At 60.2% G+C, this 57,671-nt stretch carries 54 protein-coding genes and 2 tRNA genes (1 of these 56 running past the window's edge); 5 read left to right on the top strand and 51 right to left on the bottom strand.

Annotated elements, in window-relative coordinates; translation table 11 throughout:
- The 3 genes from ptsP to DW037_RS03520 form a co-directional block, all read right to left on the bottom strand.
- Positions 1-1,104, bottom strand: the 5' portion of a protein-coding gene (gene ptsP / locus DW037_RS03530) for a phosphoenolpyruvate--protein phosphotransferase (protein ID WP_118372823.1). It extends 600 nt beyond the left edge of the window; only the first 1,104 of its 1,704 coding nucleotides appear in the window; it begins with the start codon at positions 1,102-1,104; its stop codon lies beyond the left edge, outside the window.
- Positions 1,105-1,237: 133 nt separating this feature from the next.
- Positions 1,238-1,501: an HPr family phosphocarrier protein gene (locus DW037_RS03525; RefSeq protein ID WP_022094575.1), complete on the bottom strand. Its 264-nt coding sequence runs from the start codon at positions 1,499-1,501 to the stop codon at positions 1,238-1,240.
- A gap of 505 nt (positions 1,502-2,006) precedes the next feature.
- A complete protein-coding gene (locus DW037_RS03520) occupies positions 2,007-4,010 on the bottom strand; it encodes a fructose-specific PTS transporter subunit EIIC (RefSeq protein WP_118372822.1) in 2,004 nt (667 codons plus the stop codon).
- Positions 4,011-4,282: 272 nt separating this feature from the next.
- Between DW037_RS03520 and DW037_RS03515 the strand changes: the two genes are divergently transcribed.
- Entirely contained in the window at positions 4,283-5,140 is an 858-nt protein-coding gene (locus tag DW037_RS03515) for a MurR/RpiR family transcriptional regulator (protein WP_233542230.1), read from the top strand.
- 58 nt (positions 5,141-5,198) lie between these two features.
- Here the strand turns inward: DW037_RS03515 and DW037_RS03510 are convergent, their stop codons facing one another.
- From DW037_RS03510 to ileS, 25 genes are all read right to left on the bottom strand, one after another.
- A complete protein-coding gene (locus DW037_RS03510) occupies positions 5,199-6,827 on the bottom strand; it encodes a DNA repair protein RecN (RefSeq protein WP_118372820.1) in 1,629 nt (542 codons plus the stop codon).
- Positions 6,817-7,677 (bottom strand): NAD(+)/NADH kinase, encoded by an 861-nt coding sequence (locus tag DW037_RS03505; protein ID WP_117635157.1) that lies wholly within the window; start codon positions 7,675-7,677, stop codon positions 6,817-6,819. The genes DW037_RS03510 and DW037_RS03505 overlap by 11 nt, the downstream gene beginning before the upstream one ends.
- Complete coding sequence (locus tag DW037_RS03500; protein WP_117635215.1) at positions 7,674-8,477, bottom strand: TlyA family RNA methyltransferase; 804 nt, start codon at positions 8,475-8,477, stop codon at positions 7,674-7,676. The genes DW037_RS03505 and DW037_RS03500 overlap by 4 nt, the downstream gene beginning before the upstream one ends.
- Positions 8,478-8,511: 34 nt before the next feature.
- A complete protein-coding gene (locus DW037_RS03495; RefSeq protein WP_006233978.1) occupies positions 8,512-8,751 on the bottom strand; it encodes an exodeoxyribonuclease VII small subunit in 240 nt (79 codons plus the stop codon).
- Between the two features lie 2 nt (positions 8,752-8,753).
- Positions 8,754-9,341 carry a transcription antitermination factor NusB gene (nusB, locus tag DW037_RS03490; protein ID WP_117635156.1) on the bottom strand — a complete coding sequence of 196 codons (588 nt, stop codon included), beginning with the start codon at positions 9,339-9,341 and terminating at the stop codon, positions 8,754-8,756.
- Positions 9,342-9,344: 3 nt separating this feature from the next.
- Positions 9,345-9,707, bottom strand: coding sequence for an Asp23/Gls24 family envelope stress response protein (locus DW037_RS03485; protein ID WP_117629319.1), 363 nt, complete (start codon positions 9,705-9,707; stop codon positions 9,345-9,347).
- 24 nt (positions 9,708-9,731) lie between these two features.
- Complete coding sequence (gene efp / locus DW037_RS03480; RefSeq protein ID WP_117635155.1) at positions 9,732-10,295, bottom strand: elongation factor P; 564 nt, start codon at positions 10,293-10,295, stop codon at positions 9,732-9,734.
- A 159-nt stretch (positions 10,296-10,454) separates the two neighbouring features.
- Positions 10,455-11,585 (bottom strand): Xaa-Pro peptidase family protein, encoded by a 1,131-nt coding sequence (locus DW037_RS03475; protein ID WP_117635154.1) that lies wholly within the window; start codon positions 11,583-11,585, stop codon positions 10,455-10,457.
- Positions 11,586-11,717: 132 nt separating this feature from the next.
- On the bottom strand, positions 11,718-12,827 hold the full coding sequence (locus tag DW037_RS03470; protein ID WP_118372819.1) for a hypothetical protein: 1,110 nt from the start codon (positions 12,825-12,827) through the stop codon (positions 11,718-11,720).
- Positions 12,824-13,357 carry a shikimate kinase gene (locus DW037_RS03465; protein ID WP_117635152.1) on the bottom strand — a complete coding sequence of 178 codons (534 nt, stop codon included), beginning with the start codon at positions 13,355-13,357 and terminating at the stop codon, positions 12,824-12,826. The genes DW037_RS03470 and DW037_RS03465 overlap by 4 nt, the downstream gene beginning before the upstream one ends.
- Before the next feature lie 8 nt (positions 13,358-13,365).
- On the bottom strand, positions 13,366-13,863 hold the full coding sequence (locus tag DW037_RS03460) for a YqeG family HAD IIIA-type phosphatase (protein WP_117635151.1): 498 nt from the start codon (positions 13,861-13,863) through the stop codon (positions 13,366-13,368).
- 2 nt (positions 13,864-13,865) lie between these two features.
- Positions 13,866-15,257: an endolytic transglycosylase MltG gene (gene mltG / locus DW037_RS03455; RefSeq protein WP_233542228.1), complete on the bottom strand. Its 1,392-nt coding sequence runs from the start codon at positions 15,255-15,257 to the stop codon at positions 13,866-13,868.
- Positions 15,250-15,678, bottom strand: a complete 429-nt coding sequence (gene ruvX, locus DW037_RS03450) for a Holliday junction resolvase RuvX (RefSeq protein WP_117629314.1) — start codon at positions 15,676-15,678, stop codon at positions 15,250-15,252. The genes mltG and ruvX overlap by 8 nt, the downstream gene beginning before the upstream one ends.
- A gap of 17 nt (positions 15,679-15,695) precedes the next feature.
- The gene (gene alaS / locus DW037_RS03445) at positions 15,696-18,353 is read right to left on the bottom strand and encodes an alanine--tRNA ligase (protein ID WP_117629313.1); all 2,658 of its coding nucleotides are present in this window, start codon (positions 18,351-18,353) and stop codon (positions 15,696-15,698) included.
- A 152-nt stretch (positions 18,354-18,505) separates the two neighbouring features.
- A complete protein-coding gene (locus tag DW037_RS03440) occupies positions 18,506-19,915 on the bottom strand; it encodes an AI-2E family transporter (RefSeq protein ID WP_117629312.1) in 1,410 nt (469 codons plus the stop codon).
- Entirely contained in the window at positions 19,912-20,703 is a 792-nt protein-coding gene (locus DW037_RS03435) for a SigB/SigF/SigG family RNA polymerase sigma factor (protein WP_117629311.1), read from the bottom strand. The genes DW037_RS03440 and DW037_RS03435 overlap by 4 nt, the downstream gene beginning before the upstream one ends.
- Position 20,704: 1 nt before the next feature.
- Entirely contained in the window at positions 20,705-21,082 is a 378-nt protein-coding gene (locus DW037_RS03430; RefSeq protein ID WP_117629310.1) for an ATP-binding protein, read from the bottom strand.
- Positions 21,075-21,665 (bottom strand): hypothetical protein, encoded by a 591-nt coding sequence (locus tag DW037_RS03425; protein ID WP_117629309.1) that lies wholly within the window; start codon positions 21,663-21,665, stop codon positions 21,075-21,077. The genes DW037_RS03430 and DW037_RS03425 overlap by 8 nt, the downstream gene beginning before the upstream one ends.
- 95 nt (positions 21,666-21,760) lie before the next feature.
- Positions 21,761-23,110, bottom strand: a complete 1,350-nt coding sequence (locus DW037_RS03420; RefSeq protein ID WP_199408865.1) for a replication-associated recombination protein A — start codon at positions 23,108-23,110, stop codon at positions 21,761-21,763.
- Between the two features lie 60 nt (positions 23,111-23,170).
- Positions 23,171-24,418 carry a deoxyguanosinetriphosphate triphosphohydrolase family protein gene (locus tag DW037_RS03415; protein ID WP_118372817.1) on the bottom strand — a complete coding sequence of 416 codons (1,248 nt, stop codon included), beginning with the start codon at positions 24,416-24,418 and terminating at the stop codon, positions 23,171-23,173.
- A 31-nt stretch (positions 24,419-24,449) separates the two neighbouring features.
- Positions 24,450-24,872, bottom strand: coding sequence for a prepilin peptidase (locus DW037_RS03410; protein WP_089571722.1), 423 nt, complete (start codon positions 24,870-24,872; stop codon positions 24,450-24,452).
- Positions 24,873-24,953: 81 nt separating this feature from the next.
- The gene (locus DW037_RS03405) at positions 24,954-26,249 is read right to left on the bottom strand and encodes a glycosyltransferase family 2 protein (protein WP_117629306.1); all 1,296 of its coding nucleotides are present in this window, start codon (positions 26,247-26,249) and stop codon (positions 24,954-24,956) included.
- An 82-nt stretch (positions 26,250-26,331) separates the two neighbouring features.
- Positions 26,332-27,345 carry an RluA family pseudouridine synthase gene (locus DW037_RS03400; protein WP_117629305.1) on the bottom strand — a complete coding sequence of 338 codons (1,014 nt, stop codon included), beginning with the start codon at positions 27,343-27,345 and terminating at the stop codon, positions 26,332-26,334.
- A complete protein-coding gene (gene lspA, locus DW037_RS03395; RefSeq protein ID WP_233505661.1) occupies positions 27,345-27,944 on the bottom strand; it encodes a signal peptidase II in 600 nt (199 codons plus the stop codon). The genes DW037_RS03400 and lspA overlap by 1 nt, the downstream gene beginning before the upstream one ends.
- A gap of 265 nt (positions 27,945-28,209) precedes the next feature.
- The gene (gene ileS / locus DW037_RS03390; RefSeq protein ID WP_370448157.1) at positions 28,210-30,987 is read right to left on the bottom strand and encodes an isoleucine--tRNA ligase; all 2,778 of its coding nucleotides are present in this window, start codon (positions 30,985-30,987) and stop codon (positions 28,210-28,212) included.
- A gap of 509 nt (positions 30,988-31,496) precedes the next feature.
- On the opposite strand from ileS, the gene DW037_RS03385 reads away from it, so the two are divergent.
- Complete coding sequence (locus DW037_RS03385; protein WP_117629302.1) at positions 31,497-32,579, top strand: iron-containing alcohol dehydrogenase family protein; 1,083 nt, start codon at positions 31,497-31,499, stop codon at positions 32,577-32,579.
- 515 nt (positions 32,580-33,094) lie between these two features.
- Positions 33,095-33,697, top strand: coding sequence for a Type 1 glutamine amidotransferase-like domain-containing protein (locus DW037_RS03380; RefSeq protein ID WP_117629301.1), 603 nt, complete (start codon positions 33,095-33,097; stop codon positions 33,695-33,697).
- Positions 33,698-33,811: 114 nt separating this feature from the next.
- On the opposite strand, the gene DW037_RS03375 is transcribed toward DW037_RS03380, so the two are convergent.
- From DW037_RS03375 to ftsH, 3 genes are all read right to left on the bottom strand, one after another.
- A complete protein-coding gene (locus DW037_RS03375; protein ID WP_370448156.1) occupies positions 33,812-34,039 on the bottom strand; it encodes an IS3 family transposase in 228 nt (75 codons plus the stop codon).
- A 177-nt stretch (positions 34,040-34,216) separates the two neighbouring features.
- Complete coding sequence (locus tag DW037_RS03370; RefSeq protein ID WP_117629300.1) at positions 34,217-34,708, bottom strand: DUF523 domain-containing protein; 492 nt, start codon at positions 34,706-34,708, stop codon at positions 34,217-34,219.
- Between the two features lie 75 nt (positions 34,709-34,783).
- A complete protein-coding gene (gene ftsH, locus DW037_RS03365; RefSeq protein WP_199408864.1) occupies positions 34,784-36,676 on the bottom strand; it encodes an ATP-dependent zinc metalloprotease FtsH in 1,893 nt (630 codons plus the stop codon).
- 92 nt (positions 36,677-36,768) lie between these two features.
- Between ftsH and DW037_RS03360 the strand changes: the two genes are divergently transcribed.
- On the top strand, positions 36,769-37,254 hold the full coding sequence (locus DW037_RS03360) for a cob(I)yrinic acid a,c-diamide adenosyltransferase (RefSeq protein WP_117629298.1): 486 nt from the start codon (positions 36,769-36,771) through the stop codon (positions 37,252-37,254).
- Positions 37,255-37,286: 32 nt separating this feature from the next.
- Here the strand turns inward: DW037_RS03360 and DW037_RS03355 are convergent, their stop codons facing one another.
- The 4 genes from DW037_RS03355 to thyA all read right to left on the bottom strand — a co-directional run bounded on the left by DW037_RS03355 (position 37,287) and on the right by thyA (position 41,162).
- A complete protein-coding gene (locus tag DW037_RS03355; protein WP_117629297.1) occupies positions 37,287-38,636 on the bottom strand; it encodes an MATE family efflux transporter in 1,350 nt (449 codons plus the stop codon).
- 125 nt (positions 38,637-38,761) lie between these two features.
- Entirely contained in the window at positions 38,762-39,676 is a 915-nt protein-coding gene (locus DW037_RS03350; protein ID WP_117629296.1) for an RNA methyltransferase, read from the bottom strand.
- Between the two features lie 109 nt (positions 39,677-39,785).
- Positions 39,786-40,304: a dihydrofolate reductase gene (locus tag DW037_RS03345; protein ID WP_117629295.1), complete on the bottom strand. Its 519-nt coding sequence runs from the start codon at positions 40,302-40,304 to the stop codon at positions 39,786-39,788.
- Between the two features lie 9 nt (positions 40,305-40,313).
- The gene (gene thyA, locus DW037_RS03340; protein ID WP_117629294.1) at positions 40,314-41,162 is read right to left on the bottom strand and encodes a thymidylate synthase; all 849 of its coding nucleotides are present in this window, start codon (positions 41,160-41,162) and stop codon (positions 40,314-40,316) included.
- Positions 41,163-41,328: 166 nt separating this feature from the next.
- Between thyA and DW037_RS03335 the strand changes: the two genes are divergently transcribed.
- Positions 41,329-42,093 carry a NifB/NifX family molybdenum-iron cluster-binding protein gene (locus DW037_RS03335; protein ID WP_118288950.1) on the top strand — a complete coding sequence of 255 codons (765 nt, stop codon included), beginning with the start codon at positions 41,329-41,331 and terminating at the stop codon, positions 42,091-42,093.
- Positions 42,094-42,213: 120 nt separating this feature from the next.
- On the opposite strand, the gene ffh is transcribed toward DW037_RS03335, so the two are convergent.
- The 16 genes from ffh to DW037_RS03255 form a co-directional block, all read right to left on the bottom strand.
- Positions 42,214-43,689: a signal recognition particle protein gene (ffh, locus tag DW037_RS03330; RefSeq protein ID WP_118372814.1), complete on the bottom strand. Its 1,476-nt coding sequence runs from the start codon at positions 43,687-43,689 to the stop codon at positions 42,214-42,216.
- Positions 43,690-43,699: 10 nt separating this feature from the next.
- Positions 43,700-44,617, bottom strand: a complete 918-nt coding sequence (gene ftsY, locus DW037_RS03325; RefSeq protein WP_117742821.1) for a signal recognition particle-docking protein FtsY — start codon at positions 44,615-44,617, stop codon at positions 43,700-43,702.
- Positions 44,617-48,153 (bottom strand): chromosome segregation protein SMC, encoded by a 3,537-nt coding sequence (smc, locus tag DW037_RS03320; protein ID WP_118372813.1) that lies wholly within the window; start codon positions 48,151-48,153, stop codon positions 44,617-44,619. The genes ftsY and smc overlap by 1 nt, the downstream gene beginning before the upstream one ends.
- Positions 48,154-48,163: 10 nt before the next feature.
- On the bottom strand, positions 48,164-48,889 hold the full coding sequence (rnc, locus tag DW037_RS03315; protein ID WP_117637759.1) for a ribonuclease III: 726 nt from the start codon (positions 48,887-48,889) through the stop codon (positions 48,164-48,166).
- 3 nt (positions 48,890-48,892) lie between these two features.
- Complete coding sequence (locus DW037_RS03310) at positions 48,893-49,135, bottom strand: acyl carrier protein (protein ID WP_055309519.1); 243 nt, start codon at positions 49,133-49,135, stop codon at positions 48,893-48,895.
- 114 nt (positions 49,136-49,249) lie between these two features.
- Positions 49,250-50,269 carry a phosphate acyltransferase PlsX gene (plsX, locus tag DW037_RS03305; RefSeq protein WP_117716045.1) on the bottom strand — a complete coding sequence of 340 codons (1,020 nt, stop codon included), beginning with the start codon at positions 50,267-50,269 and terminating at the stop codon, positions 49,250-49,252.
- Positions 50,270-50,356: 87 nt separating this feature from the next.
- Positions 50,357-50,536, bottom strand: a complete 180-nt coding sequence (gene rpmF, locus DW037_RS03300; protein ID WP_022094017.1) for a 50S ribosomal protein L32 — start codon at positions 50,534-50,536, stop codon at positions 50,357-50,359.
- Between the two features lie 64 nt (positions 50,537-50,600).
- Positions 50,601-51,155, bottom strand: coding sequence for a DUF177 domain-containing protein (locus tag DW037_RS03295; protein ID WP_055309521.1), 555 nt, complete (start codon positions 51,153-51,155; stop codon positions 50,601-50,603).
- Positions 51,155-51,652 (bottom strand): ATPase, encoded by a 498-nt coding sequence (locus tag DW037_RS03290; protein ID WP_040358176.1) that lies wholly within the window; start codon positions 51,650-51,652, stop codon positions 51,155-51,157. The genes DW037_RS03295 and DW037_RS03290 overlap by 1 nt, the downstream gene beginning before the upstream one ends.
- Positions 51,653-51,720: 68 nt before the next feature.
- On the bottom strand, positions 51,721-52,218 hold the full coding sequence (coaD, locus tag DW037_RS03285) for a pantetheine-phosphate adenylyltransferase (protein WP_117716044.1): 498 nt from the start codon (positions 52,216-52,218) through the stop codon (positions 51,721-51,723).
- Positions 52,211-52,867: a 16S rRNA (guanine(966)-N(2))-methyltransferase RsmD gene (gene rsmD, locus DW037_RS03280; RefSeq protein WP_117716043.1), complete on the bottom strand. Its 657-nt coding sequence runs from the start codon at positions 52,865-52,867 to the stop codon at positions 52,211-52,213. The genes coaD and rsmD overlap by 8 nt, the downstream gene beginning before the upstream one ends.
- Positions 52,864-55,041 carry an ATP-dependent DNA helicase RecG gene (gene recG / locus DW037_RS03275; RefSeq protein ID WP_118288952.1) on the bottom strand — a complete coding sequence of 726 codons (2,178 nt, stop codon included), beginning with the start codon at positions 55,039-55,041 and terminating at the stop codon, positions 52,864-52,866. Before recG ends, rsmD begins: the two co-directional genes overlap by 4 nt.
- A 10-nt stretch (positions 55,042-55,051) precedes the next feature.
- Positions 55,052-56,713 (bottom strand): DAK2 domain-containing protein, encoded by a 1,662-nt coding sequence (locus tag DW037_RS03270; RefSeq protein ID WP_117564154.1) that lies wholly within the window; start codon positions 56,711-56,713, stop codon positions 55,052-55,054.
- 27 nt (positions 56,714-56,740) lie between these two features.
- On the bottom strand, positions 56,741-57,130 hold the full coding sequence (locus DW037_RS03265) for an Asp23/Gls24 family envelope stress response protein (RefSeq protein ID WP_187361832.1): 390 nt from the start codon (positions 57,128-57,130) through the stop codon (positions 56,741-56,743).
- A gap of 161 nt (positions 57,131-57,291) precedes the next feature.
- Positions 57,292-57,366 (bottom strand) — tRNA-Asn (locus DW037_RS03260).
- A 34-nt stretch (positions 57,367-57,400) separates the two neighbouring features.
- A tRNA-Asn gene (locus DW037_RS03255) sits at positions 57,401-57,475 on the bottom strand.
- Between the last annotated feature and the right edge of the window lie 196 nt (positions 57,476-57,671).

Raw genomic sequence — 57,671 nt, 5'->3', positions numbered from 1 at the left:
CTTGTACTGGTCGGGATTGGCCAGGCAGTAACGCACGGCGCGGAAGCCCATGAAGGGGTTCTCTTCCTTGACCATGTGCAGATACGGAATCTCCTTGTCGCCGCCCACATCGAGCGTGCGGATGATGACCGGAGCACCCTTGAGCGCGCTGGCGACCTTACGATAGGCGTTGAACTGCTCCTCCTCGGAAGGAAGCTCAGCAGAGTCCATGAACAGGAACTCGGAGCGGAACAGACCGATAGCCTCGGCGTCGTGATCGAGCGCGTTGGGCACGTCATCGGGGTTACCGATGTTGCAGGCGATGATCTTCTTGATGCCATCGGCAGTCACGGACGGCTTGCCACGGAAGGCCTCGAGGGCTGCCTTCTCGGCAGCGAAGGCCTCGGCCTTGGCGGTGTAGGCAGCGAGCGTCTCCTCGTCGGGATCGGCCTCGACGATACCCTTGCCACCGTCGACGACAACGGTCATACCGTTGCGCAACGCGGTGCAGCTGTTGGAAACCGAAAGGACAGCCGGGATCTCGAGGGCGCGCGCAATGATCGCGGAGTGCGACGTGCGGCCACCGGTCTCGGTGACGATACCGGCAACGTGGGCCTTATCGATCGTGGCGGTCATGGACGGCGTGAGGTCGTGCACGACAACGACGGTATTCTCGGGCAGGACGGAGAGGTCGACGACCTCCTTGCCCAGCAGCTCGGCCAGAATACCGGTGCGGATGTCGGCGATGTCGGCCGCGCGCAGACGGAACATCTCGTCGTCCATGGACAGGAACATGTTCTCGAACATGGTCGAGGTGTCCATGAGCGCCTGCTCGGCGCAGGTGCCGCCGTCAATGGCGGCGTTGATGGCGTCGGTCATGCCCGGGTCCTGAGCCAGGACAATGTGTCCGCTCATGATCTCGGCCTCGGCCTCGCCCACCGTCTCCTTCATGTGGTCGGCCTGAGCCTGGGTCTTCTCGCAGAAGACCGAAAGAGCGGACTGATAGCGCTCCTTCTCTGCTGCCGAATCAGCAACCTCGTGCGGCTCAAACGTCAAGTCGGGATCGACGGCGACCATGACGGTGCCGATACCGATGCCCTCGGAAGCGTTGACTCCCTGATACATTCCCATTCCTCTCTCCGTGTCATGTGATAAAGCGTTTTGCCATATCCATGACAAAAGAGCGCAGCTACCTTACAACAGGTCACTGCGCCCCCAAATATGAACTTAGTTGTTCAACATGCGACCCGTTTGAGTTCTACTCGCCAAGACCGCTCTTGATGAGCTCGATGGCAGCAGCCAGAGCCTCGGCCTCGTCGGCGCCGTCGCACTTAACCTCGACCTCGGTACCGCAGGGGATACCAGCAGCCATGAGGGCCATCGGGGACTTGCCGTTGACCTCCTTCTCGGGGGTGACGACCGTCACGTCACAGGCGTACTTGCCCATGGTGGAGGCGAACAGACCAGCCGGACGCATGTGCAGACCCTGAGGATTAACGAGGGTAGCCTTCTCAGAAACCATAGTTGACTCCTTTTTTGTGTTTAACCCCTGTCATGCATGTGGCAGGAGTCAGATTCACGACGTTGTTTATATTAACTCACATCAAACGGTTTTTCATTGTGTTTCGCACGAATTGTTGGACAGATGTCGTTGTCGTCCGCTCGCCTGCCGGGCGGGGCGGTTAAGTTTGCTGCTCTACAGTCCTGCGCAAGACGGAAAGCACATTAAGTGCTTTCCTTTGCGTGCGGAACTCGCGACAAACTTAACCGCCCCGCCCGGCAGGCGAGCTGCGATAACTGAGTCGGTCCAAGAAATATCGTGCAAAAGGAATTCTGGCTGAATTATTGTTCGCGTGGGTGATTCAGTCGATGAGGGCTATTTATGCCCTGTTGGGGACTAAGGAGTGTCCCGGGGTGCCGGCAGGAAAGGAACGTCCCTGAGTGCCGGGTGGTATGAAAAAAGGCGAGGACCCGTAGGGAGTCCTCGCCTTTGTTACAGGGGGCGATGTTATTCGCGTACTGCGGAATTAGACCAGGCGGGCGTTGATCGTCTTGGCGATCTCGGCGGCGTCGGTGGAACCCTTGACGGTGGCACGGAAGCCCTCGTCCATAAGCGCCTCGGCGACCTTGGACAGGATCTTGAGGTGCGTGGTGCCAGCCTGTGCACCAGGGATGAGCAGAGCGATGGCCACGTTGACGGGAGCGCCGTCCATGGTATCCCAACCGGTCACGCCGGACTCGTCCTTAACGACGATGACGGCAGCCTCGGTAATGGCGTCGGACTTGGCATGCGGGATGGCGAAGCCCTCCATCATGCCCGTGGTGCCCTCGGCCTCGCGGGCCAGGAAGGCGTTCATCACGGCGTCGGCGTCGCTGGCGATACCGGCCTTGACAGCCTGGTTGGAAACGAAGCTCAGAGCCTCGTCGCGAGAAGCGAAGTCCTCGGCGACAAAGACATTCTCGACCTTCACGAAGTCGGCAGCATCGGCCTTAGGGGCCTCAACGGCAGCAGCCTTGGAAGCCTCAACCGGCTTGGCTACAGGAGCGGCCTTCTGATTCTTCTCGAAGTCGTACTTCTTGAAGGCCACGAACAGGATGCCACCGATCACAGCGCCGATGAGGATCGCGAGGACCCACAGCGGACCGTTCTCGACAACGGGCAGGACCAGGAAGCCACCGTGAGGCGCCGGATCGTGAACGTTGAACATGATGGTCAGGATCGAGGCGATGGAGGAACCGAGCATCATGATGGGCATGACGGGCCAGATGTTCTTGGTCATGAACGGAATGGCGCCCTCGGTGATGTGGGTGCAACCAAGAATGAGGTTGACGATACCGGCGTCATGATCCTCCTGGCTGAAGTACTTCTTGCCAACGACGACGGCGAAGGTGGTGATCAGCGGCGGAACGATGCAGGCGGCGGAGACGGCAGCCATGAAGTTGGTGCCGAAGTTGTAGGTATCGGTGCCAACGCCAGCAGCCAAGGCCTCGGTGAGCATAGCGGTACCGGTGACGTAAGCAGCCTTGTTGACCGGGCCGCCCATGTCAACGGCGCACATGCAGCCGATGGCAAGGCCCAGGACAATGGCGCCAGAGGCGGACAGACCCTTGAGGAAGTCCATCATGGCGGTGTTGATGGCAGCCATGGGGCCGGAGATGCCGAGCATGACCAGGCCGACGATGGCGGTCGAGAACAGCGGGTACAGGAAGATAGCCTTGAGGCCGTCCAGATTCTTGGGCAGCTTGGAGAAGACCTTCTCGAGCAGCAGGATGACATAGCCAGCGAGGAAGCCGCCGACGATGCCGCCCAGGAAGCCGAAGCCCACGCCGGCGCCGCCGGCGTCGATCATGCCGGTCTCGGCGTTAACGGGCAGGCCCTGGATGGCGATCATACCGGCAACGAAGCCGGGGACGAGCGCCGGGCGCTTGCCGATGGACTCGGCGATATAGGCGGAAAGCACGGGAACCATGAGGTTCATGGCGATACCGCCGATGATCTTAAGCATAGCGGCAAAGCTGTTGTAGTCAGACGCCGTCGAATCGAAGGACGTGATGCCCCACAGGAACGAAACGGCGGTCAGGACACCACCGGCGACGACGAAGACCAGCATGTGGCTGACGCCGTTCATGAGGTGCTTGTAGATGATGTGGCCGATAGATTCCTTCTCCTCGACCTCATCCTCGACATCGGCAGCAGCCGCAACCGAGTCGTCACCCTTGGCGGCGAGCGCGCGGTCGATCAGCTTACCGGCTGCCTCGACGGACAGGGCCTTGGAAACACCAACGGAAACCATGCGCTTGCCGGCGAAACGCTCCGCCTGGACATCCTTATCGGCTGCGACGACGACGGCCTTGGCACCGGCGATCTCACTCTTGGTGAGCTCGTTCTCGACACCGACCTGGCCATGGGTCTCGACCTTAATGGTCAGACCGCGCTCGGCAGCTGCCTTCTCCAGCGCTTCCTTCGCCATGAAGGTGTGCGCGATACCGGTCGGGCAACCGGTGGCGGCGATGATGTCAAACTTAGCCATGTGTCCCTCCTTTTTAAGTTTTGCGCCCGCAGGCGCTCCCCTACACGCGCGTCCTTGCGCGCTTTTCCACAACTGAAAGATACCAACCTACCGTCCGCGTGAGAAGAGACAAGGAGCAATTCTCCGGTGAAAGGTTCTTTCATAACCGTAAACGGTAGGTGAAAGTTTACCATCAACACTTGAAACGGCAAGGTGTATTTTGTAATTGAAAATCCCCCTATACTATGACAGTACAAAACGAGTCCGATTATCATGCCAACCAGGAGCCATCCATGACCGATAGTAGCAAGAGCGCACTTTCCCTCATTAGTACCCATCAGGGATACAGCGAATCCGAGCAGCGCATTGTCGACTATATATTGGAGCACCAGTCCGAGGCGCCACGCCTCACGGCGGCTCAGCTCTCGCGCGCCGCCGCCACGTCCGAGGCGACCGTTTCGCGCTTCTGCCGCAAGCTTGGCTTTGGCAGCTTCCGCAGCTTTCAGTTTTCGTTGGCGAGGGATTTGGAAAGCCAGCGCAACGAGGGCCTGACTGACGAAGTCTCGCTCGACAATATGGAGCAGAGCCTTAAGAACATCCTGGCTGCCAAGGTGAGCGAGCTTAATGCGACCATCGACGGGATCGACCACGATACGTTGGCGGCTGTTGTGCATGCCCTTAAGCATGCAGGGGTTATTGAGTTTGCGGCTGTGGGCAATACGAACGCGGTCGCGCTCGATGCGACGTTTAAGTTTTCGCAGCTGGGCCTGCGCTGCATGGCGAGCACCATTAGCGAGACATCAATCGGCTTTGCGCTCACGTTGCGCCCGGGTGACGTCATCGTGCTCATCTCAAGCTCCGGCAAGTCGCGCCGACTGAATCGCATGGCAAAAGCGGCTCGCGACTGCGGTGCCACCGTAGTCGTCATCAGCAGCGACAGCAAGTCTCCACTCGCGCGCCTGGCAGACTACACTTTTAATACCGTCAACCATGAAGCGCTGCTGACGACGGGTGACTTTGCGTTCTCCAAGATCAGCGCCACGATGATCATCGAAGTCATCTACAACTTCCTGCTGCCCGAAATCGAGGACGCCCGAGAGCACATCAGCTACTACGAGGAGCTCATCCAGCCGGACAAGGTCGTTGAGTAAACGCGTAGTGGGACAAAAATTTCAGTCTATTTTGTCCCACCAACACCGCTGATACGACCTAGCCTCGAACTTCTTCGAGCATCTGCTTTGCGTGGGCCAAGCTTGCCTCGGACTGATCGCCGCTGAGCATGCGGGCGATCTCGGCGGTACGCGCTTCGCCGGTTACCTCGTCCAAATACGTCTGGGGAACATCGCCCGGCTCCTTGCTGACAACATAATGCTTGTCGGCCACGACGGCGACTTGCGCCAAGTGGGTTACGACAATCACTTGATGCGTAGCGGCAAGATCGACCAGCACACCAGCAAGAGCACGAGCCGTGGAGCCGCCGACACCGGCATCGACCTCGTCAAATACCAGTGTGTCGACGCCGTCAGCATTACCCAAGACCACCTTGCTCGCCAGCATGACGCGGCTGAGCTCGCCGCCCGAGGCAATGCGGCGCAGGGGACGCGGCGTCAAGCCGGCACCGCTGCGATACAAAAGCTCGTAGCTTGAAGGACCCGCCGGCGTCCACTCGGCGCGCGGAAGATCACGCGACTCCCAAACGAGCTCGGCGCCGCCCATCTCCAAGCGTGCCATCTGACGACCAACCTCGTGGCAGAAGCGCGGGGCCGCCGTATTGCGAGCGCGCTTAAGCGCCTTGGCGGCAGCGAACAGCTCGCGCTCGGCGCTCCCGAGTGCCTCACGCGCCTTTTTGATCTGCTCATCGCCATCATCGACCAGGGACAGCAGCTCTTGCGAGCGATCGCGCATGGCAAAAACATCGTCCATGGTGGGACCCCACTGACGCAACAGGCCCTTGAGGTCGGAATACCGCTCACGCATGCGAGCGAGCTCGCGCGGGTCGAAGGCGACGCCATCGCGATAGGCACGAAGCTCGTTCGCGCTATCCTCAAGGGAGATGCAGGCATCCGAAAGCGCATCGGCAATGTCGCCCAGTTTGCGATCGACGGTAGCCATACGGGAAAGCTCGGCCACGGCGCTGTTCACGGCATCGAGCGCTCCACCTTCGGCGGCAAGCGATGCATGGGCATCGTTAGCTGTGGCAACCAGTACCTCGGCATGTTCGGAGCGCGGCAGCAGTTCCTCGAGTTCCTCATACTCGCCCGGCTTGGGGTCGACCTCGCCGATGCGCTCGAGGGCAAAGCGAGCCTCCTCGACACGGCTCCCCTGCGCACGCGAGGCTTCCTCCACACGGCGAAGCTCCTTGGCGGCGTCACGCGAAGCCTTAAAACAGGCGCGATACTTCTCGAGCGCCTCAAGCGCTGCGCGCCCAGCCCAGGCATCAACCATGGCAACATGATGCGCCGGATCGAGAAGGCGCTGGTGCTCATGCTGGCCGCACAGATCCATCATCACGCCGACGCGCTCGGAAAGCTCGCGCACGCTGGCGATGCGGCCATCGATCCTGACGCGACTGCGGCCTTCGGCAGAAAGGCTGCGCTGCACGGTGAAACCCTCCGAGTCGTGCGGGCCATCGAACAAGCGCGCCTCGACGCTGGCAAGCTCCTCTCCCTCGCGCACCGTCGACGAATCTGCACGCTCGCCCAATATGAGCTTGAGCGCCGAAAGCAGAGCGGTCTTACCGGCACCAGTCTCGCCGGTTAGGACAGTCAGGCCAGCACTCGGAACCAACGTCGCCTCGCGAATGAGTGCAATGTTAGAAACCTGCAGCTCATCGATCATGACGCACTCCGTAGAACACGCGGCTCACCGAGTTATAGAAGCTCTCGGGGCCGTAATCCAGCAGCAGCACATCGCCGGGACCACGACGCACGGCCACGCTCTCGACCGTGCCATCGCAGGTAATAAACTGCCCGTCGATGGCAATCGCCGGCACGCTCGGGCGATCATCGGACATAAAGATCTCGACGACATCACTCGGCGAGGTCAAAAAAGCGCGAGCCTGAATGGTATGCGGAGCGATGGGCACACAGACCATACCCGTGTAATCGGGGCTGACAATGGGGCCGCCGGCGGAAAGCGCGTAGCCGGTGGAGCCGGTCGCCGTCGAAACAACGACACCGTCGCCGCGAAGGCGGTCGATATGATGGCCGGACACCGTGATGTCAAATTCGACCATATCGGACAGGGGACCGCGCGTAAGTGCCATATCGTTGAGGGCAAACGTGCGCACGACATCCTTCGCGCCGTCTTCGCGCACGGACACAATATCCGCGGCGATGGTGGCGCGGCGGCTCACGTGGAGCTCGCCGGACAGAGCATCGCTCACAACCTGCAGAATGTCGCGCTCCTCGGGGCTCGCAGCAGTTAAAAAGCCCAGGTGACCATAGGAAAGACCAAGGATAGGAATCTCGCGATGGTTGAGGATGCGGGCAGCGCGCAGCAACGTGCCGTCGCCGCCGAGCGTAATGACCAGATCGGAGCCATCAATATCAGGCGTGCTTTGAATCTTCGATCGCTGGTCGGCAGCCCATGCGACCTCGTAGCCCTGGCGCGAAAGCCAAAGCTCGAGCATCAGGCCGCTCTCGACCGCCTCTTGCTTGTAGTAATTGGGGACCAGAAAGACCTTCATAGCGTTGCAGCTTTCTCGCTCAAAGCCGATACCTGGGATTGAAGCTCATCGTCGGCGCGCTCCCCGGGGACAAACCTTGTGCCGTACAGGAAAAACTCAACGTTGCCCTTGGCACCATGAATGGGTGACACGCACACATCGACCGGGAACAGGCCCTTGGCGGCAAAAAGCTCAATCGCCGCCACGAGTGTATCGCGGCGGACGGCGGAGTCGGTCACGATACCGCCGTCGCCCACCAGCGCAGCCGGCGCCTCAAACTGGGGCTTTACGAGCGCGCAGAACGAACCCGAAGGCTTCAGGCACGCCAGCACGGCGTCGATGATATTCGCGATGCTGGTAAACGAGACATCACATACAGCCAGGTCGATGGCACCGGCATAGCCAAGCTCAGGCAGCTGCGTCACGTTTGTGCGCTCATGCAGCGTCACGCGATCGTCCTGACGCAACGACCAATCAAACTGGGCGCGACCCACGTCCACCGAGACAACGGTCGCAGCTCCGCGCTTGAGCAGACAATCGGTAAAGCCGCCGGTAGAGCAGCCTACGTCCAGGCAGACAAGGCCCGTCGGGTCGATACAAAACGCATCGAGCGCACCCTCGAGCTTAAGGCCGCCGCGCCCAACGTACGGAATGCGCCCCTTCACGTGCAGAGGCAAGCCCGGGGTCACCTTAAGGCCCGGCGAAGTCAAGCGCTCGCCGCCACTCGAGACCAGGCCGGCCATAAGAGTGCGAAGGGCATCCGCGCGATCGGCGCAGATGCCCTGTGAAATCAGTTCGTCATCAAGACGCACGCGTTTCATGAATGCCATCAACCATTCGTATCCGGAGATGCGGCTAACTATCCTGGGATTCGTTTGCCGCATCCTCATCGTATTCCTGTTCGAGCTTATCGGCCTCACGCGGCGTCAGCTCAAACTTGTCGACCATATCGACCGCGCGGGAGCCCAGCTCAATCGCTTCGTCAAACAGATCGAGTGAACGCTCCAAGGACGTATCCTTGGAGCGAACGGTAGCGATGATCTGGTCCAGACGGTCCGAGATCTCGTCAAAGTTACGGACAGAACCCTCTGGCATGGCTACTCCTCGACGGAGTCGGCCTCGACGGCCTCAGCAGCGTCCATATCCTCGGCAAGTACACCGGCGGTAGCCTGAGCGGCAGCGACCTTGGCGGCAGCCTCAGCAGCCTGGGCCTCCTCGCGAGCGCGATCCTCGGCCAGCAGTTCCTGGTACAGGTCCTCACCCGGCAACTCCTCGCTGCGCGCGATCTTGCCCAGCACGCCGTTGACGAACGACGCGGACTGGTCGGTGCCATAGGCCTTGGCAAGTTCGACGGCCTCGTTGATCACGATAGCGTCCGAGACCTCTTCGTCGGTGAGGAAGCGCATCTCGTAGACGGCGATACGCAGCAGATTGCGGTCGGCGCCGGGCATGCGCATAAGATCCCAGTTCTTGGCGACGGCGCGCAGGGCACAGTCGATGCGATCGATATGCTCGTAGGCACCGCGGCACAGCTCCAGCGCATAGGGGTCGAGGGGGCCCTTCGAGATCAGGAAATCGCCCTCGAGGACGCGCTCGAGCGGGCTGTCCGTGGCCTCGGCCTGGAACAGCAGCTGCAGCGCCTGACTGCGGGCAAGCGTACGCCCGCGATAAACCTTAAGGCTCAAAGGTTACTCCTTGGGGAAAACGAGGCCGTCGATGCAAACGTCAACGCGCTCGACCTCAACGCCCACCTGGGCATCGATGGCAGCGACCACGGCAGCGCGAACGGCCTCGGCGAGTTTCTTGAACGGATAGCCAAAGAACACCACAACGCGCACGGTGAGTGCGAGCTTGTCGCCGACGACCTCGGTCTCGACCGCCGGCTCGGAAGCCGGGGCCTTGGACGAGAGCATCATGGAGACAAGGTTGGTGGCAAGGTCCTTGACGCCAACGGAGGCGATGCCCTCGACATCCGACACGGCGCGCGAGACGATGGCGGTCAGAACATCGGGCGAAATGCCGATGCCGTCAATCTTGATTTCCTGGGGCATGAGTCCTCCTAGAAGAGTTGGTTGCTAGACGCGGGAGACGAACTTGCCGTCGCGGGTGTCAACCTTGATGACCTCGCCCTCGTTGAGGTACATGGGGACCTGGATGACAGCGCCGGTGTCAATCGTGGCCGGCTTGGTGGAACCCTGGACGGTGTCGCCCTTAAAGCCCGGGTCGGTCTGGACGATGGTGGTCTCGATGAACATCGGCGGGGTCACGCCCATGAGCTCATCGTCGGCGAAGAGCAGCTGGCAAATGTCGTTCTCGCGCAGCCACTTGGAGTTCTCGCCCACCATGTCGTCGGGAACGGGAACCTGCTCATAGGACTCGTTGTCCATGAAGATGTAGTCGGTGCCATCGTTGTAGAGGTACTGGAACTCACGGGTGGTGAGCATGACGCTCTCGAACTTGGTGCCGGCGTTGCAGGTGTTCTCGACGACGCGGCCGCTCTTGATGTCGCGGGTCTTGTAGCGCACAAAAGCGCCACCCTTGCCCGGCTTGACATGCTGGAACTCGACGATGGTGTAGACCTTGTCCTTAATGCGGAGACCGAGGCCGTTCTTGAAGTCGGCGGTAGAAATGGTAGGCATAGCGACCTTTCTTGTTATGGGCAGAACGCACAAGCGTCCAAATTACATACGACCGAAATTATACACTTGCAGACGGCGCCTGCAGCGAGCGCATAAAAAGAGAACGCGGGGCGTCCGAATTGCTCCGGACGCCCCGCCCCAAAAATCTATCGAAATGGGCTAGCAATCGATGACGTGCAGGTCGTGCGGGGTCTTGGTGAAGGGCTCATATCCGTTCTCGGTGACGACGCCGTAGTCCTCCAGGCGCACGCCGCCCACACCGGGCAGGTAGACGCCGGGCTCCATGGTGACAACCGAGCCGACCTCGATGATGTTCTTGCTGCGGTTAAAGTTGGGCAGCTCGTGGATGTCGATACCAACGCCGTGGCCCAGGCCATGGTTGTAGTAATCGCCATAACCGGCATCGCCGATGATCTTCTTGGAAAGCTTGAAAATGTCGTTGCCCTCGACGCCCGGATGGATGGCGGCGACGCACTCCTCGTGCGTACGGCGCACGAGCGCGTACAGGTCGAGCTGTTCCTGGGTAGGCTCGCCCATCACGACAGTGCGCGTCATGTCGGAACGATAATCGCAGTAGCCCGCGCCGTAATCCATGAGGACGAAGTCGCCCTTCTCGATGACACGGTCACTCGGCACGGCATGCGGGTTGGCGGTGTTGGGACCGCTCGCCACAATGGAACCGAAGGCCAGGCTGTCGGCGCCGTTGGCGAACATAAAGTTCTCGAGCTCGTTGCGAACCTGCTTCTCGGTCATACCGGGTTTAATAAAGCCGAGCATATGCTGGAAGGCGGCATCGGTGATCGACTGCGCATGGCGCATGAGCTCGATCTCCTCGGCATCCTTGATGGCGCGCATCTTGCGGATGTCGTCGTGCATCAACGGCAGCATACAGGCGACAGAGCGGTCCTCCAGGCCGCGCTGAATGCCCTGGTAGAAGTTAATCTGCATGTCATCCTCGACAGCGCAGACGCGGCACTTGTTGGCCGCGATCTTGCCGGCGACCCAGCCGGGAATGGTGCCCTCGTCCATGTCGTAGACCCAGGGGCTGCCGGCGGGCGTGTTCTCCTCAAAGCTGTTGAGGTAGCGCGAGTCGGTGTGGAACAGGCACTGGTCAGCCGTAATAAACGCGGCGTGCGGGAACTCGAAGGTGTAGTCGAAGACGCCCTTCACGCCCGTGAGCCAACGAAGGTTAGCCTCGTCGCGCACCACGATGGCATCGTAGCCACGCTCGACCATCAGGGCACGGACACGCTCGATACGACCGGCAGGACCGGCAGCAAACTCAGACATGCAGTTTCCTTTCTTGTTGTCTCTATATAGACGGGACGGGTCTCAACCGAACGACGGAATCGCATGCGATCCGCAACCGATTGAAAACCCGCCCCTCAACATGATACGAAAGACGATGGATGTCAATAAATCTTAGAGAAGTTCTTTGCGAGAAGCCAAGTAGGCGTGAACATGGCGCTCAAGAACCTCGTCCTCAACGCTCGTTAGACGAATGGCGCCGAGTGCCGCGGGCAGCGGCAACATGCTACGGTTTGAGCGGGCAAACTGCTGCCTGCGGAACTCCTCGATATATGCGACAGGCTCCAGACCGAAGGCAAGTTCCTCGATACCAAAGTCCTCCAGGCAGTCATCGACCTCAAAAACGTAATCGATATCGAAGTCGCAGGCATCATGGGCGAGGCGCGCCTCAAAGCGCATGCCCTCGGACGACAGCTGGTAGGCAGGGACCTGCGAAGCGGCATCGCCCAAGCAGGCGCGCAGGGTGCGCTCCCCCGTCTTGCCAAAATCGAGCGCATGGCGGGCGCTCGGGTTCGTGGCCATCAGTACGTCCTTGCGGGCAGTCTGAGACCACTGAACGGCATTGACGAGCGCAACCTCCTCGCCCGAGAGAATCTCGGGGACGGTCTCAGTAAACTGATTCCAGCGGGACTTGCTGCTCGAAAGCATGGTGACAACGAGCACCGCATAGCCGAGCTTGAGATCCTCGGGGTCCGCCTCGCGTACAAGGTCGAGGTCACACACGACCAAGCCCGGCTCGGGACGGAACGCGATAGCGGGAAGCGCATGCGCCGACGAGGCGACGAGCGGCTTCATGGTCGTCGCGACCGTGAGCATGGCGTCGAACGTCGTCGGCAGCAAGGCGCACTCGGTGCGACCGCACCACTGATTGGCACACCAGCAAACGACCGAGCAGGTCGCCGTGTCGCCGACAGCGACAACGAGATCGTCGCAGGTAATGCCGTTAGCCGACAGGGCGCCAAAGACGGTATCGGCATCGGCAAGAGTAGCACCAGCAGGGGAAACCTCGAGGACGAGCAGCGACACGGCAAAACCGGCGTCAACCAGTGCATGCTCGACAACCTCGCCAAATCGCTCGGATGTGGCGTCGTTCCAAACCACCATCGCGCGCTTGGGCTTGCCCACAGCCGAGGCAAACATGCGCGGCAGCTCCTCGAACGCGCCCAATCCGACGCGGACATCGACGCTGCGGTTTTGGAAATTGATAAGTTGACGGCGAATCATAGCAGTCCACGCTCCAAAAGCATCTCGGCACAAAGGTAGGAAACGTCCTCGAAGGACTTGTTGCGAATATCAAGGGTAATATCGGCGGCCCGGCGATACAGCGGACGGCGATGCTCAAACAGGCGCGCAGCGTGCTCGGGCGAGCGGAAATCGGGCCGGGTATCGGAGCGGCGAATCTGGCGCAACGAGTCCTCAAAGTCGCCTTCGAGGTACACACAGGTACCCATCTCGTGCATCAGCTCAATGTTCACCGGCGTCTCGACGATGCCACCCCCGCACGATACCAGCAGGCTGCGCTCGCTTTGAAGCGAACGGAGTGCCGAGGTCTCGAGTTCACGAAAACGATCCTCGCCCTCGGTCTCAAATATCTCGGTCACCGACTTGCCGCATCGACGCACAACCAAACGATCGGTATCGACGAATCGACGCTTGAACATAGTGCCCACGTTGCGCGCAAGCGTCGACTTGCCCGCGCCCAAAAAGCCGATAAAGAAGATATGGTCGCAGCCGTGTTTGATGTGCTGAGACATGGCGAAACCTATTCCTCGCAGGGAAGGTCGCGCAGGGCCCGGCGCTCAAAGATACGGAAGATCTGCGTGTACCACAGGTCCTGGGTCGCCTGCGGCTTGACCAGAATAGTGTCAACGCCGGCAAAATTACCGCTCCACACGTCCGTGTACAGCTGATCGCCGATCAGCACCGCCTCGTCTGTCGTGGCGCCCAGACGCTTAAGACCCGCCTTCAAGGCAAACGGGGCGGGCTTCATGGCGTGGCTGATAGCCTCGAGCCCCAGCTCGCGCGCCGATGCCATGACCTGGTCGCGATGCCAGTTATTGGACACCATACACAGCTTAAAGCCCTTGGCATGGGCGGCTTCGAGCCAAGCTGAAACCGCAGCGGGAACCTGCTCGGTATCGCGCGGCACCAGAGTGTTATCGCGGTCGAGTAGAATGGCGCGTTTGCCGTCGGCCCACAGGGTATCGAGGTCGATGCGGTCAACTGAGGCAACATATCGTTTGGGGCTAAAAATCCTCATGATCAATTCCAAGACTGTTGGTGCTCTTCGTAGGTCTTCGAGAAATACTCCTCGTCCTGTGTAATGTAGAAATACAGGTCATCAGAGTCGGTCGGCTCAAGGCTAGCCTTGAGCGCCTCGAGCGACGGAGAGCAGATGGGCGTGGGCGGCAGGCCTTCATGCTTATAGGTGTTATACGGACTATCGCTCTGCAGGTCGTCGGCGGTAACCTCGCCGCCGGTGACATACATCATGGTCGCATCGCTATTGAGGTAACGCAGGCCATCGAGCTTGCCCGCCAGACGGTTATAGAAAACCGAAGCCACATGCGCGCGCTGATCGGCGTTGAGGCCCTCGCGCTCGACGATCGAGGCAAGGTTAACGATGTCGTAATCGGACATCTCCACGCCATAGCGCTCCTTGATCTTGGCCTCGCAGCTGGCAAAGTCAAGCGACTTATACTCGGCGTTGAACTGGTCAAGCATGGCGCGAATCACATCATCGGCAGACGGGTCCTTACCCAACGAATAGGTCTTGGGGAATAGGAAGCCCTCGAGCGAATCGTTCGCGGCATCTTTAAGGAAAGCGTAATCATTCACATAATTGCTCGCCTTGGCCTGGTTAAGGAAGTCTTCCTTGGAGATGCTGTCGTATGCCGCGGCCACGCGATCGGCGACCTGGTCGACCGTTAGGCCCTCAGGGATAGTCAGCGCATCGGAGCCGGCATTGGGCCCCTCCATGAGCTGCTGGACAACCTTGGTCGCGTCCATGAGCGTGGTAAACGAGTAGGCGCCAGGCTTAAGCGACATATCGGCATTGAGCTTTTTGGCCGCCGCATAATAATCCTTGGGGTCTTCGACGATATGGTTCTCGGAGAGAATCGAAGCGATGGTATCACCCGAGGCGCCATCGGGAATCGTGATAGTAACTTGCTGGCCAGCAGCAACTTTCGCATCCTCGCCGGCAAAGAAGCCCTTGACGGCTGGCACGACAAAGAAAACGATCGCGACAAGTGCAAGCACGGCGATGACGCCACCGATAATCATAGGCACCGGAGAGCTTTTCTTTTGGACGCCACGGCGGGCATGCGTGTTATAGCTCGAGCGCGTGGCCGGAGCTACGCCATGTGTGCCGTGAGCATGATGTGTACGCGCATGCGATTGAGGCGCCTGCGCACGCTGCGTGGGCGCCTGCTGCTTAAAGCGGGTACCGCTTGCGGGCCGGGCTACGCGGGCAGCGGGCTGTTGGGCAGGACGCTGAGCAGATTGTGCTGCACGAGAGGAGGGCTGTGCGGGACGAGCAGCAGGCTGAGCCGCACGCTGCGTCGGTTGCATCGGACGCTGGCCGGACGATACAGGGCGCGGCGTAGGCTGCCCCTGGCGATTCGGCTGGCGCGGATCGGAAGCGCTAGGCATGCGAAACCTCCTCGTTTTTGCGATCGAGCCACGTCTGCAAGAACAGGCTGGCGGCAATCATGTCAATCTTGCCCCTCATCTGTTTTTCGTTGAGGCCCTGCTCGCGCAGGATACGCTTGGCCTCTTGCGAGGACAGGCGCTCGTCCTCAAACTCCAACGGAAGATCGAGCTCGTCGGCAATCTTTTGCGCAACAGCGGCAACACGCTCGGCCTGGGGACCGGGCTCACCGGCCATGGTCAGGGGACGCCCACTTACCAGGATATCGGGCTCATAGTCCTCGAGCAGGTAGCGGAACGTCTTGGCCATACCGGTGACCTCTGCAGCCGGGAGCACCTTGACAGGCATCGCCATCTTGCCATCACGGCTCGAGACGGCGATGCCGATCCTGGTCTCCCCTATGTCCAGCGCAAGCGCGACCACAGCGACTACCTAGATTCTTAGGCGCCGAGCGCGGTCTTAGCGGCCGCGAGGGCATCGGCGATGCCGGCGGCGTTCTTGCCACCGGCCTGGGCCATGTTGGGACGGCCGCCACCGCGACCGTCGACCAGGCCCGCGATCTGCTTGATCACGTTACCGGCGTGGAAACCGGCCTTGACGGCGTCATCGGAGCCGGCGGCGAGCAGGGCTGGGGTGCCCTTCTCGGTCACGCTGGCGACGACGCAGGCGACAGGACCGGCGACCTTCTGGTGCACGGTATCCCAGACGTTGCGCAGGTCGACAGCCTCAAGGCCCTGGAGCTCAGCGACGACGAGCTTGTAGCCGTCGAGCTCGACGGCGCCCTCGATGGCGCTGGAGATAGCGTCGGAGGAGCCACCGGTCAGCGCCTTCTTGAGCTTGTTGGAAGTCTCGCGCAGCTCGGCCTGCAGGTTCTCCACGCGGGCGGGAACCTCATCCACGCGGCACTTGAGCGCAGCAGCGGCGGCGTCGACGAGCGCCAGACGGTCGGCCATGTAGTCGAGAGCACCCTTAGAGGTCACGGCCTCAATACGGCGGACGTTGGAGCCCGTAGAGGACTCGGAAATGATCTTGAACAGGCCGATCTCGGCGGTGTTGGCGGCATGGGTGCCACCGCAGAGCTCACGGGAGAACGGCTGGTCCTCGGCGCCCACGGAGACAACGCGGACGACGTCGCCATACTTCTCGCCAAACAGGGCGACAGCACCGGCGGCCTTGGCCTCGTCGATGCCCATGACGCGGGTCACGACCGGCTTGGAGGCGAAGATCTGCTGGTTGACCAGGTCCTCGACAGCCTTGAGCTGCTCGGAGGACAGGGCCTCGAAGTGCGTGAAGTCAAAGCGCAGGTGCTCGGGCGTCACCAGCGAGCCAGCCTGGGAGACATGCTCGCCCAGGACCTGCTTAAGCGCAGCGTCGAGCAGGTGGGTGGCGGTGTGGTTGCGGCGCAGGAAACCACGGCGCTCGGCGTCGAGCGCGGCGGTCACGGTAGTACCGACGGTCAGCGTACCCTCGGCAACGTGGGCGACGTGAGCATACAGGCCATTGTGGTTCTTGGTATCGGAAACGGTCAGCGCAACGCCCTCGGCGAAAAGCTCGCCGGCATCGCCCTGCTGGCCACCCATCTCGGCGTAGAACGGGGTGCGGTCGAGCACGACCTCGACGTCCTCGCCCGCAGCGGCGGACTCGACGGACTCACCGTTGCGAACGATAGCGACAACTTTGGCATCCTCGATCACATCGTTGTCATAGCCGTCGAACTCGGTCGCGGCAACCTTGTCGGAAAGCTCGACCCACACGTCGTTGAAGCTGCCCCAAGCATCGCCCTTGGCGTTGGCGCGAGCGCGGGCCTTCTGGTCCTCCATGCAAGCGGTGAAGCCGTCCATATCGACGTTGTGACCGGCGGTGCCGGCGATCTCGACGGTCAGGTCGATGGGGAAACCAAAGGTGTCGTGCAGCTTAAAGGCAACATCGCCCGGAAGCACAGCGCCCTCGGCAAGCGCTGCCAGGGCCTCATCCAGGTAGACGCGACCGTTGTCGAGCGTCGTGGAGAAGCGCTCCTCCTCGGAAGCGACGATACCCTTAACGAGCGCGACGTTCTTGAGCAGCTCGGGATAGGCCTCGCCCATCTGGGCGTTGACCTCGTCAATGAACTTGGTCAGGAAGGCGCCCTCGATGCCCAGCAGGCGACCGTGGAACACGGCGCGGCGGAGCAGGCGGCGAAGGACGTACTCGCGACCCTCGTTGCCGGGCAGGATGCCGTCGGAGATCATAAAGTCGACGGCACGGGAGTGGTCGGCGATGATGCGCAGGGAGCGGCTAGCACCGGAGTAATCGTCGGCGTCATAGGTCTTGCCGCTGATCTTCTCGCCCAGCTTGATGAGGTGCTGCATCAGATCGCCGTCGTAGTTAGCGGTCTTGTGCTGCATGATGGCGGCCATGCGCTCCAGACCCATGCCCGTATCGAGGTTGCGGTGCGGCAGCTCCGGCATGGAGCCATCCTCCTGGCGGTCGTACTGGGTAAAGACGAGATTCCAGAACTCCAGGAAGCGGTCGCAGTCGCAGCCGGGCTTGCAGTCGGGGCTGCCGCAGCCGACCTCCTCGCCCATGTCAAAGTAGATCTCGGAGCACGGACCGCAGGGGCCGGTGGGGCCAGCGGCCCAGAAGTTGTCGTCCTCGCCCAGGCGGGAGATGTGATCCTCGGCAACGCCCAGGGAGCGCCACACGTCATGAGTCTCGTCGTCCTCGGTAAAGACGGTGAAGTACAGGCGATCGAGCGGCAGCTTGAACTCCTTGGTAATGAGCTCAAAGGCCCAAGCGCAGGCCTGCTGCTTGGAGACGCCGCCAAAGGAGAAGTCGCCGAGCATCTCGAAGAAGGACAGGTGACGGCCGTCTTCGCCGATGCAATCGATGTCGTTGGTGCGGACGCACTTCTGGCAGGAGATCGCGCCGATCTCCTTCATGGTCTTCTTGCCCTGGTAGTACTCCTTAAACTGGTTCATACCGGCGTTGGCAAGCAGCAGCGAAGGGTCGTCGGGGACGAGGGACGAAGAAGGATAGAGCTTAAGACCGCGCTCCTCAAAGAAGTTAAGGAACTTGGAGCGGATCTCGGCCGTAGTCATTGACGGGTAGTCAGCACTCATAGAGGGAATCTCCTCGATTTCACATCGAAACAGTTCAAACGTAACGATATTACCATCCCACCGCGCCTGTGCAAAAAAGAGGGCCGGCACAATGCCGGCCCTTCAGCGAAATTGCATGTTAGCGCGTATGAATGTTAGCCCGAATTACCCCGCTACTTGTCGTCATCGTCCATGGAGCCGTCGATGCCGGTTTTGGTATCGTCGTCAGTGTTGGAGTCATCGTCCTTGGCAAAGGGGTTCTTGAAGAAGCCCGTGGCATCGGGCTGCAGGCCAGAGAGCTTAATCCAGGGATTATCAAGCTCGGGCTTGGGCATGGCCTTGGCCTCGGGCGCAGTCTCGTTGCCGATGAGCTCGGACTCGTAAATGAAGGTGTCATCGCCGAGCGCATCGTAGGCGGCGACCGGGTTGCCATCGGCATCGCGGTACGGCGTGCCCTTAAACACGGCGCCGTCATAAGCCACAAGCTGGCGGCCGGTCTCATTCTCGAAGTAGTACACGAAGATACCCTTGAGGGCCGCACACAGCGGGATGGCAATAATCATGCCGATGGGGCCCATAAGTGCCGAGCCAATAACGAGCGCCGTGAGGCTCATGATGGGATGCACCTGAACCGAGCTCTGCATGACCTTGGGCGAAATCACGTTATCGGTAACGTTTTGCGCGACCATCGTCACGACGAGCGTCCACAACGCCAACATGGGGCTGAACATGAAACCGAGCACCGTGGCGATTGCTGCGCTCACCCAGGGACCGACGACCGGAACCAAATGCATGATGCCGGTAAAGATAGCCATGAGCGCCGCATACGGATGGCCGATGATAATAAAACCGATAAAAGCGAGGAAACCACCGCAGATGGACGTCACGACCATACCGCACATGTAGCCGCCGACAGAGCGAGAAAGGATGGCGACCATAAAGCGGTACGAGGTCTCCTTCTCCTGACCGATGATGGTGCAAATCTCGTGGTGCATGCGAGGGTAGTCGCAGGCCATCCAGTACGCAAGCACCAGACCAAGGAAGAGCACGAACAACTGCGAGGCCGTATTGGTGATGAGCGGGAACACACCGCGGCCAAGCTCGGCAGCGATCTGAGACACGTACTTCGATGCCACGGTAACAAGCGACGAAAGATTATCGTCCAGATACTCCTTGAGCGGCGTGTTGTTAAGCGTCTTGGCATGCGAGATCATCTCGTTGAGGTCGCCACCCGCAACACGAAGCTGCTCAGGCAGGCGGCTCAGGACTTCCATGATCTGACCAAAGAGAATCGGCGACAAGATACAAACGACACCGACGAGCACGGCAACAACAACAATTAGCGCGATAAGCGAACCGATGCCGCGATTCACGCCATGGTGCTCGAGCCAGTTGGTGATCGGGGACATCACAAAAGCAATGATGGAGCCGACGGCAAGAAACTCAATAACCGGTGCCAGGATGCCCATAAGGTTAAAGATGACAGCGGCGATGACAATGCAGCCGACAACAGCCCAAATGCGAAGCGTCAGAATGCGGGTGTCGCGCAGCACGCGATCGATTTGTTGGGGGTGCTCACTCATGAACGAATCATCACTCCGTCGGGGTCGATCTTATCTTGAATCTTCTTAAGGGTACGGCGCAGCAGGCGCGAGACCTGCACCTGCGAGATGCCAAGCTTCTTGGCAATCTCGATCTGGGTCATGCCCTTAACGAAGCGCAGCTCGATAACCTCGCGCTCGCGCGGCGAGAAATCGCGGATGGCTTCCTCGATTACCAGGCGGTCATCGGTAAAGTCGAGCTCGTTGTCGTCGTCGACATAGCGATCGAGAATCGAAGGCGCATCATCGGAATCGGACGCACCGGGGGCCTCGATGGGCACCGAGGTGTAGGCCGAGGACGACTCCATGGCTTCGAGCACCTCGTCGACGGTCACGTCCAGGTATTCGGCGATTTCCTCAACCTTGGGCGAACGCTGCAGCTCGTTGGTGAGCTTATCGGTAGCCTGGTTGACCTTGGCCGAGAGCTCCTGCAAACGACGGGGCACGCGCACGCTCCAGCCCTTGTCGCGGAAGTGGCGCTTAATCTCGCCCAAGATGGTGGGCGTGGCAAACGTCGTGAACTCGAGTCCGCGCTCAGGATCAAAGCGATCGATAGCCTTGAGCAAGCCCAAGTACCCGACCTGCAAAAGGTCATCGAGCGGCTCGCCGCGGTTCTTAAATTTGTTGGCAAGAAACCTTACCAGGTTCATATGGGACATGACGAGCTGCTCGCGAGCATCCGGATCGCCGGTCTCCTTATAACGACGAAACAGCTCGCGGGTTTTCTCCTTGTCCCAAGCGGTCTTGCCGCTCCGGGAACGTTCGGTCATATTAGATATCCGCCTTGAGGTCGAGGGAAAGCGTTAGGGGCGCCGCAGTCTTTTCGTAGGAATCGCACACGCTTGCAAGAATGAGCTCGGCATACACAGCAGCCTGGTCATCCTCGTCGACGGTGGCCTGTTCCCCAAAGGTAAAGGTCATGCCGACGTGAGATTCGTCCACATCGAAATTGATCGTGATGTCGTCGCAGTCGACCGCGGTGCACCCAAAGATGAAGGCTTCCTCGGCAGCCATGCGGATATCCTCGATGCGATCGACGGACATAGAGCACAGGGCGCCGACGTTGGCGGCCGTCATGCGCACCAAGCGCGCGAGACGAGGATCACCGGCAACGCTCAGCGTGATGGGGCAGGTTGCTTCACTACTCATCGCAGGACTCCTCGGAGGTCTCGGCAGGCGTATAGGTGTAATACTGAGCAGGCTTGGCTGCGGGCTTCTGAACATCATCGTCGTCAGCAGCGGCCTCGTCCCCGGTTTCGCCAATTAGGACGCGCTCAGTCGGCTGCTCGGCTTCGGCGGCAGCGGAAAGTTTGCGCTCGGCGTCGGCTGCGGGGGCTTTCACCTTATTAAAGAGCTTCTGAACGGCACCAGCCGCAGAATCAGTCACGCTCGATACGGCATTACTGGCCTCGGCCATGCTGCCCGTAACCTCGGAAATGTCGCGAACGACCGCCTCAACCTCAACGAGGTTAGACGTCAGGGCGTCAACGGCAGTCTTGCTCGACTTGAGGAGCGGCTCCATCTGGGCAAGTGCCGGCGTAAGCTCGTCAACGGCGCCATCGAGCTTTGCCACCACGGGCTGTGCCTCGGCGAGCGTATTATTGAGGTCGCTCACCGTCTTGTCGAGCGAGTCGACGACGGTGCGGGTCTTGCGCAGCGTGAGCGCGAGCTCGACAACAGCCCACACGCCGGCAACGGCGAGCACCAGCAGGGCGATTTGAATGGGACTCATACAAGCCTCCCGAAAGAATCGAAATACAGACGTTTTTCATGGTACCCCAAAGAAGGGCAAAGATACCCAAAGGGAATGTGCGAGGCGCCAATGGCCTACTTGGGAGCGTTGCCGCTACGGTCGCGCTCGCTTTGCTCCACACGCCACTCTTCCCAACCGCGGCCGGCAGGCTGCCAGAACGCGCCGCGCTCCAACCCCTCGGGCAAATAGCGCTGATCGACCCAGCCTTCGGGATAATCGTGCGGGTACTTGTATACACCATACTCGTCGCTGCCGGGACGGTGACGATCGCGCAGGTAACTCGGCACCTCGCGAAGACCACTGCTGTGGATATCGGCCAGCGCCGCATCGATCGAGGCCTCGCACGCGTTGGACTTAGGCGCCAGGCACACATAGAGCGCAGCCTGAGCCAGGTTGATGCGACACTCGGGATAGCCAATGACCTCGGCAGATTTAAATGCGGCATGTGCCACCAAAAGCGCCTGCGGGTCGGCGTTGCCAACATCCTCGGAAGCCTGAATAATAATGCGGCGAGCGATAAACTTGGGATCCTCCCCTGCATCGATCATGCGCGCGAGCCAATAGATCGTGGCATCGGGGTCGCTGCCGCGCATAGATTTAATAAACGCACTGATAATGTCGTAGTGCATGTCACCGTTTTTGTCATACGAAAAACCACGACGCGGATTGGCGATCTTCACGTCATCCACGGTAATGGGATAGCGTTCCCCCGCCGCCGGCGCTGGCGTTCCCTCGGTATCGGGACGCGTAACGGCAATCTCACTCGCAAGCTCGAGCGTCGTGAGCGCCGAGCGCGCATCACCCGCGGCCAGCGTGCAAATGGTCTTGACTGTATCCTCATCGGCCGAGAACTTACCGTTTAAACCCTGCGGCGCCTCGAGCGCACGCTCAATGAGCATGGCGATATCCTCGTCCTTCAGGTGCTCAAGCTCTACCACACGCCCACGCGAGAGCAATGCCGAGTTGACCTCAAAGTACGGGTTTTCCGTCGTGGCGCCAATCATAATGACGGTGCGGTTCTCGACCGCATGCAGCAGGGCATCTTGCTGCGACTTCGAAAAGCGATGGATCTCATCGATAAACAGAATGGTGCGGCGGTCGTAGGTGTTCAGACGGGTCTTAGCCTCATCGATTACGCGGCGCAGGTCCTTCACAGTGCCCGTCACGGCGCTGACCTCGACAAACTCGCTCTTGGTATGGTTGGCGATAATGTGGGCCAGCGTCGTCTTGCCCGTGCCAGCCGGGCCGTACAGAATCACGCTCGACAGCACGTCATGCTCAATCGCGGCGCGCAGCCACGAGCCCTTACCGACGGCCTTTTGCTGGCCCACATACTCGTCGAGCGAATTGGGGCGCATACGCACCGCAAGCGGCGCATTTTTAAAGGAGCGCTCGCGCGTCGAAGCAGAAAAAAGGTCGTCCATAGCCATCCCGTGCATTAATCAAAATCGTTGTTGACCAATAGTATACCGAAAGGATACGAACTACCGTTCGTTAATATAGGTGCGGTGCGGAAACTTTAGACCTGGGAACAATTTGCTCGTCAGCTCGCAGAAATAACCATCCGTCATGCTTGCGATGTAATCGACGACGGCCTGATCCTTGTCGTCCTGCCAGGCATAGGTGCGATCGTAGTAGGAAAGCTGCTGCTCAATGCGCGAAACATGATGCTTAAAGATGTAAGAGAACTCGTCGCCTTTATTTAGATCCCGCAGGCAACGGTCGTAGAGCTTTTCGAAAGCCTCACGCAACTCTGCCTCAGAATCGCCTTCGATACCGCCCTTGCTATAGATCTTCTCGTAGTTCTCGCGCTTCGCCCGGCGGATCTCCTCAAACAGGTCCTCGCTCATCTCGATACGCGGTTTGCCATAGCTATGCTCAACGATATCGATGGAAGCGTGCGTGAGAATCCAGCTGTTATAGGCGCCGCCCCGACCATCGTCAAAAGCGTCGGGCGACAGCAGGCCCGCCGCAATGGCGTCCTGACGATCACGACCGACGTAGGCGAGGATATCCGAGATACGCACCACACAGCCCTCGAGGGTCATGGGGCGCAGGTGCTCGATCGCGCCATAGCCCGTGGCGATGCAGTCCTCGACGGTACGGTCGAACTGGTCAAACGACGCCATGTCCGAGAGTTCAAAGACACGCTGCTCGTACTCGCCGTTATGGCACAGCACGCCGTCGAGCGTCTGGAGCGACACGTTGCGGCCGTACAGCGCGTCGAGCACGCGGACGGACTGCACGTTATGGAAAAAATAACGACCCGTACGCTCGTGATAGATTTCGCTGAGGAAACGCTCGCCGGCATGGCCAAAGGGCGTGTGGCCCAAATCGTGGCCCAGGCCAATCGCCTCGATCAAATCGCTGTTGAGGCCCAGGGCACGGCCGATATCGCGGGCAATGCGCGAGACGAGCTGCACATGAAGGCCGCGCCGCGACAGGTCGTCGTTGCTGCGAAAGCTAAAGACCTGCGTTTTGCCTGCATAACGCGTGTACGCAGGAAGATGAAGAATCTTTTCGGTATCGCGCATAAACGCCGGACGCATAAGCGTGCCTTTGTCGGCAGCGCGATCTATACGACGAATGACCTGGTCGTCGCAGCATCGATAAGGATTAACGACACCCGAGGCGCGGTCGGCGGCGATACGCTCGACCAGCTCGGGCGACAACGCCGCGGGAATGCGGTCCATGCGCGCCTTAATGACGGCCGTTTCTTGATTAGTTGCCATGGCATGCTCCTTAAAAAGGATGCGCAATCGGTTACAATGTCCAGCCCACGACCTCGATTATGGCAAATATCGGCACCAAAAACGGGAGCAATGGCAGGGAGCGCGATTTTGTAAAGAGGCAGGAGAGGGCCAGGACCAGGAGCGCGACGGCAAATGCCACGATGCCGCCCAGAGGGTCGAGCGTGCAAAGCGCGAAAAGCGCCTTGGCATCCCCCATGCCGATGCCGGGGGCCTGGCGGAAACGCCGCCAAAGCGACTCGGTCAGCACAAGGGAAAGGTACACGATAACGGCAGGACCGGCGTGGTCAAGCGCCGTGTTCAAGCCCCTGTCCAGCCAAACGCCTGCAAACGCCGCCACGGCGCATGCGGCGGCAAGCGCGTTGGGAAACCGCCGTTCACGGACATCAATCACCGCACCGGCAAAGGCGCAGATCCAAAAGGGAATATAGACCATTGAACACCTCCCGGGGCAGTCACTCAAAAGCAAAAACCACCACAGAGGTGCCTGTCCCCTTCGTGGTGGTTTTGGTGGTGGTTATTTAGCGCCCTGCATGACCTCGTCGAGGGTAACGCTGACGGCATGCTGCGTCGGGACCCAGTCGACCTTCAGGAACAACGCAGCCACCGTAATGGGGATATAGCTGAACATAAAGATCGGGAAGGTAAACAGGTTGGTCACCAGGCGCCACTTTTGCGCGCAATGGATGTGCTTGTACTCAAAGATAGTCGTGAGCAGCGCCAGGATAAAGAAGGTCTGATACATCATGACGAAGGTCATGATGAGCGAAGCGGCACACGCCTGCATCTCGACCTCGGTAGCTAAGAAGCCGTGGGAAAGACCGCCAACAATGAGGAACGTCGCATTGGCAAGCATCGAAATCAGCGATAGCAGCATACCCGGTGCGATTGTCATGAACATGTCGTAGGCAGCGAAGCGATGATAGCGGAAGGTTGACTTGACCAGATGCTTACCGTAGGTAAAGAAGACCTGGTAGAAGCCCTTGGTCCAACGCATACGCTGTTTCCAAGAAGCCTTAAACGTCACAGGCTGCTCGTCAAAGAACTCAGCCGGCGCATAGCCAATACGAATGCCGTGAATGGCACAGAACGTCGTGAACTGAATATCCTCGGTCAGCGTGTGGAACTGCCAGCCGTGCATGCCCTCGATAACACTGGCTGAGATGAGGTAGCCCGAACCCGAGACAGCACAGGACGTCTTGCAGATGTTGCGCGCGTTGTTGAGGAAACGCGCCTCGCGCAGATACCAAGTGGCATTCGCTGCCGAGATCCACGAGCTTCCGAAGTTCTTGGAGTTACGATAGCTCGTGACCACATGGAAGCCCTGGTCAAAGGCATCATTCATCTTGGACACATAATCGCGGGCGATAACATTATCGGCATCGAAGATAAAGTAACCTTCAAAGGTGTCGGGATACTCGTTAAGGATACGGTCGAAACCAAAGTCCATGACCCAACTCTTGCCTTTACGGGCCAGGTCATTGCGCTCGTACACAATGGCGCCCGCCTCGCGCGCGAGCTGCGCCGTGTTGTCGGTGCAAGCATCGGCGACGACAAAGACCTCGATAAGCTCTGAAGGATAATCCTGGTCCTTGATGGAGCGAACGAGGTTGGCAATCACGGCCTCCTCGTTATGCGCCGCGATAAAGAAGGCATAGCGGTGCAGCTTTTTGGCCTTGGGAGGCGCGACCTCGCCGCGGAGAGCACCGATGACAAAGAAGACCACCTGGTACAAGAAGCAGACCGTGAGCAGCGTGACGACAATCTGGTTGAAGATCACGATGGGTGTGTTGGTTTGTAAAAAGGCGAGCATGCAGGCTCCCAGGAACGTGTTACGTAAACAATCGTATATCTTACCGCAGGCTTACCGAGTTCAAGAAACCACCTAATACTGGCTAGGCTTCGAGCAGGCCGAGCTGCGGTACGATTTCGTCGCCGGCAGCAGTGCGACCAAGCGAACGCGGGGCTAAGTCGTCGAGGACGGCGGCGAGATCCCACGGCAGCTCGTCGCGGCACTCAATGCGCTCTCCCGTCACGGGATGATCGAACGCCACACGCCAGGAATGGAGGAACTGCCTGGTCAGGCCCTGATCGGCGCGCGCATCGCACTTGCCGTAAAGCGGATCGCCCACGCAAGCGTGGTTGATATGGCGCATGTGCACACGAATCTGATGCGTGCGGCCGGTAAAAAGGTGGCACTCGACGAGCGTGTAGCCGTCGTCGAAACGCGTGGAATCAAAGCGCTCGAGCACCTTGAAGGTCGTGATGGCCTGGCGCGCAAAGGGGTCATCAGAAACCGCCATCTTCACGCGGTCGCGCGTTGAGCGGGCAATACCGGTGTTGATAGTGCCCTCGTCCATGGCGATGTGTCCGTGAACGAGCGTAATGTAGCGGCGGTCGAGCGTACGCGTACGGATGAGATTTTGAAGCGCGCGCTGGGTGTCGTCGTCTTTTGCCGCGAGCATAAGGCCCGAGGTATCGCGATCCAGGCGATGCACGATGCCGGGGCGGTCCTCACCCTGCACGGTGCCCAGATGGTCGATACCGCAGTGATAGACCAGGGCATTCGCGAGCGTACCGCTCTCATGACCATGCGCAGGATGGCACACCAGGCCGCGCTGCTTGGAAAGCACGATGAGGTAATCGTCCTCGTAGCGGATATCGAGGGGAATGGCCTCGGGAATCACGTCAGTCGGATCGTGAGGCTCGGGCAGGTCAACCGAGATGCGGTCACCGGCGCGTACGGCATACTTTTTTGACAAACAGGTCTCGCCGTTCACGATTACGGCGCCGCCCTCGATCAGATGCGCGCAGGCAGAGCGCGTAGGGCAGCCGTCATTGGCGCCCAGATAGGCGTCAAGGCGCTGACCAGCGGCATCGTCGGCAACAAGGATATGGATGTCGGCCATTAGCGCTCATTCCTTTCGCGAATCTTGCGGGCACGCTCCCCACGCTGCTTGGCTTTGCGCTTGGCGCGGGCCTCGTCACGAGCGTTAAGCTCGGCGGTCGCATCGACCTCACGGGCCGCAGGACTCAAGAACATGTAGCCGATGAGGGCAAGCACCACACCGACCGTAATGCCGACATCGGCCACATTGAAGACGGGGAAGTCGATGAAGGTGGTGGCAATAAAATCGGTCACAAAGCCAAAAGCCAGACGGTCGATCGCATTGCCAATGGCGCCGCCCACGACCATAGCCATGCCCACAACCTCAAAGCGAGCAAGCTGGGGCGCGCGAAGCAAGTACACCGCGATCGCAACGATAACGACAAACGCCAGCACGGCAAACGCGAGGCCATGTCCCTCGCCCATGCTAAAGGCAGCACCGATGTTACGCACGAAAAGGAAGTCGATCACACCGGGGATAACAGTCACATGTAGAGCATCGCCGACGGCACGAACCGCAAGCTTGGTCAGCTGGTCAACAAGCAGCACGGCCAACGCCACGCTACCAGCAACACCCAACCGCCAACGCAAAGGCGGCGTCATATCCCCAGTACGACCCAAATCAATCCCCTACCCTCAAGAACATCGAATTACGTTTAACGCAGTAGATAATCATACATTGACGCAGGCAAGAAGCGACAAATCTCCCAAGAACGGAAACACCGCAGGTAGAGCATAAATGAGCGAGCGGGTCGCATTTGAGACAAGGTGACGTGAAACGAAAGGGCGCTGACCTTCTGGTCGCGCCCTTGAAGTTGAACGTCAGATTATCCAAATGCGGCCCGCGCAGCGTCGGCAGGTCCGCCGTTCGGTAGAACGGCGGAACCTAAAGGGCATTCGCACACCTCTCGCAGATGTGAGCGTGACCGTTGTACTCGCCAACGGTGGTGCGGTAATTCCAGCAACGGTCGCAGCACTCGCCCTCGGCAGCCTCGATGGCAACGGAGAGGTCCTCGCCCTGGGTCAGTTCAACAGCGGAGACGATGTAGAACTCGGCCAGGTCGACGGCCTTGTCGCCGGTCAGCAGCGCATACATCTCGGCGGGAACGACTGCCTTGACGCGGACCTGCTGGCTCTTAGTGAAGGTGCCGGCGGAGCGGGCATCCTCAAGGGCCTTGGTCACGGCGCTACGGAGCTCGAGCGAAGCCTCAAGCACGCCCTCAAACTCATTGGCCTCGTCGACCGTAATGGGCGACTTATACCAATCGAGCAGCGCGGCGTACTTCTGGTGATCGACGCAGCCGGTGGGTGCATAGGCCATGGCCTCGTCGACCGTGTAGGACAGGATCGGCTGCAGGTCGCGCATGAGCATCGAGAAGAGCTCGGCAAGCACGGTCTGGGCGCTCCGGCGCTCGAGCGAGCCGGGCTTCTCGCAGTACAGACGGTCCTTCAGGGCGTCGAGATACACGTTGGACAGCTCGGTAACCACAAAGTCGTAAAGCGCACGGTAGGCGCGCGGGAACTCGTAGCTAGCGTAGGCGTCGTCGACCTCGGCCTGGACCTGGGTCAGGCGGGCAACCATGAGCTTGTCGAGCGGCAGCAGGTCGGCAAAGGCGACGCCGTCGGTCTCGGGCTCAAACTGACCCTCGAGCTCGGAGAGCAGGAAGCGCAGCGTGTTGCGGAAACGACGGTAGGCATCGGACGTACGAGCAAGAATCTCGTGGTCGATGGACACGTCGGAGCTGGTATCGACGGAAGCAACCCACAGGCGGATGATGTCGGCGCCCATCTCGTCACAGACCTTGTTGGGGTCGATAACGTTGCCGAGCGACTTGGACATCTTGCGGCCCTGGCCGTCGAGGGTAAAGCCCTGCGAGACGACCGCCTTGTACGGAGCGTGGCCGTTGGCGCCCACCGAGGTGAGCAGTGAGCTCTGGAACCAACCGCGGTGCTGGTCAGAGCCCTCGAGGTAGACGTCCGCCGGGTACTCCAGCTCGGGACGGTACTCGCAGACGGCCTTCCAAGACACGCCGGAGTCCCACCACACGTCAAGGATGTCCTTATCGGCCTTGAGGTGATGGCCACCGCACTTGGGGCAGACGCAGGCCTCGCCCAGGTAGCTCTCGGGAGCGTCGGTGAACCAGGCGTCGGAGCCCTTCTCGTGGAAGAGCTTGATGACGGCGTCGAGCGTGGCGTCGTTCATGACCTTCTCGCCGCAGTCGGCGCAGGTGTAGCTGGGGATAGGCACACCCCAGTTGCGCTGACGGCTGATGCACCAGTCGGGACGCTGCTCGACCATGGCGCCAATGCGGTTGGCGGCGTGGGCCGGATACCACTTGACGTTCTCGCGGACCTCTTTGCCAGCCTGCTCGCGCAAGCCGGTCTTGTCCATCGAGACGAACCACTGGTCGGTAGCACGGAAGAGCACCGGGTGCTTGCAGCGCCAGCAGTGCGGATAGCTGTGCGTGATCTTCTTCTCGAGGACCAGGGTGCCACGCTCGCGCAGGAACTCGATGATGTGCGGGTTGGCCTCATCGGTGTCCATACCGCTGAAGGGGCCGCCGGTGCCAAACTCCTCGCCGGTGTAGAACTTGCCGTCGTCATCGACCGGCATGCAGATGTCGGTGATGCCCTCCTTGAGGCAGGCAAAGTAGTCGTCGACGCCGTGGCCGGGCGAGTTGTGGACGATACCGGTACCGTCATCGACGCCGACGTAATCGGCCAGCAGCGCCACGCCCTCAACGCCGTCAAAGATCGGCTGCTTGTAGTGGATGTGGTGGAAGGTCTCGGCGGGAACCACATAGGGCTTGCCGTCGACCATAACCGGGGTGTACTCCCAGCCAAACTCCTCGCAGCACTTGGGAGCCAGGTCCTCGAGCATGACCTCGGCACGGCCCTCGTGCTCAACGGCGACATAGGCGGCGCCGGGCTTAAGGGAAACGGCCTGGTCGGAGGGGATGGTCCACGGCGTGGTCGTCCAGATGATGAAGTCGACCGGGCCGTCGAAGTCCTCGAGGCCGGCGGGCTTGGAAGTCATCTCAAAGCGCACGAAGATGGACGGGCTCGTCTCGTCGGAGTACTCAATCTCGGCCTCGGCCAGCGCGGTGTGGCAGTGCTTGCACCAGTGAACCGGCTTGTGGCCGCGATAGATCATGCCCTTATCGAACATGGCCTTGAAGACCTCGATGTCGGCGGTGTCATGCTGGTGATAGAGCGTCAAATAGGGGTTGTCCCAGTCGCCGAGCACGCCCAGACGACGGAAGCCGGCCTTCTGCAGCTCGATGTTCTCGACAGCGAACTTGTTGCAGAGCTCACGGATCTTGGCCGTGGAGGTCTGGTTGAACTTCTCGGTGCCGAGCTTCTCCTCGACCTTGTGCTCAATCGGCTGACCGTGGCAGTCCCAACCGGGAACATAGGGAACCTCATAGCCCTGCATCATCCAGTAACGGTTGATCATGTCCTTGGAAATCTTGTTCATGGCATGGCCGATGTGGATCGGGCCGTTGGCGTACGGAGGACCGTCGTGCAGCACGAACTTCTTGTGACCCTCGTTCTTCTTCAGAACCTGCTCGTAGACCTTGTTGTCCTGCCAGTCCTTGAGTCGCTTGGGCTCGGACTTGGAAAGACCGGCACGCATGGGAAATCCGGTTTTAGGCAGATTCATCGTCTGCTTGTACTCGTTTGCCACGGTACCCCTTTCTTGTCATGGGCGCGCACGCCCTCTGGGCACCAAAAAAGCGCCCGTCCCTACAAGCTGGGACGAAGCGCCACAAACGGGCTGCACGCCCGCAAAAGCTCTTCGCTTAACCACCCAGCTTAGATGCCCTCGCCCGCGTATTCGCGCGCTCGCATCCGTTACTCGGCTGGTCTGTATCGACGACCATCTCGGCGATGTCTACTAAGACGAACCTGCGCGGCACGTCCGTTGGGACCGCAGCTCCGGGGTGATTTTCATCGGTCGCATGCACGGGTTCTCAGCGCTCCCCGCTCTCTGTGGCATGCGGACGGCCGACTACTCGTCCCCATCAACGCTTATGCGCTGTATGGTAACACGGTCAACGCCGGCGAAAAACCCTCAACATCGGTTTCATACTTTAGAAACTTCTCGCGATCGCAAGCGCTCACTTGGAGCAAAATACCTGAAAGCACTTTATCTAACGAAAGAAGGCTGCTATGCGCACGATTGGAATGAGCGACTACACCGTCGGCGAGGACTGCTTTGACGAGCTGCCCGGCGCACTGGACGAGTACGGAGCGACCAAGGTCGCGATTATCGGTGGTAAACGAGCACTGGCAGCGGCGCTTCCCGGTATCGAAGCGGCGCTGGAGGGCACCGACGTCGAGATTCTGGAGACGCGCGTCTACGGCACCAACAGCACGCGTGCCAATATCGCCAAGGTTGTGAACTCCCCTGCCTGCCAAGAAGCCGACGTTCTTATCGCATGCGGCGGCGGCAAGGCGCTCGACACCGTCAAGACAGCGGCCATCGAGCTCAAGAAGATCGTCTTTACGGTACCGACGATCTGCTCCAACTGCTCGGCCGCGACCGCCATTGCCGTTGTCTACAACGACGACGGCTCGCTCGAGGGCTATTCGTACCCAAACCGCCCCGCGCACATCTTCATCAACCCCAAGATCATCGCCGAGGCTCCGGCGGAGTACTTCTGGGCGGGCGTGGGCGATGCCCTGTCCAAGCAGCCCGAGGTCGAGTACGCCACGAGCGCCGGCAACCTGGAGCACACCGCCGGACTTGGCCTGGCACTCGCCCACACCTGCTCCGAGCCGCTGTTTACCTATGGCGTGCAGGGTCTAGAGGACGTGCGCCAGGACCTGTCGAGCGAGGCCGTCAAGCAGATCGCGCTCGACATCGTGGTCAACACGGGCTATGTCTCGAACCTGACCAACCAAAACGATTACTACTACAACTCGAGCGTGGCGCATGCGTTCTACAACGCCACGTGCAGCATCCCGCGCGAGGGCTCCTACCTGCACGGCGAGGTCGTGAGCCTGGGCGTGCTCGTGCTGTTTGCCTATACGGGCGATACCGAGAACCTTGAGCGCTACGCCGCCTTTAACAAGCAGATGGGGCTGCCCGTGACGCTTGAGCAGGTCGGCCTTTCCGAGGCCGATATCCCTGCCCTGTGCGAGTTCGCACACGCCACCAACGAGTGGAAGCAAGGCAATCCCGAGCCTTTCACCGACGAAAAGTTCGCCGCCGCCATCAAGGCCGCCAACGCCTACGGCCACACGCTCTAGCTCTAGGCCAAAACCGCCACAAAGGGGACAGGCACCTTTGTGGTGGTTTTATATTGCTCCAGTATTCAGTTCGTACTCGAACCCGATTCTTTACGAGAAAGGGTTCGGGTACGTTTTTTGTTTATCGGAAATTCTGCGGAAGGACTACTCGGAACGGTAAACAGGAACGAACAAAAGGCAGGATATCATCGTGGTGATGGTATCCTACCTTTTGTTTTTCGGGATCAAGGTCGGTTTGTGCGAACTTGATCGCCACCCATATGACGCATTGATGGCAATTGCTGCGTACGTGCGTACCGGGAGCCAGTACACCTCTGGCAAGGCGTAGCACACTAGACTTTGTTCCAAAGTCCGCGTGCTAAGGGGGCAGGCCCCTTAGAATTCCTGTGGAGTGCGTACGCACGTATGCAGGAAAACGGCAATATTTCGCTATATCAGGGCGTTCTTTCATTGGAGAGTATGGTATACACGGCTTAGTTCAACAAATTAGATTTTATATATAAAGGAGAATATTGATGAAACTGTTTTTATGTTCGCACTTTTCAAGTGTAGGAAGTCTGATAAAGGAAGAAATTGAAAATAAAAAAGTCGCATTTATTCCAACAGCTTCGCTGCGTGAAGGCTACACCGGTTATGTCGGCTCGGCTCGAAAATTATTCAAAAAGTTGGGAGCAATCGTAACTGAAATTGATATTTCAACGGAGGCTTATTCAACGATACAGTCTCTTTTTGAAGATGCGGATGTGATCTATTTTACCGGCGGAAATTCTTTTTTCCTTATAGACCAGCTCCGTAAAACGGGAACGGATGAGCTGTTGAAGAAAGAATTGGCAAAGGGAAAACTGATGATTGGTGAATCGGCAGGTGCGATTGTATGCGCTCAAAGCATCCAATATATCGAGCAAATGGATGAAAAGCCGGAGGACTACTCACAAGAAGATGATGCAGGGCTTGATTTAATTGATTTCTATGTTCTTCCGCATTATCTCACAGCACCATTTAAGAAAGTTACCGAGAAAATAATGACTGAGTTTTCGGATTTGAATCTATGCCCAATTAACAATCGTCAGGGAATTGTAATTGATGGTGAAGGTTCAAAGGTTATTTGCAAAGACTAATTTAAAATTCCAGTTTGCTGCACTCGTTCCTAGCAGGGTTTGGGGCAGGCACGCCCCAACAAGAAGCCGTCCCAAAGGGGCAAGAATGGGGACTGCGGACGATTTCTTGGACCGTTACGCGGCCCTTCCCAGCGCGGAGCGGAACTCGGCCAGGGTGCGGCCACCGAGCGCATCGCTGCGCCTCTCCGTATTGTATCGGCCGATCCAGCCCCCGAGTTCCTCGATGAAGCGGGCGGGGGTCCAGTCCGACCAGTCCCTGCCGTGCCAGAACTCCTTCTTGAGCAGGCCGAAGAAGCCCTCCATCGCCGCGTTGTCCGGGCTGCAGCCCTTGGCGGACTGGATTGGCTACGCTGATGTGGACAGTTCCGGGAGAGGCGCAAGAGACGGGAAGGCCGTGTGCGCGTTCCTGCGCGAGGGCCGTGGGGAGGGGCTGCATGGGTACGGCGCCTGTCAACTCGGTCTACGTCTTTGATGACCGGGTCGTACTCAATATCAACTTCACGGATGATGCCAAAACGGTCACCCGTGAGGAAGTGTTGGGTTCGAGTGCTGTGGACAATGTTCCAGTATGCTGGGATCGAACTCGCTAGCCGGAATCACACGGTACCCGTGACGCAGCAGCAGATCGACAAAAACACCATTGCCCACAGTGAGCGTGCCGCTAAAGGTACCATCGTAGACGCGACCCGCACCGCACGAGGGGCTACGGTCCTGTAAGACGCACGCAGCGATCTCGGACGGGCCGCCCGCCTGCTCGCACATATCGAGCGCGCGCTCTGCACCCAGGCGAAACTCGCGATCGACCGAGATGCCCTCGCAGGTACAAACCTCGCCATTCACAATCTCGGACGGCTTGCGCGGTGTGGGCAAGCCGCCAAAAACCTCGGGGCACACCAACAGGACCTCGGTCCCTGTGCGTTCGCAGGCCTCGACCAACGCGCGATGGTAATTGTCGAGCCCGTTATATTTGCAGCTCTCTCCCATCAAGCAGGCACTCACCACGATCTTCATACATATCCCTCCCAAACAAAACGCCCCATTTGAGATAGAAACTCAAATGGGGCGTTCGACGTTGTGCAACCAGCCTTACTGCTGCTTTGGCATCAGCGGATTCTCGCGCGTGAGGAGATTCATGAACTCCTCGCCCGTGATCGTCTCCTTCTTGTACAGATAACGAGCCAGCTCATGGAGCTTAAACTTGTTCTCCTTGAGGATCTGCAGGGCGCGGTCATGTGCGTCCTCGATCAGCTTGGCGACGATCGCGTCGACGCGCTCGGCCGTACCGGGGGCACAGGTGAGCGACGTGTCCTGGTTGAGGTAGGCATTCTGAACGGTACCGAGCGCCATCATGCCAAACTCTTCCGACATACCAAAGCGCGTCACCATGTTGCGGGCGAGCTTGGTGGCCTGCTCGATATCATTGGCCGCGCCAGTCGTCATCTCACCAAAGATGAGCTCCTCGGCAGCACGTCCGCCGCAGTAGACAGCGAGCTTGTCGAGCACCTCCTGGCGCGTGGTCAAGAAGCGCTCGTCCTCCTCGACCTGCATGGTGTAGCCCAGAGCACCGCTCGTACGCGGCACGATGGTGATCTTCGTAACCGGCGCAGAACCCTTCTGGCGGGCGGCAACGATGGCATGGCCGATCTCGTGATAGGACACGACCTGTTTCTCGTGATCGGACAGCACCGTGGACTTACGCTGCTGGCCGGCGATGACGACCTCCACCGACTCCTCGAAGTCGTCCTGGGTTGCACGCTTGCGACCCTCGCGAACGGCGCGCAGGGCGCCCTCGTTGATGATATTGGCCAGGTCGGCGCCCGAGGCTCCGGGCGTGGCGCGGGCAATCGCGGTCAGATCGATCGGCGGCTCGGTCTTCACACTCTTGGCGTGAAGCTCGAGGATGTTCTTGCGGCCGGTCAGGTCGGGCAGCTCAACGGGGATGCGGCGGTCAAAACGACCGGGGCGCAGCAGAGCGGGATCGAGGCTGTCAGGACGGTTGGTGGCAGCGAGGACGACGATACCCTTGTGGTTGTCGAAGCCATCCATCTCGGTCAGCAGCTGGTTGAGCGTTTGCTCACGCTCGTCGTTGCCGCTAAAGCCGCCACCGTCACGCTTTTTGCCGATGGTATCAATCTCATCGATAAATACGATACAGGGGGCCTTTTCCTTGGCCTGCTTAAACAGGTCACGAACCTTAGCAGCGCCGCGACCAACAAACATCTCAACGAACTCAGAGCCTGAAATGCTAAAGAACGGAACACCGGCCTCGCCGGCAACAGCCTTGGCAAGCAGGGTCTTACCGGTACCCGGAGGGCCAACAAGAAGAGCGCCGCGCGGCAGTTTGGCGCCGATTTCCTCGTAGCGCTGCGGTTTCTCCAAAAAGTCGACGACCTCCTTGAGAGACTCCTTGGCCTCTTCCTGACCGGCGACATCCTTAAAGGTCACGCCCACGTCCTTGGAAGCAATCACGCGCGCGCCGGACTTACCCAGTCCACCGCCGCCAAAACCGCCGCCGCCAAAGTTCATCGACGGACCGTCATCGCCCATGGCCTTCTTCATACGGCGGTTGAGCCACCAACCGATGAGGAAGAAAATCGCCATGGGAAGAACGAGCGTGAGCAAGTAGTAGGTCATCAAACCCGAGTTTTTATCGGGAACGACCGACTCCAGCGAAGCGCCAGACTCAAGCACGCGATCGGTAAAGCCCGCATCGTTCGGCACACCGGTCGTCTTATAGGCGATGTTCTCGTCCTCGCCCTTCTTGGTGTAATAAATCGAGTAATCGTCCGTGTTGTACTCGACCTTGTCGACACTCTTCTTATCGAGCGCTTTGACAAACGTCGAGTAATCGGTCTTCGTAATCTGCTGCGTGTGACCGATGTTAGGGAACAGAACGGTCGAGAGCACGAGGTAGACGACGAAGGCGATGAGCACGTAGAGGATCATATTCCGTCTACGTTTATTGTCATCCATCTCCATCTGCTTGAACTCCATCTACTGGGGTTGATAATGCTAACTAGAATACCCAACCCGGCCGGCGATAAACCGACGCCGGGCACGAAAGGATAGAGATGGCATCACTCGAAGTCGGCAAGGTTCAGATCTATACGGGCGACGGCAAGGGTAAAACCACGGCCGCGCTGGGACTGGCGATGCGCGCCACGGGATATGGGCTCGACGTACTCATGCTGCAGTTTGCCAAGAAGCTGCACTGCGCCGAACATGACGCAGCACCTCGATTGGAGCTACGCATCGTACAGGCCGACCGCGACACGCCCGAAGCCTGTGCCACACAGATCATGGAGCTGGCGCGGGAGCAGATTGGCCAGGTCGACGTGCTGATCTTGGATGAGCTGGGAGAAGCCATGCGACGGGGCTTTGTGACGCGTGAAGATGCCGAAGCGTTGATCGCGATGAAACCGACCACCACGGAGCTCGTGCTCACCGGCCGCGGATTGCTGCCCCTCGCCGACCTTGCCGACCTAGTAACCGAAATGCGCCCCGTCAAACACTACTTCGACGAAGGCCTCCTAGCCCGCCAAGGCATCGAATACTAAATGATCCGAAGGGGACGGAGGAAAACGGATCATTAGGCGGTGGCGCGGCCGAGCCAGTTGCCGCTGTGGTGGTAGATGGTAAACATCGTGGCCGTGATGAGCCAGGTTACGGGGTAAACCAGCAGCAGGTGCTCAAGCGACGGATCGAACGGCATAATCGCAAACACCCAGATCACCCTGAGCACGACGGTGCCAAAAATCGTGAGCAGCATGGGCTGCAAGCTCACGCCGGCGCCGCGAATGGAGCCCGACGCATTTTCGATAATCGAGAAGATCGCGTAGAACGGCGCGATGAAATGAAGAATCGTCGTGGTGTACGCCGAAATCGAAGCATCGTCGACAAACAGACGCGACAACGGGCCCGAGAACACCATCAGCACGGCAGAGAGGCCACCGATCAGCGCAAACGAAAGCACGAGCGACGTGTGGTAGCCCTTGCGCATGCGCTCGTAATTACGCGCGCCAAAGTTCTGCGCCGAGAACGTAGTGATCGATACGCCGAGCGCCTCGGTCACCATCCAGATAATGCCATCCAGGCGCCCAGATAGACCCCATGCCGTGGTGACATCGGCACCAAACGAGTTGACCGACATCTGGATCAGCACGTTCGAGATCGAATAGGCAGCCGATTGAAAACCGAGTGGCAGACCGCACGAGATCATACTCTTACAAATACCGCGATCGATGCCGAGCTTAGACAGCGAAAGACGCCATGCACCCGGAGCGCGCATCATGCGCAACACGATCATCGTTGCATTGGAGCAAATGGTCAGCGCTACCGCGATGCCGCAGCCCAGCGCCTCCATATGCAACACAGCAACAAAGATGATATCCAGCACCACGTTAACAAGGCAGCCAGAGGCAATGATCACAGCGGGACCGCGCGTATCCCCCACGGCACGCAGCAGTGCGGTTCCCATATTAAGCAGCAGTGCCGCAACCATCGCGGCAAAATAACAGCGAGCATAGGCAACGCCCTCGGCAAGTAGCTCGTGCGGCGTATTCATCAACACCAGCATGGGCTCGACAAAAACCATGCCAAGAATGGAAACGACGATGCCGCCCACCAAAGCAAGCGTCATGGCTGTATGGACCGAACGGCTCAGACGCTCGCTATCGTGCTGGCCAAAAAACTGACCCGTGATAACGGCACAACCGGCGCCAACGCCAACGCAAAAACCAATGCAGAGCTCGGTGAGCACCATCGTGGCTTGAATGCCGCCAAGCGCAAGCTTGCCGCCAAACTGACCGACGATATAGGTGCCGATAAGCGTGTAAGCCTGCTGAAAAAACGAACTAAAAAAGATGGGAACGCACAGCGACAGCAATTGCTGCCAAATGACACCTTGCGTTACATCGATAGACGTAGATTTCTTAGCCACACGCCCTCCCCAAAAGCGCACGTCAACCGACAAAACAGCAATTTAAAACCAAAGCCAAAACTAGCTTAGCACCGACTGGCGGCGACCGAAACACCCCGAATCAGAGCGCGGTGCGGAATATCTGCCTAGTGATACAAACCCGGCTGGTAGTGGTACTCGTTGCTCACGTGCGGGCACAGCTGCCAAAAGGCGACGGCGCTCGCCGCGGCCACGTTGAGCGAATCGACCCCGTGCGCCATCGGAATGCGCACGGCTCGGTCGCAGCCGGCAATGGTCTTGGCGCCCAAGCCGGCACCCTCGGTACCCATAAAAATCGCCAAGCGATCAATCTTCTGCAGCACAGGATCGTCCAGCGAAACGGAATCATCCGTCAACGCCATAGCGGCACACGAAAAACCGGCATCATGAAGCGCGGCCAGGCCATCATGTGGCCACACGCGAGCCTCACTGCCAATACGCGTCCACGGCACTTGAAACACGGTGCCCATGCTCACGCGGGCCGAGCGACGATACAGCGGGTCGCAGCACGTAGGGCTCACCAGAATGCCGTCGACATTGAGCGCGGCAGCCGAGCGGAAAATCGCGCCCACGTTCGTGTGGTCGACAATGCCCTCGAGCACGCACACGCGCACAGGGCGCTCCCCCGCCGCCTCGACAACGCCACCCAAGAACTCATCGACCGGAATCTGACGCGGGCGACGAAACGCCGCGAGCGCACCGCGCGTCACGTTAAAGCCCGTCAACTGCTCCATGAGCTCCATCGAGGCCACGAACACCGGGACCGGACCCGCTCCCTCGCGCACAACCAAGCGCTCAAACAGCGGCATCATCTGGTCGAGCCAGCGTTCACCCAAAAGAAAGCTCACCGGCTCGTATCCGGCACGCACCGCACGCTCGATGACCTTGGCGCTCTCGGCGATAAAGATGCCCTTCTGCGGCTCCAGTACGCAGCGCAGCTCACGCTCGGTCAGTCGCACATAGGCATCGAGCCGCTCGTCCTCGAGCGAATCGATTCGCAGCACCTCAACGGCATCAGTCATAGTAGCCAGCCCGCACCCTTCTTACAGCAGCATCTATATCAAACGAGGCGACGCCAAGCGCCGCCCCTCAATCATTCCAACCCGATAATACCGTGGGCAAATAGGAGATTTACGCCTCAACGCGACGATACGTCACGAACTCATAATCGAGGCCTTCGTCACCCTCGCCCGCGGCAATCGTGGCAACCCCTTCGCGCCGCGCAACTTCCCACGCGGAATCGGCGTCCAAGTCGGGAAAGTACGTGTCCACGGGATGGACGCAGTGGTTATGCGTGACCTCGGCCTCCACGCAGTACGGCAAAAACTGCCGATAGACATCGCCGCCGCCGATCACCCAGGCAACGGGCTCATCGGCAACCGCGGCGAGCGCCTCGCCGATACTATGCACCGCGTCGACACCTTCGGGCGAAAAATCCTCGTCGCGCGTGAGCACGATATTGCGACGATTCTTGAGCGGCCGTGCGCCGGGAAAACTCAGCAGGGTCTTGCGCCCCATAATAACCGGGCAACCTTTGGTGCACGCCACAAAATGACGCATGTCGGCACGGTTGGACACCACCATGTCGCCCTCGCACCCAATACCCCAGTCATCGCACACGGCGACAATGGCAGAAAGCTTACACGTCATGCACGTCACCTACACCGCAATGGGGATGTTCTTGACCTGCGGGCCGTGCTCATAGCCCTCGACAATCAGGTCGTCGGTCGTAAACGCATAGAAGTCATGCACATCGGGGTTAAGCGTTACCTTAGGCGCGGCAAACTGCGGACGCTCGATAAGCTCGCGGACGATATCGACATGACGGTCGTAAATGTGGGCATCGGCAATCACATGCAGCAACTCGCCGGGAATCATATCGACCGACTGCGCGACCATCATCAGCAAGATGGCGTACTGGCACACATTCCAGTTGTTCGCAGCCAAAATGTCCTGGCTGCGCTGGTTGAGAATCATGTTGAGCGTCGGTTTATCATCCTGCGGGCGCTGCGTCACGTTATACGTCACGCTGTAGGCGCACGGATACAGGTGCATCTCGGACAGGTCGCTAAACACGTAGGTATTCGTCATAATGCGGCGGCTGTACGGCGTGTTCTTAAGGTCGTACAGCACGCGATCCATCTGATCGAAGTCACCCTCGGCATAATGGCTCTTCTGCCCAATCTGATACCCGTAGGCCTTGCCGATGGAGCCAGTCTCGTCGGCCCACTCATCCCAAATATGGCTGTTGAGGTCATGCACGTTATTGGACTTCTTTTGATAGATCCATAGGATCTCATCCATGGCAGATTTGAGGGCCGTACGACGCAGAGTAAGCGCCGGAAACTCCTCACGCAGGTCATAGCGTGCCGTGACACCAAAGTTTTTAATGGTATAGGCAGGGGTGCCATCCTCCCACACCGGGCGGACCTTTTGGCCCTCGGTCGTGGTGCCATGGTCCAAGATATCGCGGCACATGGTTACAAACTGTTGATCAGCTTTGCTCATTGACCCTCCTGTCAGTCGCCTACAAGCGAGATTCATTGTAGCCCAGGCGCACGCGGCCCCACAGCCCAAACATAAGCCCTCGTTTTCTGACATATGCCAGAAATCCCTTGCGTAAATCTGCACGTTCGTTATTCTATTGTTGACATATGTCAGATAAGGAGTGCGTATGGCCGGAAGACGCGAGAAACTGCGTCGCGTTGGGATCATCCCCGAATATCGCGGTTTTACCCCCGATGGCCTGGCGAGCGGAGACGCCATCGACATGACGATTGACGAACTCGAGGTACTGCGCCTGTGCGACCTGGAAGGCCTTAACCAAGAGGCAGTCGCACAGCAGATGGGCATTGCCCGCGCCACGGTGGCGGCAATCTGCAGCCGCGCGCATCGCAAGGTGGCAAACGCGCTGGTCAACGGACGGGCGATCGTCATCGAAGGCGGTAACATCGCATACTCCCCCATCACCACGACAACGGCCGCATGGCCAGCAAAGGAGGTCGGCACCATGAGGGTGGCAACCACGTATGACAACGGCAAGATCTTTATGCACTTTGGCCGCAGCGAGCAGTTCAAGATCTACGACATTCAGGACGGCAAAGTACTCAACGAGCAGGTCGTGGGCACCGGCGGCACCGGCCACGGCGCACTTGCGGGCCTGCTCGCCAACGGCGGCGTGGACACGCTCATCTGCGGCGGCATCGGCGGAGGCGCTATCAACGCGCTTGCTCAAGCCGGCATCACGGTATACGCAGGTGCCCAGGGCAGCTGCGACGCTTGCGTCGAGGCCCTTATCGCCGGCACGCTCGCACAGAACGGCGAGGCCACGTGCAGCTGCCACAGCCACGACCACGAGCACACCCATGAGCATGGCGGGTCCTGCGGCTGCCACGGCCACCACGACCACGAAGGCCACGAGGGCTGCGGCTGCCACTAACGGCACGGCACCGCGAGCTCGGGGCGCGAAGCCGAACGCAACCCAACAATCAAAGCCAACAACAAAGGCTACCCGGTAGCATCCGAGTGGCCTTTGCCATATCAAGCTGGAATTACAGCTCTATTTCTTATTACGCATCTGCGCTTCCATCTGGCGCAGCAGATCCATATCGGACTTGGGGCCGCCCGTTCCTAGGCCGCCCATGCCGCCCAGGCCCATGGCATCCAGGCCGGGAATATTGGGCATGCGCATCTTTTTGCCCTTCTTGCCCTTTTTGCCCTTCTTGCCGCCGGCCTGTGCCTGATTGGCCATCGTGCGCATGCGGCCCATCATCTTGTTCATCTCGCCCCACTGCTTCATAAGGCTGTTGACCTCGGTTGGGGTTACGCCAGCTCCCTTGGCAATGCGGGCACGGCGCTGACCGTTGATGATGGAGGGACGCAGGCGTTCCTCCTTGGTCATCGACATGATGATGGCCTCGTTCTTATCGAAGATGCCCTCGTCCAGGTTGCCGCCCATCTGGTTGAGCGCGCGCTGGCCACCGGGAAGCATGCCCAGAATGCCCTTCATGCCGCCCATCTTCTTAACGGCCTTCATCTGGTCGAGCATATCGTTCATGGTGAAGCCCTCGCGCAGCATGCGCTCGGCAGCCTCGAGCTGCTCGGCATCGGCTGCCTCCTGGGCCTTCTCGATGATGCCGACGACGTCGCCCATGCCCAAAATACGCTTGGCCATACGATCGGGATAGAACGGCTCCAGCGAATCGGGCTTCTCGCCCATGCTCACAAACTTGATGGGCTTGCCGGTCACCTGGCGCACGGAAAGCGCGCCGCCGCCACGGGCATCGCCGTCGAGCTTGGAGATGATCACACCGTCAAAGTCGGTGCGCTCGGCAAAGGTCGAGACCACGTTGACGATATCCTGGCCGGTCATGGCATCGACGACCATCAGCACCTGATCGGGCTTGACGGCTTTCTTGATGTCCACGGCCTCCTTCATCATCTGCTCATCGATCTGCAGGCGACCGGCGGTATCGACGATGACCACGTCGCGCAGGTGGTCGACGGCCTCCTGGATGGCGCCCGTGGCAATGTCGACCGGATGCGCACCGTCACCGCGGAAGACCGGCACGCCAATCTCGCCGCCAAGCGTTGCCAACTGGTCGGCAGCGGCAGGGCGGTAGACGTCGCACGCGGCGAGCAGCGGCGAGCGGCCCTGCTTCTTGAGCAGGTAGGCCAGCTTAACAGCCGACGTGGTCTTACCGGAGCCTTGCAGGCCCACAAGCATAATGACGTTGGGAATACGGTTGCTAAAGACGAGCTTGCTCTCGGTGGAGCCGAGCATCTCGGTGAGCTCGTCGAGCACGATCTTGACGACGTTTTGCGCCGGCGACAGCGACTCCATGACCTCTGCGGTCATGCAGCGCTCCTTGGTCTTGGCGACGAACTCCTTGACGACCTTAAAGTTGACGTCGGCCTCGAGCAGCGCCATACGGATGTCGCGCATGGCCGAGGTGATATCGGCCTCGGTCAGCTTGCCCTTGCCGCGCAGGCGGTCAAATGTGTCGTTGAGGCGATCGCTCAGGGAATCAAACACTAGTCACTCCTTAATTGGACTCGCCCACCAGGGCGCGGCAGAAATCTTTGGCATTGAACTCCTGCAGGTCATCGACCTGCTCACCCACGCCGATGCGCAGGATCGGGAGCTTGAGCTTCTCGGCCACGGCCATGGCGATACCGCCCTTAGCCGTGCCATCGAGCTTAGTCATGATAATACCGTCCAGACCCAGCGCCTCGTTAAACTCGAGCGCCTGGTTCAGACCGTTCTGACCGGTGGCAGCATCGATCACGAGCACGACCGAGACGGGCATAGGACCGGCGGCCATTTTGGCAGCGCGCTTACGCGTCACGTTGACCACCTTGGCAAGCTCGCGCATGAGCTCGGGGCTCGTGTGCAGACGGCCGGCGGTATCGATCAGCACCAGGTCGCTGCCGCGCTTATCGGCCTCGTCGAGCACGTCATAGCACACGCTCGCCGGATCGGAGCCGCGGTCGCGCTTGATGACGGGGACGCCGGCGCGCTGGCCCCACACATCGAGCTGCTCGATGGCGGCGGCGCGGAAGGTATCGGCCGAACCGATCACGACGTTCTTGCCGCGGGCGGCCATGGCGCTCGCGATCTTACCGACCGTCGTGGTCTTGCCGGCACCGTTAATGCCCACAAACAGCACGCAGCTCGGCGTATCGGAAAACGGATCGCGCTCGATGGGCACAAAGTGCTGCTCGAGCTGCTCGGCCAGGGCACGGCGAAGCTGCGGAGCGGTCTTGAGGTTCTTCTTTGCCGCGGCATCGCGCAGGTCATCGGAGACCTGAATGGCGACCTCGGCACCCATGTCACCCATAACGAGGGTGTCCTCAAGGTCCTCCCAAAAGTCCTCGTCAACCTCGCCGCCAAAGTAGAAGACCTCGTTGAGTGCCTCGCGGCTGCGCTCAAGTCCGCGCGAGAGAGCGTCAAAGAATCCCATTATGCATTCACGACCTTTCCGGTTTCGCGATCGAGTTTTTGCGAGACGACGCGGCTGACGCCGTCGGCTTGCATCGAGACGCCATAGAGAACGTCAGCGTCCTCCATGGTACGGCGCTGATGCGAAATAACCAAGAGCTGCGTATCGGAACGCAGCACATCGAGGGCGCCGATGAGCTTGGACAGGTTGGCGTCATCAAGCGCCGCCTCAACCTCGTCCAGCACATAGAACGGCACCGTGCGCGTGCGGTACACGGCAAAGAGCAGGGCGAGCGCCGTCAGACTCTTCTCGCCGCCCGACATGAGCATCATCTTGGTGATGCGCTTGCCGCGCGGCTGCGCCACGACCTCAATGCCCGTCTCGGCCGGATGCTCGGGATCGGTCATCTCCAGATGAGCCTGACCGCCCGGGAAGAGCATGGCGAAGATCTCGCGGAAGTTCGCGTCGACCTTCTCAAACGTCACCAGAAACGCCTTGCGCATCTTGCGGTCGATCGCCACCGTGATCTTGGTGAGCGCCTTGCGCGCGCTCTCCAGATCGGTCAGCTGCTCCTCGATGTAGTCGGCGCGGCGCTTGAGCTGCTCGTACTCCTCCATGGCAACTTGGTTCACAGGGCCCAGGTTGTTGATCTGGCGCACAAGCTGGTTGAGCTCGCGCTCGGCGGCATCGCGGTCCGTGGGCGCGGGAAGCATGAGCGCTTCCTCGAGCACCGTCGTGCCATCGGCGGTAATGGCCTTGATGGCCGCCTCTACCTGCACCTCGAGTTTACCGCGTGCGACCTTGAACTCGTTTTGCGTCGCGGTGGCGGCATCGACCCGCTCCTTGGCGCGGGAGACCTCGGCCTTGGCGTCCTCGATGGTCTTCTTGAGCGAGGCCGAGTCCGCCTCCTCGAGCGAAGCCTGGTCACGCAGGCGCGCGGCCCAATCCGACGCGCGCTCCAGCAGGGCCGAATAGCGCTCGTGCATGGGGTCGACGCGCAGGCGCAGCAACTCGAGCGAGCGCGAGGCCTGGCGTGTTCCGCGGATACGGCGGTCGATGCCCTCCAGGCGATGCTCCAGGTCGGGCACACGGCCCTTCAGCGAACGCAGACGCTCGCTCGTCTGAGCCAGGCGGACCTTGGCATCGGCGAGCTTACCGGCTGCCTCGGAATCGTCACGGCGCACGCGATCGAGCTCGTCGTTGGCTTCGGCAATCTGGAGACCCAGGTCGCTTGCCTGCGCACGGGCCTCGTCGCGCGAACGGGTGAGCTCGTCAACGCGCGGACGCGCAGCGCGAACGGCCTCGGCGGCCTGCTCGCGGCGCTTGGAGATGCGCACGCGCTCGACCTCGGCATTGTTGGCGCTTTGCTCCAAGCGGCCAATCTCGGAGAGCAGCGAGCGGCGCTCGCCCTCAAGACGGGCGATCTCGCCGGCGGCATCGCCCTCGGCGGCACGCGCCTCCTCGACGGCCGCATTGGCCTCGACGACCTGATCCGACACATGCTCAAACACGGCAGCCAGATCGGGCTCCAGGCCCTCCAGCTCGCGAATGCGACGCTTGCGCTCCAGGGCACCCGAAGCCTCGCCGGCATCGAGCCCAACGCGCACCAGGCCGCCACAGCTTACGCGGGCGCCATCGGGGGTCACATAGGTCACACCGTCAACGACAGGCGCAGCCAGCGCGGCAGCCAAGTCATCGACCACGTAATAGCCACCGAGCAGCGCCTCGACAATCGGGCCATAACCGGCACGCACGGAAAGGCGATCGACCAGACGCGAACCGCCAGCGCCCTCGGAGGCAGCAGAGCCGCTCACGCCACACGCCACCAGCAGCGCCTCACCCGAGGCCTTCTTTTGGTCCAGAGCCGCACGACCGGCACGCTCAAGCGCGGCGGCGTCATCAAACAACAGGGCATCGATATCGCCGGCAAGCAGCTGCTCGACCAGACCCTCGAGTTCACGAGGGGCCTCGAGCACGTCGCCCAGACGGCCTGAGACATCATCGCCCAGTGCGCCCATCAGACGACTCACCAGCGGCGAACTGTCTGCCATGCGCGCATCAAGCTTCTTTTGGCTGGCAAGCTCCGAGCGCACCTCGGACAGCTTGTTGCGCGCCTCGCTCTCGCGGGCACGCAAGTCCTTCAGGGCCGCACGGGCGACCTCGGTGGCCTCACGCGCATCGACCTGGGCCTGGCGCGCCTCCTCAAGAGCGCCCTCAAGCTCCTCGGCGCGGTCGCGACGGCTCTCGAGCGAGGCCGTGACCTCCTCGAGCTGTTCATCGATCTGCTCCAGGCGCGAGGCATACATGTTGTCCTCGACCTCGGCATTGCTCAGCGAGTCCTTCACCTTGGCAAGCTCAAGCGCGGCGTTGTCGGCCACGCGCTGCACATCGCGCTGCTCACGTGTAAGCTGCGAAATCTGATTGTCGAGCGCCACGCGCCGCTCGTGGAGCTCAGCGGCGGCAGGACCAGCGGCGTCAACGTCCTCCTGGGTCTGCGTATGCGCACCGGTCACTTCCTCAAGCTGCGCACGCGCGTCCTCGAGCTCCTCGACCACGCGACGACGCTGATGCTCGGAGCTCGAAATCTGGCCGCGCATGTCGGACAGGCGCGACACCATGTTGTGGCCCTTTTCCTCGAGCAGGCGCATATCGGAGTTAATGCGGCCGACCACGTCTTGCATATGGCGGCGCTGCTCGCCCAGGTCGCCCATAAACAGGCCCTTTTCCTCGAGCATAACCTGGAGCTTCTCGAGCTCGCGCTCCTTTTCGCCCATGCGGTACTGCGCAAGCTCCAGCTCGGCGGCGCCTTCCTTGGAGCGGCTCTCCAAGTCGTTCCACTGCGACTGCAGCGAACGAAGCTCGTCGACGGCCAGCATCTGCGTAAGTTCGTTCGCGCGCGAGGACAGCTCTTTGTACTTGCGCGCGCGATCGACCTGACGCTCCAGCGGCCGCAGCTGACGGGCGATTTCCTTATTGATGTCGCGGGCACGGGTCAAGTGCTCGTCCATCGATTTAATCTTTTTGAGCGCACGCTCCTTGCGGCGTTTGTGCTTGGAGATGCCGGCGGCCTCCTCGATGAGGGCACGGCGCTCCTCGGGGCGGCTCTGCAAAATGGCGTCGAGCTTGCCCTGGCTGATGATGGAATGCGTATCCTTACCCAGGCCCGAATCGTGCAGGATGTCCTGAATGTCCATCAGGCGGCACGGGCTCGAGTTGATGAGGTACTCGCTTTCGCCCGAGCGATACATGCGCCGGGTGATGGCGACCTCGTCAAAGTCGACGGGCAGCATATGGTCCGAGTTATCGAGCACCAGCGTGACCTCGGCGACACCCACCGGCTTGCGCGCTGACGAGCCCGAGAAGATGACATCCTCCATGGCCTGGCCGCGCAGCTGCTTGGCGCTCTGCTCGCCCAGGACCCACAGAATCGAGTCAGAGATGTTCGATTTTCCCGAGCCGTTGGGACCGACGATGACGGTCAGGCCCGGCTCAAACGTCATATGGGCGCGGTCGGCAAACGACTTGAACCCTTTGAGCGTGAGGGACTTGAGATACACGGTTCCTCGCTTAAACAGGCTTCTTGTTGAGAATCACGCCGTTGGTGGTGTAGCCCATGCGGTCAAGTGCCTCGAGTGCAGCGGCTCCCTCGGCTTCCTTCTTTGAGGAGCCGGAGCCGCGACCCTGGCGAATACCATCGATCAATACCACGGCGGTAAAGGTGGGCGCATGCGCCGGGCCCTCGGAGCCAACGAGCTTATACGCGGGAGGCTCATGGCCGTCTGCCTGCACGCACTCCTGCAAGAACGACTTGGGGTTCGCAGGATGCTCGGCACGCTCAGAGGCCAAATGGGGCTTAAGCGTACGGTGGATAAACTCCGCCGCCGCATCCCAGCCAGCATCCAGATACAGCGCGCCCACGAGCGACTCATAGACGTTCTCGAGCGCCGAGTGCAGGCCACGCGCGCCGGTACCGGTCTCGGAGGCACCAAAGATGATGATGTCGTCGATACCCAGCTCGTGCGACACCTCGGACAGCGTAGCGCCCGAGACAAGCGACACCTTCAGGCGCGTGAGCTTGCCCTCGTCAAACTCCGGATAGGACTCAAACAGGGAGCGTGCGACCACAGCGCCCAAAATGGAATCGCCCAAGAATTCAAGACGCTCATAGCTGGCAGAAACCGGCTGGCCCTCGACTGCCGAGGGATGCGTAAGGGCCGCGCGCAGCAGCACCTTATTATTGAACTCGTGGCCCAGAATTTCCTGGGCGCGCGTAAGTCGTTCAGACAAAGCCAAGACCTAGGCCTCCCTGGCGTTTTCGATGGCGTCGACGGCGTCGGCGACAGAGTTGAGCGAGAGCAGAGTCTCGTCATCGATCTCGAGGTTAAACTCGTCCTCGATAGCCGTAACCAGCTGCAGGCGCTCGAGCGAGTTGGCATCGAGATCGTCAAAGGTGGTCTCATCGCTAATTTCGGCAACATCGACGCCCAGAACGTCAGCAGCGACCTCGGCGATCTTGTCGAAGATTTCGGAGCGGTCCATAGCGCTTCCTCTCATAGTGCATGAATACCAAAAGAATGGTACCGCCCGGGCGGTACCAAGACACGGTTCTGATTCTACCCCACGACGCACGCCCCGAGACGCATAACGCCGCTGTTATAAAACGATACCGTCCATAGAGTTGGCGACGTTCTCGACCAGCCCGGCGCGCACGGCTTCGGCCGCCGCGAGCGTACCGTTTTTAACAGCCTCGACCGAGGTGGCGCCATGGCCGATCAGGACCACGCCGCGCAGGCCCAAAAGAATCGCGCCGCCCTTGGCGTCGCCAGAGAGCTTGGCTTTAATCTCGCGCATCTGCTTTTTGATGAGCAGCGCGGCAATCTTGGTGCCGAGCGAAGACATAAAGGCACCCTTGAGTTCCTGCAGCAAAAACTTGGCAGCGCCCTCGGTGGCCTTGAGTGCGATGTTGCCCGACATGCCGTCGGCAACGACGACATCGAAGTTACCGGAGGTGATGTCCGTTCCCTCGCAGTTACCCACAAAGCCGGGAACGGCGGCTTTCATGGCCGGGAAGCACGCCTTGGTAAAGTTGGAGCCCTTCTCGTCCTCGGTGCCATTGGCAAGCAAGCCCACGCGAGGATGCTCGATGCCCAGGACAACGCGGGCATAAGCGCTACCCATCTGGGCAAAACGCACCATGTCGTCCACCTCGACATCGGGGTTGGCGCCCATGTCGCACAGCACCGTCAGGCCGCCGGCACGATTGGGCAGCGCATTGGTCAAACAGGGGCGCACCGGCTGCTTCTTGCCTTCGGCCATATATCTAAACGGTGTGACGTAGGCGGTCGCGGCAGCGGTCATGGCGCCGGTGGAGCCGGCGGAGAAAAACGCGTCCGCGTTGCCCTTTTTGATGGCGCGGCAGGCAAGCACGATCGAGGACTTGCGCTTGGTCATCACGGCGCGAATGGGATCGTCATCCATGGCGATAATGTCAGGGGCTTCCAGAGCCTCCACACGCGCATGGGCCGCGGCAAAGGGATTGACGATTTCGGCGGGACCGACTGCCAGGACCTCGATATCGGGATCGGCGGCAAGCGCAGCCTCGATACCATCGAGAACAACCTGAGGTTTCTCGTCTCCGCCCACAACGTCTACACAAACGCGAACGTTACTCATATACATACTCCTTATACAAAAATGGCCGACTCATTGAGCCGGCCATTGTGGTTCCATTTGGAACGGCATCGCATCCAGAGTATACCGTTACTCGGTAACGATAACCTCGCGGTCCTTGTAGAAACCGCAGCTGGGGCACACGTGGTGCGGAAGCTTGACAGCGCCGCAACGGGGGCACGTGGACTGAGCCGCAGCCGAGATCTTCATGTTGGCGGAACGACGGGTGTGAGTGCGGATACGACCCTGCTTTTGTTTAGGTACGGGCATAGTGACCTTCCTTATGAACTATCCAGTGTGGCGATTACGCGCAAGTAGCGATACTACCACAGTTTTACTCGTCGAGCTTGAGATTCTTCAATGCTGCAAATGGATTTTCCGTGGCAGCGGCCCATTCTGCCTCTGCCTGGGCGGCGCAATCGCATTGCTCGACGTTGAGATTGCAACCGCAAGTGGGGCACAGGCCGCGGCAATCGGGCTTGCACAGAACGACAAACGGCGTGTCCATGACGACCGCGTCGTTGATGGGCTCACCCAGATCGACGATGCGGTCCTCACCCAGGAGCTCGTAGCCGTCCTCGTAGGCCTCGGGATCCTCGGGCTCCTCGAAGAGGTAGAACTCCTCGATCTCGCCGGCGATATCAAACGAGGCGGGCTCCAGGCAACGGTCGCACTCGCCGGTGGCGTGCGCGCGGACCATGCCCGTGAGCAAGACACCGGTACCGGCATTGGTAAAGACAACGTCGTAGTCGATGCCGTCCTGTAGCTGGTACTCCTTCTCGCCCACCGTGTAGGTGGCAACATCGACCTTGCCGGTCAGCGGATACGAATCACCAGGAAACTCGAGCTGCTCAGAAAGATCGACGGTAACGCTCGGGAACTCAGCCATTACCACTGACCATTCTGTTGGGCGGCACCCTCGTTGAGCTGCTGACGGCAACGGGTAACGGTGCCGGTCAGGCTCTTGAGGTTCTCCTCCAGGTGCGTAAAGACCTGCTCTGCGTAGTCCTCGGCAGCATAACGCGTCTCGCGCTCGTACTGCTGGGCACGATCGCGGATGTCGTCGGCCTGCTGCTGTGCCAAGCGGACGATCTCCTGCTCACCGGCAATGGTGAGGGCCTGCTGCTGAGCGTCGGCGATGATGGAATCGGCCTGAGCGGCGGCGGAAGCCATAAGCTCCTCGCGCTCCTTAAGGATACGGCGGGACTTCTGCCACTCCTCGGGATAGCTCATGCGGATCTCGTCGAGGATGTTGAAGAACACGTCGGCGTCGATGACCTTGAACTGAGCGTTCTTGCCGAAAGGCGGCTTGGCTTCCTCGATCAGCCCTTCGAGCTCATCGACCAAGCTGACGATCCTATCGCCAGGAAAATTCTCGCCCGGCATCCAGTCTCCTTTCATAGGTAACATATCATCGTGCTAGTTTACCACATGCCACCAGGCAATAAAAAACGTCACGAAAAGCGGTGTCTGAGCGCTTCGACCACGTTGGGCGGGACAAACGTCGATACATCGCTGCCGAGCGAGGCGATCTGGCGAACGACCGAACTCGAGATATAGCCGTACTGCGGCGCACTCATGACAAAGATGGACTCCAACTCGTTATCCAAGCGATAGTTGAGGTCTGCCTGCTGCAGCTCGTACTCAAAGTCGGTCATGGCGCGCAGGCCCTTGACCACGGCCCCCGCCCCCTGCTCGCGAGCGAAGTCGACCAAGAGGCCGGTAAAGGGCAGGACCTCGACGCCGTCGATATCACCGAGCGCCTCGCGAGCCAGCGCCACGCGCTCATCGAGCATAAACGTGGTGCCCACACCGTTTTTACCCTGCGACTCGGCGACAGCGACGATCACGCTGGGAAAGATGCGGCGGGCGCGGCGGATGACGTCGATATGGCCAAACGTGATGGGATCGAAGGTGCCCGGGACGATCACGCGGTTGATGGTGTCACTCATGGGCGTTCTCCTGAACCGTCATGGCATCGTTGTTGTAAGCATCGGTGCCGGCGCAATCTTCCTCACTATCGTCATCGCCGACCCAACGAAGCAGGTCGACCGAGGTAATGCCGTAGCGCTTCTCGCGCACGATCTCAAAGCCTGCCGGATGCGCGCCCGCATCGGCGGCGGCATGCTCAAACAGGGCATAAGCGCCAGGTGCAAGCAGACCCTGCTGAGCCAGGTTCTGCAGCAGTATCTCGACCGGCTCGGCACCAAAAGCATAGGGCGGGTCGAGCAGGACCAGATCAAAGGGGCCGCCCGGCACACGACCGCGCGAGGCGCTCGCCAGCATGTCGCCCGTTACCACGCGCCAACGCGCACGGTCACGGCAGAGCGACTCGATATTCTTGGTAATGAGCCGCGCGGCATTCCGATCGATCTCGAACGTCGTGAGTGAGCGGGCACCACGTGAGAGCATCTCTAACCCTAAGGCACCGGAGCCGCCAAAAGCGTCCAGCACGCGGACCTCGTCCAGATCGAAGTCGAATGCCGACATGACCATAGATGCGCATGCCTCGCGCACGCGATCGGTCGTGGGGCGGGTGACATCGCGACCACGGGGCTCCTCGATCTTACGACCGCGCCATTCGCCGCCGATGATTCTCATCCTCCGCTGACCTCCTTAAAAATGTGTCGATATCGCATGGCGACCGCATCGCGCAGGGGGCGCGTCGCCACGGAGTCAAGGTTGCAAGCATACCGCAAGAGCTCGACCGCGTCCAAATGGGCCCACTCGATCAGCTCCTCGTCGGCATCCAGGTCGACAAAGCGCAGAGTCACACCGCCATGCTGGCGGTACCCCAGGATTTCGCCCTCGTGGCGCAGACGAAGGTCCATCTGGGCGAGCGTAAAGCCGTCCGAGGTCTTTTCGAGCGACTGGAGACGCTCTTGCGCCGCCGAAGCGCCGCCGTTGCCCTTGGAGTGCGTCATGACCAGGCAGGTGCCCGACACGCTGCCGCGGCCCACGCGGCCGCGCAGCTGGTGCAGGGCCGCCAAGCCAAAGCGCTCACCGTTCTCGATGACCATGACGGTGGCGTTGGGCACGTCGACGCCCACCTCGACCACCGTAGTCGAGACGAGCACGTCGATCTCGCCGCGCTTGAAGGCATCGATAACCTGGTCCTTCTCCCCCGCTGGCATACGGCCGTGAAGGCGCTCGATGGCAAGACCCGGCAACGCCAGACGCAGGCGATCGAGCTCGGTCGCCGTATCGTGCAGCGGCACGGGGACCGTCACGCGGCCCTCGTCGTCGCGGGCGATACCGGGCACGTCCTCAAGCTCATCGACCGAGTCACTCGGCTCCACGAGCGGGCAAATCACGTAGGCCTGCTGACCCTTTTCATGCGCCTCGCGGATGGCGCCATAGGCAAGGTCGCGGCTCGACTCGGTAAGCACGCGTGTCATCACGCCAGCGCCAGGGACGGGCCGATGGCGGATGATGCTCGTGTCCAGATCGCCGTAGACCGAAAGCGCCAGCGTACGTGGGATGGGCGTTGCCGTCATAACGAGTAGATCGGCACCAGGGCCCTTCGCACGCAGGGCGTTGCGTTGGCCGACGCCAAACCGGTGCTGCTCATCGATGACCACGAGCGACAGATGCTTAAACGCCACGTTATCCGAAAGCACCGCGTGGGTGCCAAAGAGGACATCGAGCTCGCCCGATTCCAGCTGGGCATGGATCCGCTCGCGCTCGGCCGCCGGCGTGGCGCCCGTCAGGAGCGCCCAGGTCATGCCAGCCTGCGAGAGCAAGGGGCCGGTCTTATCGGCATATTGACGCGCCAGCACGCCCGTGGGCGCCATAACGCAGGCCTGCGTGCCGCTATCGGCAGCCACAGCCAGCGCGCAGGCGGCAACAGCGGTCTTGCCGGTACCGACATCGCCCAGCAGCAGGCGGTTCATCACGCGCCCGCCATCGCACATATCGCGCAGGATATCTTGGAACGCGGCCTCCTGCTCGTCGCTCAGCGAAAACGGCAGGGCCTGCTTAAGCGCGGCCAGGTGCTCGCCCGCGGCGTGGGCATAGGGCACCACATCGACCAGGCCGCCGTCGTTGCGCAAGCGCAGCGCCAGCTGAAGGTAGAGGCACTCCTCGTAGGCAAGGCGTGCGCGCGCGATATCGCGCTCAGCCATGCTCGAGGGAAAGTGGATCGATCGAAGGGCACGGGCATGGCTCATCAGGCGACGTTTAACGCGTAAGCGTGCCGGAATGGGATCAAAGGGATTGCCGACGACCTCGAGCGCGCCGCTTACGATACGGCGCATCCATGCCTGACTCACGCCGTCACTCACGTAATGGACCGGCAGGATAGTGCCCGCGGCGCGCCCTTCCTCAAGCTTTTCAAAGTGCGGCGAGGCCATCTGCTTAAAGCCGTAGGCAAACTCGACCTTACCCATTACGGCCAGGCGGTCGCCCTGCTTAAGCTGCTGGGCAATCCAGGGCTGGCGGAAAAAGGCGACCTGCAGCACGCCCGTCTCGTCAACGAGTGAGACCTCGGTCACCTGCATGTGCGGACGAGGCTGCTTTTGGACGATACGGTCGACCGTGGCGATGATGGTACACACGGTACCGATGGGCGCCATCTCGATGGACCAGGAGCGCGTAAAGTCCAGGTATCGATGAGGGATATGGAGAAGGAGGTCCCCCACCGTCCGAATTCCCAGACGGCGAAGGGCCTCCTCACGTTTACCCGAAACATATTTGAGTCGCGCGATATCCTCGTCGAGCGCATTGCTCTGGGCAAAGCGCTCCGAGACGCGCGGCACGGAGCACAGTTCGGACATGGGCAGTTGCCTACTCGATCGAGAAGATCACGGGATAGAGCGGCTGCTCGCCACGATGGGCGTCAATCTCCAGATCGGGCTGAGCCTCCTCAATGGCATCGACAATCTCCTGGAAGGCCTCATTGGACAGTTCCTCGCCTGCCAGAATCGTCAGCGCGTCGCCCTCCTCTTCCTCCTGCATACGGTTAATGCAATCGAGCGTGACCTGCTTCACGTCGGAGCCGACCACATCAATGGAGCCGGCAATGATACCCATGACGTCACCGGAGTGAATCGGCGAGCCGTCGGAGGCGCTGGAATCGCGCACGGCACGGGTGACCTCGCCATCGCGAACCTCACTGATGGCGTCGACCATAGCGGCGACGGCATCCTCAAGCTCGGAATCGGGTAGGACCGCGAACAGCGCGGAGAAGGCCTGCGGAACGGTCTTGGTGGGAACGACGGCGACCTTCTTGTCGGTGCAGGCTGAAGCAGCGGCCTCGGCGGCCATGCGGATGTTGCCGTTGTTGGGCAGGATGATGACCGAGGTCGCGTTGACCTGGTCGACGGCGCCCAGCAGGTCTGCAGTCGAAGGGTTCATGGTCTGGCCACCCGAGACGATCACGTCAACGCCGAGAGACTTGAGGATGTCTGCCTCGCCGGAACCGGCGGCAACGGCGACAAAGCCCAGGGCCTTCGCGGGCTCGGCGGCCTTTTCCTGGTCCTCGTGGATCTTGGCAGTACGGTCGTGGGCCTCCATCTCCATGTTATGGATAAAGACTTCGTAGATCTGACCAAGCTGCAGCATGTGCTCGAGCACCAAGTTGGGGGTGTTGGAGTGCACGTGAATCTTGTAATCGGGGTAAGCACCCACGAGCAGCTCGCAGTCGCCCATGGAACCCAGGAACTTGAGGCACTCGTCCTCGTCAAAGGGAGCGTCGGCCTTAAAGAGGAACTCGTTGCAGTAGCGGAATTCCGAGCCCTCCCAGTCGTCGTTGGCCTCGATCTCAACACGACCAAGGGCCGCGTCGCGGGCAGAGCAGGCGGAATCAAACGTGGCGGAGAAATCCTCGACAACGGTGCTGCGGCCAAGAGCGGCGGCAACAAAGTTCTCAAGGAAAATAGCAAAGCCAAAGGCGCCGGAGTCGACCACGCCGTTCTCCTTCAGAACGGGCAGCAGGTCGGGCGTGCGGGCGACGGACTGGTAGGCCTCGACGACGATGGCGTCGAGCGCGTCCTCGGCCGAGAACTTCTTCTTTTCGCACTCGTCGGCCTTGGTCGAGACATCGCGCAACACCGTGAGGATCGTACCCTCGATGGGCTTACGGACGGCCTGGAAGGCAACCTTGACGGCACGACGGAAGGCGAAGGCGATGTTGGCGGACGTAATGGGCTCGTCGGCGGAGACAAGGCCCTCGGCCACGCCGCGCAAGATCTGCGAGGTGATGACGCCGGAGTTGCCGCGGGCGCCCATCAGGGAGCCGTGGGTGATGGCGCCGGCGATGGCCTCCATGTCGGCGTCGGCGGGAAGGGCAGAAAGCTCCTTGGTCACCGAGGCGAGCGTGAGCGACATGTTGGTGCCGGTGTCACCGTCGGGCACGGGAAAGACGTTGAGCTTGTTGATCTCCTCGGCCTTGTCGGAAACGGCAGCCGCAGCGATCGGAAAACAGGTGCGAATGGTCTTTGCAATCATGGGTATTTAAATCTCCGTTTTCGGATGCTAGTTCAGACGGCTCTTGAGCGCGTCGATATGGATGCCGATCTTAAGGCTGGCGGGATCGATCTGGGCGATCTCCTGCAGGGTGAAGGCAACGGAGCTCGAAAGATTGTGGCAGACGGATTTCATGTTGACGCCGTTCTCGAGCACGACGTGAAGATCGACCGTAAGGCCGTTCTCGTCGGCGGAGACAAGCACGCCCTTGCGGAGGCGCTGACCGGCAAGCAGGCGCACGCTCTCGGCGCCTTGGAGCTGCTCAGCCATACCGACGACGCCATAGCACGTCATCGCGGCATAACCGGCAATATCGGCAATAACGTCGTTCGAGACGCTCAGGCTGCCGTTAATGGTCTCAGACACAAGAATCTCCTTATCTGGTGCTCGCGGCACCATGTCGTGGGAGCAATCATTGCAATATTCTACAACGACCGCGCCATGTTGAGGTGGTGGGTCGCGGGATTACATCCTCGACACGAAATGTTGATATGGCAACGTTCGAGTCAAGTGGTCGCGGCATGAAAAAACCCGCCGCATAAGCGACGGGTTTTACAACCTGGCTCCCCGGGTAGGACTCGAACCTACAACAGCGCGGTTAACAGCCGCGTGCTCTACCATTGAGCTACCGAGGAATTTAAAAGCCCAGCGGAATGGGCTGAGAAATTCTGGCTCCCCGGGTAGGACTCGAACCTACAACAGCGCGGTTAACAGCCGCGTGCTCTACCATTGAGCTACCGAGGAATAGGTGCGTGCTCTCAAGCAACGAAGTTTATTATACGGACGAATCAGCTTAGGGCAAGAACTTTTTTAAGAAATTTTCTCGCCTTGATCCCTTGGGGACGGCCTAACTGCCGGCACCGGCAACGGAAACGCCGATGTTTTGACAATGCCAGACACTATGACCCAATCCAGGGGCACGGAAACGACAGGAGCCCCC

This window comes from Collinsella sp. AF39-11AT (assembly GCF_003474585.1).
Taxonomy (GTDB): Bacteria; Actinomycetota; Coriobacteriia; order Coriobacteriales; family Coriobacteriaceae; genus Collinsella.
The sequence above is the reverse complement of the archived record's forward strand: the minus strand, read 5'-3'. Positions and strand labels throughout refer to the sequence as shown.

What these genes read in the sequence shown, in the direction of transcription:
- DW037_RS03295 (WP_055309521.1), bottom strand. Translation starts at nt 51,155, where the DNA reads ATGGCTGAGTTCCCGAGCGTTACCGTCGATCTTTCTGAGCAGCTCGAG.
- DW037_RS03415 (WP_118372817.1), bottom strand. Translation starts at nt 24,418, where the DNA reads ATGGCAACTAATCAAGAAACGGCCGTCATTAAGGCGCGCATGGACCGC.
- ftsH (WP_199408864.1), bottom strand. Translation starts at nt 36,676, where the DNA reads ATGGAGATGGATGACAATAAACGTAGACGGAATATGATCCTCTACGTG.
- DW037_RS03495 (WP_006233978.1), bottom strand. Translation starts at nt 8,751, where the DNA reads ATGCCAGAGGGTTCTGTCCGTAACTTTGACGAGATCTCGGACCGTCTG.
- DW037_RS03350 (WP_117629296.1), bottom strand. Translation starts at nt 39,676, where the DNA reads ATGACTGATGCCGTTGAGGTGCTGCGAATCGATTCGCTCGAGGACGAG.
- DW037_RS03440 (WP_117629312.1), bottom strand. Translation starts at nt 19,915, where the DNA reads ATGAGTGAGCACCCCCAACAAATCGATCGCGTGCTGCGCGACACCCGC.
- ftsY (WP_117742821.1), bottom strand. Translation starts at nt 44,617, where the DNA reads ATGGGATTCTTTGACGCTCTCTCGCGCGGACTTGAGCGCAGCCGCGAG.
- DW037_RS03270 (WP_117564154.1), bottom strand. Translation starts at nt 56,713, where the DNA reads ATGATTGCAAAGACCATTCGCACCTGTTTTCCGATCGCTGCGGCTGCC.
- DW037_RS03345 (WP_117629295.1), bottom strand. Translation starts at nt 40,304, where the DNA reads ATGACGTGTAAGCTTTCTGCCATTGTCGCCGTGTGCGATGACTGGGGT.
- DW037_RS03360 (WP_117629298.1), top strand. Translation starts at nt 36,769, where the DNA reads ATGGCATCACTCGAAGTCGGCAAGGTTCAGATCTATACGGGCGACGGC.
- DW037_RS03505 (WP_117635157.1), bottom strand. Translation starts at nt 7,677, where the DNA reads ATGAAGGTCTTTCTGGTCCCCAATTACTACAAGCAAGAGGCGGTCGAG.
- DW037_RS03460 (WP_117635151.1), bottom strand. Translation starts at nt 13,863, where the DNA reads ATGAGGATTTTTAGCCCCAAACGATATGTTGCCTCAGTTGACCGCATC.
- DW037_RS03465 (WP_117635152.1), bottom strand. Translation starts at nt 13,357, where the DNA reads ATGTCTCAGCACATCAAACACGGCTGCGACCATATCTTCTTTATCGGC.
- mltG (WP_233542228.1), bottom strand. Translation starts at nt 15,257, where the DNA reads ATGCCTAGCGCTTCCGATCCGCGCCAGCCGAATCGCCAGGGGCAGCCT.
- DW037_RS03510 (WP_118372820.1), bottom strand. Translation starts at nt 6,827, where the DNA reads ATGATCGATGAGCTGCAGGTTTCTAACATTGCACTCATTCGCGAGGCG.
- DW037_RS03400 (WP_117629305.1), bottom strand. Translation starts at nt 27,345, where the DNA reads ATGGCCGACATCCATATCCTTGTTGCCGACGATGCCGCTGGTCAGCGC.
- DW037_RS03430 (WP_117629310.1), bottom strand. Translation starts at nt 21,082, where the DNA reads ATGAGTAGTGAAGCAACCTGCCCCATCACGCTGAGCGTTGCCGGTGAT.
- DW037_RS03425 (WP_117629309.1), bottom strand. Translation starts at nt 21,665, where the DNA reads ATGAGTCCCATTCAAATCGCCCTGCTGGTGCTCGCCGTTGCCGGCGTG.
- DW037_RS03380 (WP_117629301.1), top strand. Translation starts at nt 33,095, where the DNA reads ATGAAACTGTTTTTATGTTCGCACTTTTCAAGTGTAGGAAGTCTGATA.
- recG (WP_118288952.1), bottom strand. Translation starts at nt 55,041, where the DNA reads ATGTCCGAACTGTGCTCCGTGCCGCGCGTCTCGGAGCGCTTTGCCCAG.
- DW037_RS03385 (WP_117629302.1), top strand. Translation starts at nt 31,497, where the DNA reads ATGCGCACGATTGGAATGAGCGACTACACCGTCGGCGAGGACTGCTTT.
- DW037_RS03370 (WP_117629300.1), bottom strand. Translation starts at nt 34,708, where the DNA reads ATGAAGATCGTGGTGAGTGCCTGCTTGATGGGAGAGAGCTGCAAATAT.
- DW037_RS03420 (WP_199408865.1), bottom strand. Translation starts at nt 23,110, where the DNA reads ATGGACGACCTTTTTTCTGCTTCGACGCGCGAGCGCTCCTTTAAAAAT.
- DW037_RS03475 (WP_117635154.1), bottom strand. Translation starts at nt 11,585, where the DNA reads ATGTCTGAGTTTGCTGCCGGTCCTGCCGGTCGTATCGAGCGTGTCCGT.
- DW037_RS03310 (WP_055309519.1), bottom strand. Translation starts at nt 49,135, where the DNA reads ATGGACCGCTCCGAAATCTTCGACAAGATCGCCGAGGTCGCTGCTGAC.
- efp (WP_117635155.1), bottom strand. Translation starts at nt 10,295, where the DNA reads ATGCCTACCATTTCTACCGCCGACTTCAAGAACGGCCTCGGTCTCCGC.
- DW037_RS03485 (WP_117629319.1), bottom strand. Translation starts at nt 9,707, where the DNA reads ATGCCCCAGGAAATCAAGATTGACGGCATCGGCATTTCGCCCGATGTT.
- alaS (WP_117629313.1), bottom strand. Translation starts at nt 18,353, where the DNA reads ATGAGTGCTGACTACCCGTCAATGACTACGGCCGAGATCCGCTCCAAG.
- DW037_RS03500 (WP_117635215.1), bottom strand. Translation starts at nt 8,477, where the DNA reads ATGAAACGCGTGCGTCTTGATGACGAACTGATTTCACAGGGCATCTGC.
- DW037_RS03405 (WP_117629306.1), bottom strand. Translation starts at nt 26,249, where the DNA reads ATGCTCGCCTTTTTACAAACCAACACACCCATCGTGATCTTCAACCAG.
- DW037_RS03410 (WP_089571722.1), bottom strand. Translation starts at nt 24,872, where the DNA reads ATGGTCTATATTCCCTTTTGGATCTGCGCCTTTGCCGGTGCGGTGATT.
- DW037_RS03290 (WP_040358176.1), bottom strand. Translation starts at nt 51,652, where the DNA reads ATGCCGGGCGAGAATTTTCCTGGCGATAGGATCGTCAGCTTGGTCGAT.
- DW037_RS03435 (WP_117629311.1), bottom strand. Translation starts at nt 20,703, where the DNA reads ATGACCGAACGTTCCCGGAGCGGCAAGACCGCTTGGGACAAGGAGAAA.
- DW037_RS03520 (WP_118372822.1), bottom strand. Translation starts at nt 4,010, where the DNA reads ATGGCTAAGTTTGACATCATCGCCGCCACCGGTTGCCCGACCGGTATC.
- plsX (WP_117716045.1), bottom strand. Translation starts at nt 50,269, where the DNA reads ATGAGTAACGTTCGCGTTTGTGTAGACGTTGTGGGCGGAGACGAGAAA.
- DW037_RS03265 (WP_187361832.1), bottom strand. Translation starts at nt 57,130, where the DNA reads ATGGTGCCGCGAGCACCAGATAAGGAGATTCTTGTGTCTGAGACCATT.
- rsmD (WP_117716043.1), bottom strand. Translation starts at nt 52,867, where the DNA reads ATGAGAATCATCGGCGGCGAATGGCGCGGTCGTAAGATCGAGGAGCCC.
- thyA (WP_117629294.1), bottom strand. Translation starts at nt 41,162, where the DNA reads ATGAGCAAAGCTGATCAACAGTTTGTAACCATGTGCCGCGATATCTTG.
- coaD (WP_117716044.1), bottom strand. Translation starts at nt 52,218, where the DNA reads ATGAGTGACACCATCAACCGCGTGATCGTCCCGGGCACCTTCGATCCC.
- ileS (WP_370448157.1), bottom strand. Translation starts at nt 30,987, where the DNA reads ATGAATCTGCCTAAAACCGGATTTCCCATGCGTGCCGGTCTTTCCAAG.
- rpmF (WP_022094017.1), bottom strand. Translation starts at nt 50,536, where the DNA reads ATGCCCGTACCTAAACAAAAGCAGGGTCGTATCCGCACTCACACCCGT.
- DW037_RS03515 (WP_233542230.1), top strand. Translation starts at nt 4,283, where the DNA reads ATGACCGATAGTAGCAAGAGCGCACTTTCCCTCATTAGTACCCATCAG.
- DW037_RS03525 (WP_022094575.1), bottom strand. Translation starts at nt 1,501, where the DNA reads ATGGTTTCTGAGAAGGCTACCCTCGTTAATCCTCAGGGTCTGCACATG.
- DW037_RS03335 (WP_118288950.1), top strand. Translation starts at nt 41,329, where the DNA reads ATGGCCGGAAGACGCGAGAAACTGCGTCGCGTTGGGATCATCCCCGAA.
- DW037_RS03470 (WP_118372819.1), bottom strand. Translation starts at nt 12,827, where the DNA reads ATGATTCGCCGTCAACTTATCAATTTCCAAAACCGCAGCGTCGATGTC.